The sequence below is a fragment of the Micromonospora sp. NPDC047644 genome, from assembly GCF_040704315.1.
GTDB lineage: Bacteria > Actinomycetota > Actinomycetes > Mycobacteriales > Micromonosporaceae > Micromonospora.
The window spans coordinates 55733-111764 of record NZ_JBEYSY010000019.1 but is presented as its reverse complement, the minus strand read 5'-3'; the positions used below and the strand labels follow the sequence as shown (position 1 = coordinate 111764).

At 71.8% G+C, this 56032-nt stretch carries 53 protein-coding genes and 2 pseudogenes (2 of these 55 cut by a window edge); 31 read left to right on the top strand and 24 right to left on the bottom strand.

Annotated features, from left to right (window positions below; genetic code table 11):
• A protein-coding gene (gene hrpA, locus AB0877_RS27645) for an ATP-dependent RNA helicase HrpA (RefSeq protein WP_366612488.1) crosses the window boundary here: on the bottom strand, positions 1 to 2237 show its 5' portion. The gene continues 1828 nt to the left of window position 1, outside the view; the window shows 2237 of its 4065 coding nt (coding positions 1–2237); its start codon is at positions 2235 to 2237; its stop codon lies off the left edge, out of view.
• A 150-nt stretch (positions 2238 to 2387) separates the two neighbouring features.
• Here hrpA and AB0877_RS27640 point away from each other — a divergent pair, with 150 nt between their 5' ends.
• Positions 2388 to 2774: a cytidine deaminase gene (locus AB0877_RS27640; protein ID WP_366612487.1), complete on the top strand. Its 387-nt coding sequence runs from the start codon at positions 2388 to 2390 to the stop codon at positions 2772 to 2774.
• Between the two features lie 10 nt (positions 2775 to 2784).
• Here the strand turns inward: AB0877_RS27640 and AB0877_RS27635 are convergent, their stop codons facing one another.
• Positions 2785 to 3144, bottom strand: coding sequence for a YciI family protein (locus AB0877_RS27635; protein ID WP_366612486.1), 360 nt, complete (start codon positions 3142 to 3144; stop codon positions 2785 to 2787).
• 118 nt (positions 3145 to 3262) lie between these two features.
• Here AB0877_RS27635 and AB0877_RS27630 point away from each other — a divergent pair, with 118 nt between their 5' ends.
• The 5 genes and pseudogenes from AB0877_RS27630 (at position 3263) to AB0877_RS27610 (ending at position 9357) form a co-directional block, all read left to right on the top strand.
• Positions 3263 to 5239 carry a multicopper oxidase domain-containing protein gene (locus AB0877_RS27630; RefSeq protein ID WP_366612485.1) on the top strand — a complete coding sequence of 659 codons (1977 nt, stop codon included), beginning with the start codon at positions 3263 to 3265 and terminating at the stop codon, positions 5237 to 5239.
• Between the two features lie 60 nt (positions 5240 to 5299).
• Positions 5300 to 6340 carry an iron ABC transporter permease gene (locus tag AB0877_RS27625; RefSeq protein WP_366612484.1) on the top strand — a complete coding sequence of 347 codons (1041 nt, stop codon included), beginning with the start codon at positions 5300 to 5302 and terminating at the stop codon, positions 6338 to 6340.
• Complete coding sequence (locus tag AB0877_RS27620) at positions 6337 to 7377, top strand: iron ABC transporter permease (RefSeq protein ID WP_366612483.1); 1041 nt, start codon at positions 6337 to 6339, stop codon at positions 7375 to 7377. The genes AB0877_RS27625 and AB0877_RS27620 overlap by 4 nt, the downstream gene beginning before the upstream one ends.
• 19 nt (positions 7378 to 7396) lie before the next feature.
• Positions 7397 to 8161: pseudogene (locus AB0877_RS27615) on the top strand (ABC transporter ATP-binding protein); the annotation flags it as partial.
• A 248-nt stretch (positions 8162 to 8409) separates the two neighbouring features.
• Positions 8410 to 9357: an iron-siderophore ABC transporter substrate-binding protein gene (locus AB0877_RS27610; protein WP_366612482.1), complete on the top strand. Its 948-nt coding sequence runs from the start codon at positions 8410 to 8412 to the stop codon at positions 9355 to 9357.
• Positions 9358 to 9532: 175 nt separating this feature from the next.
• On the opposite strand, the gene AB0877_RS27605 is transcribed toward AB0877_RS27610, so the two are convergent.
• Positions 9533 to 9877, bottom strand: a complete 345-nt coding sequence (locus tag AB0877_RS27605) for a hypothetical protein (RefSeq protein ID WP_366612481.1) — start codon at positions 9875 to 9877, stop codon at positions 9533 to 9535.
• A gap of 743 nt (positions 9878 to 10620) precedes the next feature.
• Positions 10621 to 11265: a hypothetical protein gene (locus AB0877_RS27600; protein ID WP_366612480.1), complete on the bottom strand. Its 645-nt coding sequence runs from the start codon at positions 11263 to 11265 to the stop codon at positions 10621 to 10623.
• Between the two features lie 282 nt (positions 11266 to 11547).
• On the opposite strand from AB0877_RS27600, the gene AB0877_RS27595 reads away from it, so the two are divergent.
• The gene (locus AB0877_RS27595; protein ID WP_366612479.1) at positions 11548 to 12279 is read left to right on the top strand and encodes a class I SAM-dependent methyltransferase; all 732 of its coding nucleotides are present in this window, start codon (positions 11548 to 11550) and stop codon (positions 12277 to 12279) included.
• A gap of 120 nt (positions 12280 to 12399) precedes the next feature.
• Positions 12400 to 13539: an acyltransferase gene (locus AB0877_RS27590; protein ID WP_366612478.1), complete on the top strand. Its 1140-nt coding sequence runs from the start codon at positions 12400 to 12402 to the stop codon at positions 13537 to 13539.
• Here AB0877_RS27590 and AB0877_RS27585 read toward each other — a convergent pair.
• Together AB0877_RS27585 and trmB are read right to left on the bottom strand one after the other, a co-directional pair.
• Entirely contained in the window at positions 13517 to 16030 is a 2514-nt protein-coding gene (locus AB0877_RS27585) for a DUF3516 domain-containing protein (protein WP_366612477.1), read from the bottom strand. The genes AB0877_RS27590 and AB0877_RS27585 overlap by 23 nt on opposite strands.
• A gap of 112 nt (positions 16031 to 16142) precedes the next feature.
• Entirely contained in the window at positions 16143 to 16772 is a 630-nt protein-coding gene (gene trmB / locus AB0877_RS27580) for a tRNA (guanosine(46)-N7)-methyltransferase TrmB (RefSeq protein ID WP_366612514.1), read from the bottom strand.
• Between the two features lie 208 nt (positions 16773 to 16980).
• On the opposite strand from trmB, the gene AB0877_RS27575 reads away from it, so the two are divergent.
• A complete protein-coding gene (locus tag AB0877_RS27575; RefSeq protein WP_366612513.1) occupies positions 16981 to 17709 on the top strand; it encodes a hypothetical protein in 729 nt (242 codons plus the stop codon).
• A 235-nt stretch (positions 17710 to 17944) separates the two neighbouring features.
• The gene (locus tag AB0877_RS27570; protein WP_366612476.1) at positions 17945 to 18610 is read left to right on the top strand and encodes a class F sortase; all 666 of its coding nucleotides are present in this window, start codon (positions 17945 to 17947) and stop codon (positions 18608 to 18610) included.
• A gap of 174 nt (positions 18611 to 18784) precedes the next feature.
• On the opposite strand, the gene AB0877_RS27565 is transcribed toward AB0877_RS27570, so the two are convergent.
• Positions 18785 to 19660, bottom strand: a complete 876-nt coding sequence (locus AB0877_RS27565; protein WP_366612475.1) for an alpha/beta hydrolase — start codon at positions 19658 to 19660, stop codon at positions 18785 to 18787.
• A gap of 817 nt (positions 19661 to 20477) precedes the next feature.
• On the opposite strand from AB0877_RS27565, the pseudogene AB0877_RS27560 reads away from it, so the two are divergent.
• Positions 20478 to 20846: pseudogene (locus AB0877_RS27560) on the top strand (zinc-binding dehydrogenase); the annotation flags it as partial.
• 46 nt (positions 20847 to 20892) lie between these two features.
• Here AB0877_RS27560 and AB0877_RS27555 read toward each other — a convergent pair.
• From AB0877_RS27555 to AB0877_RS27545, 3 genes are read right to left on the bottom strand one after another with little or no spacing between them, the layout of a single operon-like run.
• On the bottom strand, positions 20893 to 21210 hold the full coding sequence (locus AB0877_RS27555) for an antibiotic biosynthesis monooxygenase (RefSeq protein WP_366612474.1): 318 nt from the start codon (positions 21208 to 21210) through the stop codon (positions 20893 to 20895).
• A gap of 19 nt (positions 21211 to 21229) precedes the next feature.
• On the bottom strand, positions 21230 to 22027 hold the full coding sequence (locus AB0877_RS27550) for an exodeoxyribonuclease III (protein WP_366612473.1): 798 nt from the start codon (positions 22025 to 22027) through the stop codon (positions 21230 to 21232).
• Between the two features lie 37 nt (positions 22028 to 22064).
• On the bottom strand, positions 22065 to 22985 hold the full coding sequence (locus tag AB0877_RS27545) for a PAC2 family protein (protein ID WP_366612472.1): 921 nt from the start codon (positions 22983 to 22985) through the stop codon (positions 22065 to 22067).
• A gap of 420 nt (positions 22986 to 23405) precedes the next feature.
• On the opposite strand from AB0877_RS27545, the gene AB0877_RS27540 reads away from it, so the two are divergent.
• The 3 genes from AB0877_RS27540 (at position 23406) to AB0877_RS27530 (ending at position 25324) form a co-directional block, all read left to right on the top strand.
• Positions 23406 to 24266 carry a peptidase M23 gene (locus AB0877_RS27540; protein WP_366612471.1) on the top strand — a complete coding sequence of 287 codons (861 nt, stop codon included), beginning with the start codon at positions 23406 to 23408 and terminating at the stop codon, positions 24264 to 24266.
• A 106-nt stretch (positions 24267 to 24372) separates the two neighbouring features.
• Complete coding sequence (locus AB0877_RS27535; RefSeq protein WP_167457721.1) at positions 24373 to 24519, top strand: hypothetical protein; 147 nt, start codon at positions 24373 to 24375, stop codon at positions 24517 to 24519.
• Positions 24520 to 24568: 49 nt separating this feature from the next.
• A complete protein-coding gene (locus tag AB0877_RS27530) occupies positions 24569 to 25324 on the top strand; it encodes an EcsC family protein (protein WP_366612470.1) in 756 nt (251 codons plus the stop codon).
• A 17-nt stretch (positions 25325 to 25341) separates the two neighbouring features.
• On the opposite strand, the gene AB0877_RS27525 is transcribed toward AB0877_RS27530, so the two are convergent.
• Together AB0877_RS27525 and AB0877_RS27520 are read right to left on the bottom strand one after the other, a co-directional pair.
• Entirely contained in the window at positions 25342 to 26193 is an 852-nt protein-coding gene (locus tag AB0877_RS27525) for a GDSL-type esterase/lipase family protein (protein WP_366612469.1), read from the bottom strand.
• Positions 26194 to 26313: 120 nt separating this feature from the next.
• Positions 26314 to 26907, bottom strand: coding sequence for an antibiotic biosynthesis monooxygenase (locus tag AB0877_RS27520; protein ID WP_366612468.1), 594 nt, complete (start codon positions 26905 to 26907; stop codon positions 26314 to 26316).
• Positions 26908 to 27065: 158 nt separating this feature from the next.
• On the opposite strand from AB0877_RS27520, the gene AB0877_RS27515 reads away from it, so the two are divergent.
• From AB0877_RS27515 to AB0877_RS27495, 5 genes are read left to right on the top strand one after another with little or no spacing between them, the layout of a single operon-like run.
• Entirely contained in the window at positions 27066 to 27329 is a 264-nt protein-coding gene (locus AB0877_RS27515; RefSeq protein ID WP_091401582.1) for a DUF6343 family protein, read from the top strand.
• Between the two features lie 12 nt (positions 27330 to 27341).
• Positions 27342 to 28757, top strand: a complete 1416-nt coding sequence (locus tag AB0877_RS27510) for an NADP-dependent succinic semialdehyde dehydrogenase (protein WP_366612467.1) — start codon at positions 27342 to 27344, stop codon at positions 28755 to 28757.
• 42 nt (positions 28758 to 28799) lie between these two features.
• On the top strand, positions 28800 to 29765 hold the full coding sequence (locus AB0877_RS27505) for a TIGR03885 family FMN-dependent LLM class oxidoreductase (RefSeq protein ID WP_366612466.1): 966 nt from the start codon (positions 28800 to 28802) through the stop codon (positions 29763 to 29765).
• Between the two features lie 37 nt (positions 29766 to 29802).
• Positions 29803 to 31374: a Na+/H+ antiporter gene (locus AB0877_RS27500; protein WP_366612465.1), complete on the top strand. Its 1572-nt coding sequence runs from the start codon at positions 29803 to 29805 to the stop codon at positions 31372 to 31374.
• The gene (locus AB0877_RS27495; protein ID WP_091401591.1) at positions 31371 to 31628 is read left to right on the top strand and encodes a UBP-type zinc finger domain-containing protein; all 258 of its coding nucleotides are present in this window, start codon (positions 31371 to 31373) and stop codon (positions 31626 to 31628) included. The genes AB0877_RS27500 and AB0877_RS27495 overlap by 4 nt, the downstream gene beginning before the upstream one ends.
• A gap of 3 nt (positions 31629 to 31631) precedes the next feature.
• On the opposite strand, the gene AB0877_RS27490 is transcribed toward AB0877_RS27495, so the two are convergent.
• On the bottom strand, positions 31632 to 32912 hold the full coding sequence (locus AB0877_RS27490; protein WP_366612464.1) for an MFS transporter: 1281 nt from the start codon (positions 32910 to 32912) through the stop codon (positions 31632 to 31634).
• A gap of 90 nt (positions 32913 to 33002) precedes the next feature.
• Positions 33003 to 33977, bottom strand: a complete 975-nt coding sequence (locus AB0877_RS27485) for a hypothetical protein (protein ID WP_366612463.1) — start codon at positions 33975 to 33977, stop codon at positions 33003 to 33005.
• 245 nt (positions 33978 to 34222) lie between these two features.
• Between AB0877_RS27485 and AB0877_RS27480 the strand changes: the two genes are divergently transcribed.
• Positions 34223 to 34879: an HAD family hydrolase gene (locus tag AB0877_RS27480; RefSeq protein ID WP_366612462.1), complete on the top strand. Its 657-nt coding sequence runs from the start codon at positions 34223 to 34225 to the stop codon at positions 34877 to 34879.
• A gap of 67 nt (positions 34880 to 34946) precedes the next feature.
• Here AB0877_RS27480 and AB0877_RS27475 read toward each other — a convergent pair whose 3' ends face one another.
• Entirely contained in the window at positions 34947 to 37556 is a 2610-nt protein-coding gene (locus tag AB0877_RS27475) for a glycoside hydrolase family 9 protein (protein WP_366612461.1), read from the bottom strand.
• A gap of 270 nt (positions 37557 to 37826) precedes the next feature.
• On the opposite strand from AB0877_RS27475, the gene AB0877_RS27470 reads away from it, so the two are divergent.
• On the top strand, positions 37827 to 38552 hold the full coding sequence (locus tag AB0877_RS27470) for a protein phosphatase 2C domain-containing protein (protein WP_112583436.1): 726 nt from the start codon (positions 37827 to 37829) through the stop codon (positions 38550 to 38552).
• An 8-nt stretch (positions 38553 to 38560) separates the two neighbouring features.
• On the opposite strand, the gene hrpB is transcribed toward AB0877_RS27470, so the two are convergent.
• Genes hrpB through AB0877_RS27455 form a run of 3 tightly spaced genes read right to left on the bottom strand, consistent with a single transcriptional unit; the run spans position 38561 to position 42187 of the window.
• Positions 38561 to 41092: an ATP-dependent helicase HrpB gene (hrpB, locus tag AB0877_RS27465; protein ID WP_366612460.1), complete on the bottom strand. Its 2532-nt coding sequence runs from the start codon at positions 41090 to 41092 to the stop codon at positions 38561 to 38563.
• A gap of 28 nt (positions 41093 to 41120) precedes the next feature.
• The gene (locus AB0877_RS27460; protein WP_366612459.1) at positions 41121 to 41321 is read right to left on the bottom strand and encodes a DUF397 domain-containing protein; all 201 of its coding nucleotides are present in this window, start codon (positions 41319 to 41321) and stop codon (positions 41121 to 41123) included.
• Between the two features lie 41 nt (positions 41322 to 41362).
• Entirely contained in the window at positions 41363 to 42187 is an 825-nt protein-coding gene (locus AB0877_RS27455) for a helix-turn-helix transcriptional regulator (protein ID WP_366612512.1), read from the bottom strand.
• A 182-nt stretch (positions 42188 to 42369) separates the two neighbouring features.
• Between AB0877_RS27455 and AB0877_RS27450 the strand changes: the two genes are divergently transcribed.
• The 3 genes from AB0877_RS27450 to AB0877_RS27440 are packed head-to-tail and all read left to right on the top strand — an operon-like array spanning position 42370 to position 45146.
• A complete protein-coding gene (locus tag AB0877_RS27450) occupies positions 42370 to 42996 on the top strand; it encodes a GPP34 family phosphoprotein (RefSeq protein ID WP_366612511.1) in 627 nt (208 codons plus the stop codon).
• A gap of 51 nt (positions 42997 to 43047) precedes the next feature.
• Positions 43048 to 44559 carry an APC family permease gene (locus tag AB0877_RS27445; protein ID WP_366612458.1) on the top strand — a complete coding sequence of 504 codons (1512 nt, stop codon included), beginning with the start codon at positions 43048 to 43050 and terminating at the stop codon, positions 44557 to 44559.
• Complete coding sequence (locus tag AB0877_RS27440) at positions 44556 to 45146, top strand: GNAT family N-acetyltransferase (protein WP_366612457.1); 591 nt, start codon at positions 44556 to 44558, stop codon at positions 45144 to 45146. Before AB0877_RS27445 ends, AB0877_RS27440 begins: the two co-directional genes overlap by 4 nt.
• Positions 45147 to 45262: 116 nt before the next feature.
• On the opposite strand, the gene AB0877_RS27435 is transcribed toward AB0877_RS27440, so the two are convergent.
• Positions 45263 to 46087 (bottom strand): SigB/SigF/SigG family RNA polymerase sigma factor, encoded by an 825-nt coding sequence (locus AB0877_RS27435; RefSeq protein ID WP_366612456.1) that lies wholly within the window; start codon positions 46085 to 46087, stop codon positions 45263 to 45265.
• 376 nt (positions 46088 to 46463) lie between these two features.
• On the opposite strand from AB0877_RS27435, the gene AB0877_RS27430 reads away from it, so the two are divergent.
• Positions 46464 to 47213: a hypothetical protein gene (locus tag AB0877_RS27430; RefSeq protein ID WP_366612455.1), complete on the top strand. Its 750-nt coding sequence runs from the start codon at positions 46464 to 46466 to the stop codon at positions 47211 to 47213.
• Here AB0877_RS27430 and AB0877_RS27425 read toward each other — a convergent pair.
• Positions 47162 to 48751, bottom strand: a complete 1590-nt coding sequence (locus tag AB0877_RS27425; RefSeq protein WP_366612454.1) for a phospholipase D-like domain-containing protein — start codon at positions 48749 to 48751, stop codon at positions 47162 to 47164. The two genes, AB0877_RS27430 and AB0877_RS27425, sit on opposite strands and share 52 nt — an antisense overlap.
• A gap of 134 nt (positions 48752 to 48885) precedes the next feature.
• Here AB0877_RS27425 and AB0877_RS27420 point away from each other — a divergent pair, with 134 nt between their 5' ends.
• Positions 48886 to 49014: a hypothetical protein gene (locus tag AB0877_RS27420; RefSeq protein WP_256441970.1), complete on the top strand. Its 129-nt coding sequence runs from the start codon at positions 48886 to 48888 to the stop codon at positions 49012 to 49014.
• 64 nt (positions 49015 to 49078) lie between these two features.
• Here the strand turns inward: AB0877_RS27420 and AB0877_RS27415 are convergent, their stop codons facing one another.
• Complete coding sequence (locus tag AB0877_RS27415; protein ID WP_366612453.1) at positions 49079 to 50065, bottom strand: pirin family protein; 987 nt, start codon at positions 50063 to 50065, stop codon at positions 49079 to 49081.
• Between the two features lie 10 nt (positions 50066 to 50075).
• The gene (locus AB0877_RS27410) at positions 50076 to 50558 is read right to left on the bottom strand and encodes a MarR family transcriptional regulator (protein WP_366612452.1); all 483 of its coding nucleotides are present in this window, start codon (positions 50556 to 50558) and stop codon (positions 50076 to 50078) included.
• A 157-nt stretch (positions 50559 to 50715) separates the two neighbouring features.
• On the opposite strand from AB0877_RS27410, the gene AB0877_RS27405 reads away from it, so the two are divergent.
• Positions 50716 to 51249 carry a GNAT family N-acetyltransferase gene (locus AB0877_RS27405; RefSeq protein ID WP_366612451.1) on the top strand — a complete coding sequence of 178 codons (534 nt, stop codon included), beginning with the start codon at positions 50716 to 50718 and terminating at the stop codon, positions 51247 to 51249.
• A gap of 61 nt (positions 51250 to 51310) precedes the next feature.
• On the opposite strand, the gene AB0877_RS27400 is transcribed toward AB0877_RS27405, so the two are convergent.
• Entirely contained in the window at positions 51311 to 51799 is a 489-nt protein-coding gene (locus AB0877_RS27400) for an FBP domain-containing protein (protein ID WP_366612450.1), read from the bottom strand.
• Positions 51800 to 51859: 60 nt separating this feature from the next.
• Here AB0877_RS27400 and AB0877_RS27395 point away from each other — a divergent pair, with 60 nt between their 5' ends.
• Positions 51860 to 52429: a WHG domain-containing protein gene (locus tag AB0877_RS27395; protein ID WP_366612449.1), complete on the top strand. Its 570-nt coding sequence runs from the start codon at positions 51860 to 51862 to the stop codon at positions 52427 to 52429.
• A 32-nt stretch (positions 52430 to 52461) separates the two neighbouring features.
• Positions 52462 to 53049 carry a DUF1684 domain-containing protein gene (locus AB0877_RS27390; RefSeq protein WP_366612448.1) on the top strand — a complete coding sequence of 196 codons (588 nt, stop codon included), beginning with the start codon at positions 52462 to 52464 and terminating at the stop codon, positions 53047 to 53049.
• A 51-nt stretch (positions 53050 to 53100) separates the two neighbouring features.
• Here the strand turns inward: AB0877_RS27390 and AB0877_RS27385 are convergent, their stop codons facing one another.
• Positions 53101 to 53688, bottom strand: coding sequence for a general stress protein (locus tag AB0877_RS27385; RefSeq protein ID WP_366612447.1), 588 nt, complete (start codon positions 53686 to 53688; stop codon positions 53101 to 53103).
• Positions 53689 to 53799: 111 nt separating this feature from the next.
• On the opposite strand from AB0877_RS27385, the gene AB0877_RS27380 reads away from it, so the two are divergent.
• Together AB0877_RS27380 and AB0877_RS27375 are read left to right on the top strand one after the other, a co-directional pair.
• The gene (locus AB0877_RS27380) at positions 53800 to 55629 is read left to right on the top strand and encodes a glycoside hydrolase family 15 protein (RefSeq protein ID WP_366612446.1); all 1830 of its coding nucleotides are present in this window, start codon (positions 53800 to 53802) and stop codon (positions 55627 to 55629) included.
• 152 nt (positions 55630 to 55781) lie between these two features.
• On the top strand, positions 55782 to 56032 hold the 5' end (the start) of the coding sequence (locus tag AB0877_RS27375; protein WP_366612445.1) for a ricin-type beta-trefoil lectin domain protein. 2626 nt of this gene lie beyond the right edge of the window; the window shows 251 of its 2877 coding nt (coding positions 1–251); its start codon is at positions 55782 to 55784; its stop codon lies beyond the right edge, outside the window.

The window sequence follows — 56032 nt, the reverse complement described above, 5'->3', positions numbered from 1 at the left end:
ACCCACTCCGGCTCGACCCGACCGGCGATGCGCCCCCACAGCCGGGAGGTTTCCACCAACTCGGCGGCCATCACCCAACGCGGCGGCTTCTTGAACAACGCCGACCCGGGGAAGATCCCGAACTTCGCGCCTCGCGCCCCCAGGTACTCGTGCTTCTGGGCGTCCTTCAGGCCGATGTGCGACAACAGGCCGGGCAGCAGCGACTGGTGCACCTTCGGGGTGTCGATCTCCTCCGGCAGGTCCGAACCACCCCGGCGGCCCCGGCCGGCGTCCGCGTCGTCCGAGCTGTCGCGCGCCGGCCGCCCACCGCGCCGGTCGCCGTCGGCCGGGGTACGCAGCACCTGGCGCAGTTGGCTGACGATGTCCTGCCACTCGCGGATCCGCAGGTAGTTCAGGTACTCCGCCTTGCACATCCGGCGGAACGCGCTGGAGGACAGCTCCCGCTGCTGCTCGCGCAGGTAGCGCCACAGGTTGAGGTAGGCGACGAAGTCCGACTCCTTGTCGGCGAACCGGGCGTGCGCCTGATCCGCCTGGGCCTGCTTCTCCGCCGGCCGCTCCCGTGGGTCCTGGATGGAGAGCGCGGCGGCGATCACCAGCACCTCGGTGGCGCAGCCGTTGCGTTCGCCCTCGACCACCATCCGGGCCAGGCGTGGGTCGACCGGCAACTGGGCCAGCCGCCGGCCGAGCGCGGTGAGTCGCTTCGCCGGGTCGGCCTCGGTCGGGTTCAACGCGCCCAGCTCGTGCAGCAGGTTGACGCCGTCGGTGATGTTGCGCTTGTCCGGCGGGTCGATGAACGGGAACGCGGCGAGGTCGCCGAGCCCGATCGCGGTCATCTGGAGGATGACCGACGCCAGGTTGGTCCGCAGGATCTCCGGGTCGGTGAACTCGGGCCGGGAGGCGAAGTCCTGCTCGTCGTAGAGGCGGATGCAGATGCCGTCCGAGGTACGGCCGCACCGGCCCTTGCGCTGGTTGGCCGACGCCTGGGAGACCGGTTCGATCGGCAGCCGCTGCACCTTGAGCCGACTGGAGTAGCGGGAGATGCGGGCGGTGCCCGGGTCCACCACGTACTTGATGCCGGGCACTGTCAGCGAGGTCTCCGCGACGTTGGTGGCGAGCACCACCCGGCGCGAGGAGTGCGTGGCGAAGACCCGGTGCTGCTCGGCGGAGGAGAGCCGCGCGTACAACGGCAGGATCTCGGTGCCGAGCAGCGATCGCTTGGTCTGCACCAGCTTGCCCAGCGCGTCGGCGGTGTCCCGGATCTCCCGCTCGCCGCTGAGGAAGACCAGGATGTCGCCGGGGCCCTCGGCGGCCAACTCCTCGACGGCGTCGCCGATCGCCTGGATCTGGTCGCGGACGGTCTCCTCGTCGCCGTCGCCGTCCTCCTCACCCTCGGCGAGTTCGACGAGGGGCCGGTAGCGCACCTCCACCGGGTAGGTGCGCCCCGACACCTCGACCACCGGGGCGGGCACACCGTCGGGCTCGTCGGCGGTGGGTGGCCCGGCGAAGTGCCGGGCGAACCGGTCGGTCTCGATGGTCGCCGAGGTGATGATCACCTTGAGGTCGGGTCGTCGGGGCAACAGCTCCCGCAGGTACCCGAGGATGAAGTCGATGTTGAGGCTGCGCTCGTGTGCCTCGTCGATGATCAGCGTGTCGTACTGGCGCAGCATCCGGTCGGTCTGCAACTCGGCCAGCAGGATGCCGTCGGTCATCAGCTTCACCAGGCTGCGCTCGCTGACCTGGTCGGTGAAGCGCACCTTGTAGCCGACCACGTCGCCCAACTCGGTGCCCAGCTCGTCGGCGATCCGGTCGGCCACCGTCCGGGCGGCCAACCGCCGGGGCTGGGTGTGCCCGATCAGGCCGTGCACCCCGCGCCCCAACTCCAGGCAGATCTTGGGGATCTGGGTGGTCTTGCCGGAGCCGGTCTCGCCCGCCACGATCACCACCTGGTGATCGCGGATGGCAGCGGCGATGTCGTCCTTGCGCTCACTGACCGGCAGACCCACCGGGTACGTGATCACGGGCACCGCCGCCTGCCGGGCGGCGAGCCGCTGCTCGGCCCGGACCAGGTCGGCGGTGATCTCGGTCAGCGCCGCCTCCCGACGCTGCGGGTCGCGCAGCTTGCGGGCGCCGTCCAGTCGCCGCTGGAGCCGGCGCTGGTCGCGGAACATCAGAGGTGTGAGGCGGCGGTGCAGCTCGCGAACGGGGTCGGACGCGACGGAGGCGGTTGGATTCTGCATGTCGTGCCCAAGGATAGGCAGCCCGGCGGCGCAGCGCCCCTGGGTTACCGAGCGGCCGGCTTCCCGGTGGCTGCCTCCGGTCCCCTGACGCTCACGAGCGCGCCCTAGAGTTGGCGGCCGACGTCGAGCGTTGGGGGAGCCGTGCTGGAGATGCGTGACACCGACCGCGCCCTGGTGCAGGCCGCCACGGCGGTCTCCAAGCTGCGCTGCCGCAGCCAGCACCACACTGTCGCGTCGGCGGCCCGGACCGCGGACGGGCGGGTCTTCACCGGCGTGAACGTGCGGCACGCCACCGGAGGGGCCTGCGCCGAACTCGTCGTGATCGGCACGGCCGCCACCCAGGGCGTCACCGCGCTGGAGACGATCGTCACCGTCGCCGACCGTGGCCGCGAGGTGGTCGCGCCCTGTGACCGGTGCCGGCAGGTGCTGCGGGACTACTTCCCGGACCTGCGGGTGGTCGTCGGCCCGGTGGACGCCCCGCGGGTGGTCCCGATCGGGGAGTTGCCGGCGGAGACCGACAGCGGCTCGGCCGGCTGACCGGCCCGGGTCAGTCCCCGGAGGCCGCCTCCAGCATCGACTGCGGCACCGGCACGCTCTCGAACCGCAGGGTGCCCTCCGGAAGCAGCCACGACGTGACCCGCGCGACCAGGCGACCGGCCCGCACGGCGGGGTCGTTGGCGAACAGCGTGCGGGCCTCGTCCGGGGCGATGGACAGCACCACGAAGCCCCGCAGTTGATCGTCGTCGGGATGCAGGAACGGCCCGGCCGCGAGGACGAGGCCCTGCTGCACGAGCCCCGCCTGGTGGGCCAGGTGCGCGTCCCGCAGCCTGTCGATCGCGTCCTGCGGCAGCTCCGGCGGATCCGACGGTCGGGTCAGCAGGACGACCGTGTGCTGGTCGAATCGCATGCCCACACCCTATGACGCGAATGTCCCTCTTCTGGGTGTCATCCGCCATCTGTCCGTCCTGTGGTCGTCCGCGAATCTCATTCTCGTATCGGGGTTCGCAGCGATTGGGAGGTGCGGCATGGTCACCAGACGTCGGCTGCTCGCGGCTGGTGCCACCGGCGGCGCGGCGGCGCTGATCCCGATGGGCTGGGCGGTCTCGGGCCGGGCGCTCGCCGCGGTCGCGCCGCTGGACGCCCGGGACCTCCCGAAGTACGTCACGCCGCTGCGGATCCCCCCGGCCATGCCGACGGTGGTCGCCGATCCGGAGCGCGACACGTACGAGATCGCGGTGCGACAGTTCCGCCAGCAGATCCTGCCGCCGTCGTGGCCGCGTACCACGGTGTGGGGTTACGGCTCCACCGCCCACCCCGGCAGTTTCGGCTACCCGGCGCCCACCATCATGGCGCGGGTCGGCCGCCCGGTGCGCGTGACCTGGGTCAACCAGCTCGTCGACGACCGGGGCGACTACCTGCCGCACCTGCTGCCGGTGGACCCCACCCTGCACTGGGCCAACCCGGCCGGTGGCATCGAGCACCGGGACCACCACGGGCAGTGGGACGGCAGCCCGCGGGGCTATCGCGGCCCGGTGCCCCAGGTGGTGCATCTGCACGGTGCGCACAGCACGCAGGAGAGCGACGGACACTCCGAGGCGTGGTACCTGCCGGTGGCCCGTGACCTGCCGCCCGACTTCGCCGTGTCCGGCAGCGCGTACCGGGAGTTCCGGTCCCGGTTCGCCGATCGGTCCGGCCTGCGCTGGGCGCCCGGCTCGGCCACCTTCGAGTACGCGAACGACCAGCGGTCGTGCACCCTCTGGTACCACGATCACGCGCTCGGGCTCACCCGGGAGAACGTCTACGCCGGGCCGGCCGGGTTCTACCTGCTCGGTGGTGGGGACGAGCTGCCGCGGGGAGTGCTGCCCGGCCCGGCGCCGACCCGCGACGTTCCGCCGAACGCCTCGTACCACGACATTCCCCTGATGATCCAGGACCGCAGCTTCACCGCCGACGGTGAGCTGCGCTATCCGTCGAGGTACTCCGGCGGCGACGGGCCACCGACCTGGGTGCCCGGGTTCTCCGGCTCCACGATCGTCGTCAACGGCCGCACCTGGCCCTCGTTGACGGTCCAGCGTCGGCGCTACCGGTTCCGGCTGCTCAACGGCTGCAACAGCCGGTTCCTGCTGCTCAGCGTGGCCGCCCACGCCACCGCGCGGCCGGCCCGGCCGGTGCTGCCGGTCTGGCAGATCGGCAGCGACGGCGGTCTCCTGCCCGAGCCGGTGCCGCACGAGCGGGTGCCCCTCGGCCCGGCCCAGCGGGTCGACGCGATCGTCGACTTCACCGACGTGCCGGCCGGCACCGAGCTGTACCTGGTCAACGAGGGGCCGGACGGGATGTACGGCGGCGGTCGGCCCGGGGTGGACTTCGACCCCGCCGACCCGCACACCACCGGGCAGGTGCTGCGCTTCGTGGTCACCGACACAGCCGGCGCGGATACCAGCGTGCCACCGGAGCAGTTACGGCTGCCGGCACACCCGCGGCTCGGCCCGGCCCAGCGGGTACGCCGACTGTCGCTCAACGAGCGGATGTCCGGCGGGTCGATGATCATGCTGCTCGGCGTGCTCGACGAGCGCGGCCGGGGTCTGCCGTTGCGCTGGAGCGACCCGGTGACCGAGCAGCCGTTGCTCGGCGACACCGAGGTGTGGGAGGTGCGCAACTTCACCCGGCACGTGCACCCGGTCCACCTGCACCAGGTGCAGTTCGAGCTGCTCGGCCGGGGAGGCTCGGGGCGGTCCCTGCCGGGCCCCGGGGACCGGGGGTGGCTGGACACGGTGCTCGCGTACCCGTGGGAGGTGACCCGCATCAAGGCGCGCTTCGACCTGCCGGGTCGCTACGCGTGGCACTGCCACCTGCTGGAGCACGAGGACAACGAGATGATGCGACCGCTGAACGTCCTGCCGCGCGGTGGCGCGTCGGCCGGGGACGGCGGCTCAGGTGACGTCCCGGAGTCGCCACGGGGGGTGCCGGAGGTGTCGGATACGGCATCGACCGACGCCGGTTAGGCACCTTTTCGCAGGTCGGCTAAGGTTAGGCGAACCTAAGCCCGATCGTGCAGGAGATTCGTGACCGCCCTCGCCAGCCGGCCGACCCGTAGTCGGGCCAGCACCCGCACCGGGCGTCGGGTGACAGTCACCGTCGGGGCCGGGCTGGTGCTGCTGCTCACCGTGCTGGCCAGTTTCGCGCTCGGCAGCCGACAACTCGGCGTCGACCAGGTCTGGCACGCGCTCGTCGCCCCGGACGGCAGCGACGCCAGCACCATCGTCCGGGAGTTGCGGATGCCCCGGACCGCGCTCGGTCTCGCCGTCGGGCTCGCGCTCGCCGTTGCCGGGGTGCTGTTCCAGGCGCTCACCCGCAACCCCCTCGCCGAGCCGCGCATCCTGGGCATCAGCGCGGGCGCGTCGTTCGGGGTGGTGCTCGCGATCTCCGTCTTCGGCGTCGGCACGCTCGCCGGGTACGTCTGGTTCGGCATCGCCGGGGCCCTGATCGCCGGGCTGTTGGTCTTCGCCATCGCCACCCGCGCCCGCGAGGGCGCCAGCCCGGTCACCCTCGCGCTGGTCGGCGCGGCGCTCGACGCCAGCCTGGCCTCCGGGGTGTACGCGCTGCTCAGCATCGACGCCCGCACCTTCGAGGAGTACCGCTTCTGGGTGGTCGGCGGGCTGGCCGGACGGGACCTGTCGGTCGCCGCGCAGGTGCTGCCGTTCGTCCTCGTCGGATTGGTGCTCGCCGCCCTGGTGGCCCGGGGCCTGGACGCGCTGGCCCTCGGCGACGACGTGGCCCGTGGCCTCGGCCACCGGATCGGTCTGGTCCGCCTCGGCGGTGGTCTCGCCGCCGTGCTGCTGACCGGTGCCGCGGTGGCCGCCGCCGGACCTGTCGCGTTCGTCGGGCTGGCCGTGCCGCACCTGGCCCGCGCCCTGGTCGGCGCCGACCACCGCTGGACGCTCGCCGTCTCCGCCCTGCTCGGCCCGGCGCTGCTGCTGGCCGCCGACATCGCCGGTCGGCTGGTCGCTCCGCCCGGCGAAATCCCGGCCGGTATCGTCACCGCGCTGATCGGTGCGCCACTGCTGGCCGTGCTGGTCCGCCGCGCCCGGGTGGTGACAGCGTGACCACCGCCCAACTGCCCGGGCGGTCGCTGCTGCGGCTCGGCCCGGTCAGCCTGCTGATCCGCCGACGCGCGGTGCTGGTGGCCGCCGTGCTGACCGTGCTACTCCTGCTGGCCGTCGTGCTCAGCCTCTCGCTGGGCACCCCGTACGTCGCCCCGGCCGACGTGCTGCGTGCCCTCTCCGGCGCCGGCACCCCGTACGACCTCGTGGTCTTCGACCTGCGGCTGCCCCGGGTCGTGCTGGCGGCCGCGGCCGGCGCCGCCTTCGGCGTGGCCGGCACGCTGATCCAGAGCGTGGCCCGCAACCCACTCGCTAGCCCGGACGTCATCGGCATCACCCAGGGCGCCGGCCTCGCCGCGACCGTGGCCCTGACCAGCGGGATGGCCGCGGTGCTGGTGGCGCCCACCGCGCTGGTGGGCGGGTTGCTCGCGGCGGTGCTGCTGTTCGCCCTCGGCGCCCGGCACGGGCTGGCCGCGCAACGGTTCGTGCTCGCCGGGGTGGCTGTCGCGTTCGGGTTCCGGGCGCTCACCGAGGTGGTCATGCTCACCGCCGACCCGATCGACGGGCTGCGCGCGCAGATCTGGCTGATCGGCACCCTGGCGGGCAAGGGCTGGACCGAGGCCGCCTGGATCGCCGGCACCCTGCTGGTGCTGCTGCCGGTGCTGGCCTGGGCCGGCTGGTCGCTGAACAGCACCGCCCTGGACGACGACACCGCCCGGGGAGTCGGGCTGCGTCCGGTGGCCCGCCGGGTCGGCCTCGCCGGCACCGGCGTGCTCGTCGCCGCGATGGTCACCGCCCAGGTCGGCGCCGTCGACTTCGTGGCGCTGGTCGCCCCGCAGGTGGCCCGTCGGCTGGTACGCGCCGAACGCCCACCGCTGGTCTGCGCGGCGCTGCTCGGTGCCCTCCTGCTGGTGCTGGCCGACCTGGCCGGTCGGCGCCTGTTCGCACCCACCCAGCTACCCGCCGGTGTGCTGACCGCCGCGATCGGCGGCCCGTACCTGATCTTCCTGCTGCTGCGCGGCCGGCGGCGGTCGTCGTGACGCCTCAAGGAGTCGTTTGATGCTCTCCACCCGCGACCTGGTCGCCGGCTACGACGAGCGGACAGTGCTCGACGGGCTCGACCTCGACCTGCCCACCGACGCCTTCACCGTGATCGTCGGACCCAACGCGTGCGGCAAGTCCACCCTGCTGCGCACGATGGCCCGGCTGCTCACTCCCCGCCGAGGCACCGTGCTGCTGGACGGCACCGCCATCCGTGACCTGCCGACCCGGGAGGTCGCCCGCCGCCTCGGGGTCCTGCCGCAGAGCCCGCTGGTGCCCGAGGGCGTCACGGTGGCGGACCTGGTCGGGCGCGGCCGACAGCCCTACCAGCGGTGGTGGCGGCAGTGGTCGGCGCAGGACGGCGCCGCGGTGGACCAGGCGATGGCCCTCGCCGACGTCACCGACCTGGCCGACCGACCGGTTGACAGCCTCTCCGGCGGTCAGCGGCAACGGGTGTGGATCGCCATGACACTGGCCCAGGACACCGACGCCCTGCTGCTGGACGAGCCGACCACCTTCCTCGACCTGGCTCACCAGGTGGAGGTGCTGGACCTTCTGCACCGGCTGCGCACCGAGCGTGGCCGCACCGTGGTCGCCGTGCTGCACGACCTGAACCAGGCCGCCCGCTACGCCGACCACCTGGTCGCCATGCGCGCCGGCGCGGTGGTCGCCGCCGGCCCGCCCCGGGAGATCCTCACCGCCGACCTGGTCCGCGACGTCTTCGGGCTGGCCTGCGTGGTCGTGCCCTGCCCGGTGACCGGCGCACCCCTGGTGGTGCCCGCCTACACCGGCGGCAATGCTCAGACTCGCGCTGTCCCGGTCGACGCGTCCGCCGGCGCGCGGGACCCGGGTTCGTCTGTCCCGGTCGACGCGTCCGCCGGCGCGCGGGACCCCGGTTCGTCTGTCCCGGTCGACGCGTCCGCCGACGCGCGGGACCCCGATTCGTCGACGGCGTCCGTACCGGACGCCCGACCCTCCACCGGCGACGCGGCCAACCCGCTCGCCGGCTCGCACCCCTCGAAAGGACTCTGATGCGTCGTCTCGTCGCAGCTCTCGCCGCGGCCGTCGCCCTCGGCGCCGGCCTCACCGCCTGCGGTAAGAGCGACCCGGTCGCCGGCTCCACCACCGGGGAGACCCGGGAGATCACCCACGCCATGGGCACCACCAAGGTCCCGGCCGAGCCCAAGCGCGTCGTCGTGCTCGACACCGACAAGATCGACACGGCGCTCTCGCTGGGCATCACGCCGGTCGGCGCGGCCACCGCCGGGGAGGCGAAGAGCTGGCCCACGTACTTCGGCGCGGACAAGCTCGCCGGCATCAAGGAGGTCGGGGTGCTCACCGAGCCCGACCTGGAGGCGATCAACGCGCTGAAGCCGGACCTCATCCTCGGCAGCAAGTTCCGCCAGGAGAAGTTCTACGACGAGCTGGCCGCCATCGCGCCGACCGTGTTCACCGACAAGGTGGGCATCACCTGGAAGGACAACCTCCTCCTCGACGGCAAGGCGCTCGGCCGCGAGCAGCAGGCCAAGGATCTGCTCGCCACGTACGAGAAGCGGGCCAAGGACTTCGGCGCGACGCTCGGCGACGCCGCCGCGCGCAAGGTCTCCATCGTGCGCTTCCTGCCCGGCAACATCCGGGTGTACGGGCCGGATTCGTTCTCCGGCATCGTCATCGGCGACACCGGCCTGGGCCGCCCCGAGCGGCAACTGCTCGCCAACAAGGAGGACAAGCGCTTCGACCTGGTCAGCCCCGAGCGGATCAACGAGGTCGACGGTGACGTCATCTTCGTGACCGCGTACGGCGACAAGGCCGCCGCCGAGCAGACCAAGGTCGCCGGCGGGACGCTGTGGAAGGGCCTCGGCGCGGTCAAGGCCGGCAAGGCCTACCCGGTCTCCGACGAGGTCTGGATGACCGGCATCGGCGTCGGGGCCGCCAACAAGATCCTCGACGACCTGACCAAGTACCTCCCCGCCGCCTGACACCCCCGCGCCACCCGCACGAAGGCGCACCCCGCGGGCTGCACGTCGCGCACCCAGGCCGACCCAAGATCCGCGCAAGTTCGGGGATCCTGCTGCCTCACGAGCTGGTGAGGGAGCAGGATCCCTGGAGTTGTGCGGATCTTGGCGCAGGTGGGTCCGGAGGGCCGAGACAGGCTCAGCGGGAGCGGGACCGTAGGGCTTGACGTAGTTCGGCAAGGAAGCCGTCGAAGTCCTCGCGGAACCGCTTCGCGGTGACGTGCAGGACGATCCAATCCTCACCGAGCAGGCGGTTGAGGCGGCGTCTGTCTCGATGGAACTGCTCCGGATCGTCATGCCACAACCCGTCGTACTCGACGGCGACCTTGAGGTGCGGCCACGCCAGATCGAGACGGGCAACGAACCTCCCCTCGCGCTCGACCACGAACTGCGTCACGGGCGTCGGCACCCCGGCGAGCACTATCCGCACGCGGAGCCGGGACTCTGGGATCGACTCCGCGCCCGCGTCCGCCAGCTCAGCCACACGCGCCATCCGTTTCCAACCCCGGTTGCCGATCCATGTTCGGCAGTCCGCGCGCAGTCGAGGGAGGTCCACCAGCCGTTGCCTGGCAAGGCGGTCTATGACTGCGACGGCGTCCTCCGTTGGTAGCCACTGTGCAAGGTCCCAACAGGTACGCGTCGGCGTGGTCAGCGGGATGCCCTGACGTATGGCAACGTCGGTCGCGGTGATTGCGCTGGTGTGCACGCGGAGACCGGACCGAACCGCTTGCCGGCGGGCACGAGCACATCGATGGGCTCGTGGTCGGCGACCGACGCCGCGCCGTAGAGCGCCGCCGCACTGCGACCAGCGATCGCTGCACCCGGTGGCAGAACCCACCGTGCCGCGGCGGCACAACGAGTGCGGTGGGTGACCACCAGCTGGGCATCGGCATAGACATCCCGGAACAGCGGACGCCACGCCCTGCTGCGTAGCTCCGTCTGGGTCAACAGGCCTTGGGCAACGACGCGGGAGCCGCGAAAGACGCGTCCTTGCAGGCTCGTCGGTCGTCGTGGGGGAACAGGCATGTCAGACACCATGACCGGCGTCCGCATTCGCCCGCAGCCCCTGTGGATAACCCTGGACCAGGGCCGGAACGCCAAAGATCCGCGTAACTTCGCTGTTCTTGCTGCCTCCTCGCGACGCGAGACAGCAGCATCCCCGAAGTTGCGCGGATCTTGGGCGGAGTGAGCGCGGTGGGAGGGCTGAGTTAGTGAGGAGGAGTGGGGTTAGGCGGCGGTGGACCAGATTGCGCGGAAGGCGGCGGCTTCGCCGGAGAGCCACCGTTCGATCTGGTCGGGCTTGGCGTCGGTGGGCATGCGGTGGGCCAGGCCGCGGCGGACGTCGACCAGGACCGGCTCGGCGTGCGGGAGCACCGCGTCCATGTGTCGGGCCATCAGGTGCAGCGTGGCGAGGACCGATTCCTCACTCGGTGGGGCCTCGTCGAAGTGCAGGCGGACCGCTTCGGCGCGGCCGTCGGCGTGGCGTACCCCGAAGTGGGGGTTGATCTTCACGGGCAGGTCGCCCAGCATGGCCAGGGCGTCGCGGGTCTGAGCGAGATCGACGGCGGTCGGCTCGCCGAGGGAGCGCAGCCAGGTCGTGGCACCGGGAACGAGCGCCTGGTAGAGCGGGCGCCATCGGGGCTTGACGATGTCGGCCACCCCGGCCAGGTGGGTGCCGCCGGTGTGGAAGGCGATGTCGGCCTTGAGCGCCTTGACGAACTGGCCGTGCGGGTTGAAGCCGGACCGGCTGGCGCGCTGCTTGCGCAGCCCGCCCACGAAGGTCGCCTTGGTGGGGCCGGTGCGGTCGACGTAGCGGGTGAAACCGAGCAGTGTCGCGTAGGGGGTGAGGGGCGTGGAGGCGGGCGCGGTCACGGGCGTCCTCCCAGGTCAGGAACTCGATTAGTACATACATTCTAATCGACAGGTCTGACATTGCCCAGCGAAGTTGAGGGGTCTGTCCGGTCCAGCCGAAGGTGGCCGGTCCACGGGAACTTGGCCGACGCGGTGGCAGCGATCGACTCCTGCGGCCCGTGGATAGTCGTACGTGTTGGCGGGATGACCGCCAGCCGAAGGAGCCATTCCCGCCGACCGTCGAATGTGAATCACAGCATCCATCCTTGCCGCGGCCGGCGCCGAAGCGGTTGGGTCAGTGACATGGCTCGCATCGCCTACAACAGCCACGAGGCGGCAGCGTTCGAGGCCACCCGCCACCTGTCCGACCAGGCGCTCGCCGGCTGGCGTGAAGCGGTGACCCGCCACCTCAACCCTCAACCCGGCACCCGTCTGCTCGACCTCGGCGCGGGCACCGGCGCGTGGGCGCAGACCTTCACCCACTGGTACGACGGCATTGACGTTGTCGCCGTCGAGCCGGCCGAGGCCATGCGAGCCCGCTGCCTGCACCCTCAGGTGCTGGCTGGAGACGCTGCCAACGTCCCGCTGGCCGCCGGCAGTGTCGACGCGGCCTGGCTGTCCACCGTCATCCACCACGTGCCCGACCTGGGCGCTGCCGCAGGTGAGCTGCGCCGCGTGCTGCGTCCCGGCGGCCCGGTGCTGATCCGCTCCGCCTTCGCCGGTCGCCACCACGACATCACACTGTTCCGCTTCTTTCCCGAGGCCATCCGCGTGTTGAACACCTACCCCAGCGTGCGCGACGTCGGAGCGGCTTTCGCTGCCGCTGGCTTCACGACGGTCTCACTCGAACAGGTTCCGCAGACCACCGCGCCGTCGCTTCGTGACGTCGCGGCCACCATGCGCCGGGAAGCGCACACGCCCCTACAACTGATCACCGACAACGAGTACGCCGCCGGTCTGGCTCGACTCCACCTCGCCGCTCGAACCGAATCGGGCCCAGTCGTCGACGCCCTCGACCTTCTCGTCCTTCGATAGATCGTCGTCCTCAGGGGCCGCTGGCTGAGCGGAGGGACAGTCCACCGGCAGCCGGCCACGCGCGTTACTCGCGTTCGCGATGTAGGAAAATTTGTCTTAGTTGTGGCGTTATTGTGCGTTGTGGTCATCGGTGAGGCGTCCAGGGTCGTCATCCCTGGCAGGGGTACGGCGGCGCGCGCCGCCCAGTCCGCCGACCTTGCGCACGGGCGGGACCGCTACCTGGACCTGTTGCGGACGATCGCCCTGGTCCGCGTCGTGATCTTCCACGTCACCGGATGGATCTGGCTGAGCCTGCTGGTGCCGGCGATGGGTCTGATGTTCGGCATCGCCGGTTCGTTGATGGCGGCGTCGCTCGACCGGCACGGTCCGCCGGCCGTGCGTCGGCGGCTGCGCCGGCTGCTGCTGCCGTACTGGGCGTTCGGTGCGATCGCACTGGTGGTGCTCTCCGTCCGGTGGCGTCCGTCGCCCAGTGGCGTGGCCGGCTGGGCTGAACTGCTCTGGTGGGTGCTACCCCTGCGGGTGCCGCCGGTGGGAGGGCAGTCCTGGGCCTGGGTGTTCCACATCGGGCTCTGGTACGTCGTCACCTATCTGTGGTTGGTGCTGCTCTCGCCGGTGCTGCTGTGGTTGTTCCGCCGTTGGCCCTGGCCCAGCATCGGTGTCGCCACCGCGCTGCCGGTCGGAATGCACCTCGGCGGTGTGCACGCCGGTTACTTCGTCGCCGCCTACCTGTCCTGCTGGCTGCTGGGCTTCGCCCACCATGATCGGCTGCTGCACCGCGTCCCGTGGCGCTGGTACGGCTGCCTCGTTGCCGGCCTCGCCGGGGTGGGTGGCACCTGGGTGGTGGCCGCCATGATGACCGGCCGGGCCGTCGACCTCAACCACATCGCGGGTGGCACCACACTGTGGTCGATGGCGCTCGTCGCCGTGCTGCTCAGGGTGCAGCCCCGGTTGGTCGGCCGGGTGCCGCTGGGTGCCGTACTCCGGGTGGTCAACGCCCGAGCGGTCACCATCTACCTGTGGCACATCCCGGCCAGCCTCGGGATGTTCCTGCTGCTCGCGCCGGTGCTCCCGTACAACTCGGTGGCCTCGGTCGCGCTGCGACTTACCGGGGTGTGCCTACTGACCGCCGGGGCGGTGCTGCTGTTCGGCTGGATCGAGGACGTGGCCGCCCGGCGTACCCCCGCGCTGTTCGGTCCTTGGCCGGGCACTGCCGGTCGGCACCGCGCCGACCGGCGGGTCAGAGCTGGCCGACGTCGGTGATCCGTACGACCGCCGCGCCGACCTCGTCCGAGGCCACCAGGTCGATCTCGGCGCTGATGCCCCAGTCGTGGTCGCCGTCCGGGTCGTCGAAGATCTGGCGTACGGTCCACCGCTCCCGGCCCTGCTCGATCATGAGCAGCGCCGGGCCGCGGGCGTCCGGCCCGACCCCGATCGAGTCGTACGCCTCGAAGTACGGCGCCAGGGCGTCGGCCCACGCGTCGTAGTCCCAGCCGTCCTCGGCGTCCAACTCGGCCAGCAGGTCCCAGCGGCGTAGCGCGGCCAACTCGACGCGTCGGAACAGCGCGTTGCGCACCAGCACCCGGAACGCCCGCGCGTTGCGGGTCACCGCCGGTGGCCGGTCGGTCAGGGCGGCGTGCGCCTGCGCGACCTCGGCCACGTCGGACGGGTTGCGTAGCCGTTCCCACTCGTCGATGAGGCTGGAGTCGACCTGGCGGACCAGCTCGCCCAACCACTCGATGAGGTCGATCAGCTCCTCGGTCTTGGCATCTTCCGGCACGGTCTGGCGCAGCGTCTTGTACGCGTCGGCCAGATAGCGCAGGACGAGACCTTCCGAGCGGGTCAGCCCGTAGAACTGCACATACTCGGTGAAGGTCATGGCCCGCTCGTACATGTCGCGGACGACGGCCTTGGGGGAGAGCTGGTGGTCGGCCACCCAGGGGTGCCCCTGCCGGTACATCTCGTACGCGGCCTCCAGCAGCTCGGCCAGGGGCTTCGGGTGGGTCACCTCGTCGAGCAGTTCGAGGCGCGCCTCGTACTCGATGCCCTCGGCCTTCATGGCGGCGACCGCCTCGCCGCGGGCCCTGAACTGCTGCGCGGACAGGATCTGCCGTGGGTCGTCGAGGATCGACTCGATCACGCTCAGCACGTCGAGGGCGTACGACGGGGACTCGGCGTCGAGCAGCTCGATGGTGGCCAGCGCGAGGGGGGAGAGCGGCTGGTTGAGGGCGAAGTCGAGCTGGAGGTCGACGGTGAGCCGGATGCGCCGGCCGGTCTCGTCCGGCTCGGGCAGCTCCTCGACGACACCACCGGCCCGCAGCGCCCGGTAGATGGCGATGGCGCGGCGGATGTGCCGGCGCTGCGCGGCGGGCTCCTCGTGATTGTCGGTGAGCAGGTGCCGCATCGCGGTGAACGCGTCCCCGGGCCGGCCGATGACGTTGAGCAGCATCGAGTGGCTGACCTGGAAGCTGGAGGTCAGCGGCTCGGGCTCGGCGTCGACGAGCCGGTCGAAGGTGGGCTGACCCCAGCCGATCGAACCTTCCGGCGGCTTCTTGCGGACCACCTTGCGCCGCTTCTTCGGATCGTCGCCGGCCTTGGCGAGGGCCTTCTCGTTGTCGATGACGTGCTCGGGTGCCTGCACGACGACCCGGCCGATGGTGTCGTAGCCGGCCCGGCCGGCCCGCCCGGCGATCTGGTGGAACTCCCGGTTCTTCAACAGCCGGGTCCGGACCCCGTCGTACTTGGACAGGCCGGTGAAGAGCACGGTGCGGATCGGCACGTTGATGCCGACGCCGAGGGTGTCGGTGCCGCAGATGACCTTCAGCAGGCCGGCCTGGGCGAGGGTCTCCACCAGGCGGCGGTACTTGGGCAGCATGCCGGCGTGGTGCACGCCGATGCCGTGCCGGACCAGCCGGGACAGCGTCTTGCCGAAGCCGGCGGTGAACCGGAAACCACCGATCGCCTCGGCGATCATGTCCTTCTCGGCGCGGGTGGCGACGTTGACGCTGGTCAGCGCCTGAGCGCGTTCCAGGGCGGCGGCCTGGGTGAAGTGCACCACGTACACCGGGGCCTGCTTGGTCTCCAGCAGCTCCTCGAGCGTCTCGTGCAGCGGCGTCATCGCGTACGAGAAGATGAGCGGGACCGGCCGCTCCGCCGAGCGCACGACGGCGGTGGGCCGCCCGGTGCGCCGGGTCAGGTCGTCGACGAAACGGGTGGTGTCTCCGAGCGTGGCGGACATCAGGATGAACTGGGCCTGCGGCAGCTCGATGATCGGCACCTGCCACGCCCAGCCCCGGTCGGGCTCGGCGTAGAAGTGGAACTCGTCCATGATCACCTGGCCGACGTCGGCCTTGGTGCCCTCGCGCAGCGCCAGGTTCGCCAGGATCTCCGCGGTGCAGCAGATGATCGGGGCGTCGGCGTTGACGCTGGCGTCGCCGGTGAGCATGCCGACGTTCTCGGCGCCGAAGACCTCGCAGAGCGCGAAGAACTTCTCCGACACCAACGCCTTGATCGGGGCGGTGTAGAAGGTCGTCCGGCTGTCGGCGAGGGCCGCGAAGTGCGCGGCGATCGCCACCAGGCTCTTACCCGAGCCGGTGGGCGTGTTCATGATCAGGTTGGCGCCGGAGACGATCTCGATGACCGCCTCTTCCTGATGGGGGTAGAGGTCGAGGCCGCGCTCCTTCGCCCAGCCGGCGAACGCGTCGAAGAGGGTGTCGGGGTCGGCGCTTGTCGGCAGCGCGGCGGTGAGCGTCATAGCCTGTCCATGGTGCCTGGATCATGCCCCGGTACGCCAACCCGGTCCGCACCGGACCCCCGTCCGGGCATCCCGAACGCCCCGCCGCGTTCCGGTTCGGGCGTTTCGTCGGTCACCGTCGGCGGTACAACAGGTCGGCGACCGGCCGACCGGCAGTGATCGCCCGACGTTCGAACTTCGTCACCGGTCGGTGCGCCGGCCGTGGCGCGAAGCCGCCGTACGCGTCGACCAGCTCCGGGTCCGCGTCGAGGGTCTCTCGCATCGCCTCGGCGTACTCGGCCCAGTCGGTCGCGCAGTGCAGCGTCCCGCCGGGGCGCAGCCGGGACCGCAGCAGCGCCACGTGCGTCGGCTGGATGATCCGCCGCTTGTGGTGGCGGGACTTCGGCCACGGGTCCGGGAAGAAGACGTGCACGGCGTCCAACACACCCGCGGGCAAGCCGTTGACCAGGGACAACGCGTCGCCCTCCGCCACCCGTACGTTGCGCAGGCCACCGCGCTCCACCAGGTGCAGCAGGTTGGCGATTCCCGGCGTGTGCACCTCGACCGCCAGATAATCTCGATCCGGGTCGGCGGCAGCCATCGCAGCGGTGGTGTCGCCCATGCCCGAGCCGATCTCCAGCACCACGGGCGCCCGACGACCGAACAGGTCGGCGAGGTCGACGGGCAGCACAGGTCCGTCCGGCACATCCAGGCCGTACGCGGGCCAGAGCCGGCTCAGCGCGTCGGTCTGCCGGTCGCTCATCCGACCCCGGCGGGGGTGGAACGTGCGGATCGTCCGGCTCGCGGGCGGGACGGCGGGGTCATGGTCGGTGGCGGTCACAGCCAGACGAGCGTACGCGACGCCGCCGGCGGATCGGATGTGATGTGCGACCGGAAATGAGAGGATCCAACTGGTACGGCAGGTCGGGTGCTCCGCTGCCCGACACGGCCGCACGGCGTCGGAAGGGGGCATCGTGACAGTGACCCGCGGCGTCGTGACCCTGTCGCTGGTGACCGTGCTGGCCGGCCCCCTGCTCGCCGCCGCGCCCGCCTTCGCCGCCGCTGAGCCTGCCGTCGCCGCCTCCCAGCCTGTCGTCGCCGTCTTTCCTGTGCCTGAGCGGGCTGATGCCGTTCTCACCGTGCCTGAGCGGGCTGTTGCCGTCGCGCCCGCGCCTGAGCAGGGTGTTGCTGTCGCGTCCGTGCCTGAGCGGGCTGTTGCCGTCGCGCCCGCGCCGCAGCCCGGGGGGCCGCCCGGCGGAGCGCCCCAACCGACTCCGGCCGTGGACATCTTCGTCGAGGTGAGCCCCAGCACCGTGCAGCCCGGTTACCTGGTCGGCATCCGGGCCAGTTGTCGGGACAACTCGGTCGGCGCCACCGTGGTCTCCGACGCCTTCGGGGCGGTCGGCGTGCAGCCGCAGCGCGGGGTGCTCACCGCCGCGCCGATGGTCCGCGAGCGCACCCGCCCCGGCAACTACCGGGTCAAGCTGGAGTGCCGCGACGGCGAGACCGCCTCGACAATGCTCCAGGTCGTCAAGAAGGTCCCCGTGCAGCCCAGCCGTGGTCCGGCCACCGGCTTCGGCGGGAGCACCGGTGGGATGACCGGCAAGCTGCTGCTACCCGGCGGCGCGGCACTGACCATCGCCGGGCTGGTCCTCGCCGTGACGGCGCTGCGCCGCCCCCGAGCCGCCACGCGTCGCTGAGGCTGCCATGACGATCTTCCGCCCCACGCCGCCGCCAGCCGGTTCACGTCCACCGTCGCCCGGTCATTCCGCTTCGCCGCCGGCCGCTGCTCGCCAGCCGTTCGCCGGTCGTCCCGCCTCGCCACCCGACGACGTCCGGCTGCCGCTGGACGACGGTTGGCCGGGCTCCGACCGTCCGCCCGGTCCCGAGCGCTCGTCGCGGCCCGAGCCCCCGCCGGATCCCGACGGTCCGTCGGTGGTCGCGCGTCCGCCGACCGCCGTCGCCCCCCGGCGTAGTCGGCCGTCCGGGCGCAGCCCCTGGTCCGTACCGTTGGCCGTGGTGCTGGTGTTGGCCGGGGTCTTCGCCACCGGAGCCGGGCTGGGCCGTTCGGTCGGCCCGTTCGACCTGGCACCGACCGGCGGTGACCGACCGGCCCGCAGCGAGTCGGTCGGGCTGTCGGCCAGTCGCCCGGTGCGCCTCTCGGTGCCGGCGATCAAGGTGACCGCGCCGGTGGCACCAGTCGGGCAGGCGCGGGACGGCTCGATCGCCGTACCGCCGTTGGAACGACACAACGAGACCGGCTGGTACGACCGGGGCCCCACGCCCGGCGAGCCTGGCCCCGCGGTGATCGTCGGGCACGTGGACACGAAGAGCGGCCCGTCGGTCTTCTACGACCTGGGCAAGCTCAAGCCGGGCGACCTGGTCGAGGTCGCCCGTGCGGACAGGTCGACGGTGATCTTCAAGGTCGACACCGTCGAGCACTTCCCGAAGGACCAGTTGCCCGCCGAGCGCATCTACGGCCACGACGGCCCCGCCGGGCTGCGGTTGATCACCTGCGGTGGCCAGTTCATCGGTGGACGCACCGGCTACGCCGACAACGTGATCGCCTTTGCCACCCTCCAGTCCTCCGGCAAGCCCTGAGACGCCCCGCCCCGGCCAGGGCCGCACGCCCTTGGGACCTGCCGGGCCGCACGGCCGCCGCCGCTTGATCGACTCGGGATCATTGAAGTCGGGGTGTCGGACCGGCCCGGACACCCCGGTTTCGCTGACCCCGAGTGGATCAAGCCGCCGACGGTGCCCCCAGTCAGCCTGGCATCAGCTCAGGAAGGCCAGCAGCTGGCGGGTGGTTTCGTCGGGGGCTTCCTCAGGGATGAAGTGCCCGACCGGGACCGGCTCGCCGCGTACGTCGTCGGCCCACTCCCGCCAGATCGCGAGCGGGTCGTCGTAGAGCTTCGCGACCTGGCCGTGTTGACTCCAGAGGAACAGCACCGGGCAGGTGATCTTCCGGTTTCCCCGGTCCGCCTCGTCGTGCTGGTAGTCGAGCGTCGCGGCGGCGCGGAACTCCTCGCAGATCGCGTGCACCGTCGCGGGGTCGCTGAACTGCTCGACGTACGCCGCCCGCACGTCGGGCGGGAAGGCGTCCTTCACCTCGGGCCAGGTGTCGAGCATGAAGTCGACGAGCACCGCGGGCGCCGCGGCGATGAACCGCTCGGGCACCGGCGCCGGCGCGGCCAGGAAGGACCAGACCCAGTAGGAGAGGCTGAACGTCCGGTCGGCGCGGTCGTAGACGTCTCCGATGGGCACCACGTCCATGACGGCCAGTCGGGTGACGACGTCCGGTTCGTCAAGTGCGAGCCGGTACGCGCAGCGGGCTCCCCGATCGTGACCGACGAGCCGGAACCGCTCGTGGCCCAGGCTCCGCATCACCTCGACCTGGTCGCGGGCGATCGAGCGCATGCTGTACGGCTCGTGATCCGCTGTGCTCGGCGGTTTGCCGCTGTCGCCCCAGCCCCGCAGGTCGGTGGCGACGACCGTGTACTTCTCGGCGAGCCGTGGCGCGACCTGGTGCCACATGAGGTGCGTCTCGGGAATGCCGTGCAGCAGCAGAACGGGCGGCCCGCTTCCGCCCCGGCGCCCGTGGATCCTCGCGCCGGGCGTGTCGATGTCGAACTCTTCGAAACCGTCGAACATGACCAGGGTCCCCCGCGCCTTGGGATGCGCCCTGACCGAACGGCGTGGAATAGCTGGCAGGGCGACTGGTGGCCGACTACCGCTCGGCCTCGACGCTATCAACGGCGACAGCCGGTCCGGCGCGATTTGACTTCAACCAGCATTCAGGTCCTAGCGTCGCTGACACGAGGTATGGAAGCGGATCCGAAGCACTGGACCGCGGCTGATCGGAGACATACGTGCGGGCGATCCAGGTTTCTGAGTACGGGGGTCCAGAGGTTCTGATCCTGGTGGACCTGTCCGATCCGCAGGCCAGGGAGGGGGAGGTCATCGTTCGCGCCGAGGCCGTGGACACGATCTACCTTGAGACTCAGATCCGCGGTGGCTGGGGTGAGATGTTCGGTGTCACCCCGCCGTACGTACCGGGCGGCGCAGCGGCGGGAACGGTGGTCTCCACCGGTCCAGGCGTCTCTGCGTCCTGGCTTGGCCGCCAGGTCGTCGCGGGTGCCGGGACGCGGGGTTCATACGCTGAACTGGTTCGGGCCAGCGTCGACCGGCTGGTGCCGGTCGCTGACGGACTGAGTCTGCGGGAAGCGGCTGCTCTCGCACACGACGGGGTGACCGCCATGGGCATCATCGACGGTGTCGACGTCAAGCCGGGCGACCGGGTCCTGATCCTGGGGGCCGCGGGCGGCATGGGAACGCTGCTCGTTCAGCTCGCACACCGTCTCGGTGCGCAGGTCGTGGGAGCGGCCCGTGGCGCGGACAAGCTCACACTGGACGACGGCTCGGCGCTGACGCTGTCGTCGACTACACGGGTGACGGATGGACCGACGCGGTACGCGAAGCCTTTGGCGGTCTGTCTGTCGATGTGCTGTTGGACGGTGTCGGGGGAAAACTCGGCAGCGACGCCGTTCATCTGGTGGCCGGTGGCGGGCGGGTCTCGGCCCATGGGGCGGCGAGTGGCGAGTTCGCCACGGTGGACCTGGAAAGTGCGCAGGCGCGCGGCATCGACGTACACGGCATCGTGGACGTTCAGTTCGAGGCGCCGGAGATGGTGCGGCTCGCGGGCAGGGCCCTGACCGAGGCGGCTCAGGGGCGGATACGCCCGGTGATCGCACGCGAGTACCCGCTGTCCTCCGCGGCTGAGGCTCACCGCGAGATGGAGGCGCGCTCGATCCCCGGCAAGGCCCTCCTCATTCCGTGAGACGGGTTCCGGACCGCTGCGGTGACCCTCGGCGATCGGCGCCCGGCTAGGGCTGGGGGACGTGCAGGGCCACCTCGAACTCCAGCAGGCTGGCACCCGTGGAGACCGGGGGACGAGGCTTGTCGCCGGGGGAGGCGGCGTGGGCGGCGCGCGACGGGCCGGCGGCCCACGCCTGGAACGCTTCTTCGCTCTCCCACTTCGTGTAGACGAAGTAGCGGGTCTCGCCGGCCACCGGGCGGAGCAGCTCGAAGCCGAGGAAGCCGGGGGAGTTCTCCACCGCTCCGGCGCGCGCGGCGAACCGCTTCTCCAACTCCGCGCCGCCACCGGGCGGGACGTCGATTGCGTTGATCTTCACGACTGCCATCTGCCCACCTTAGCCAGGATCAGAAGGTCTCGACCGCTGGCACCAGGTCAGCGTCGACCACGATCGGCGCGTGGTCGGAGGGGCCCTTGCCCTTGCGGGCCTCCCGGTCCACGTACGCGGAGCGGACCGCTCGGGCGAACGGCGCGGAGGCGTACACCAGGTCGATTCTCATGCCCTTGTTCTGGTGGAACATGCCGGCCCGGTAGTCCCAGTAGGTGTAGGGGTGCGGGCCCTTCATCGGGGTGGGCACGACGTCGCTGAGGCCCAGGTGGCGCAGCTCCGCGAGGGCTGCCCGCTCGGCCGGGGTGACGTGCGTGGCGTGGGTGAAGACCGCCGGGTCCCAGACGTCGGCGTCGGTCGGGGCGACGTTGAAGTCGCCGCAGACCGCCAGCGGCAGACCGCCGGCCAGCTCGGCGTCGAGCGCGTCGCGTAGCGCCCCGAACCAGGCCAACTTGTACGCGTAGTGCGGGTCTTCCGGCGTCCGGCCGTTGGGCACGTACACCGACCAGACCCGCACCCCGTCGCAGGTGGCCGAGATGGCACGGGCTTCGGGCTCGGGGAAGCCGGGCTCGTCGGCGAACCCGACCCGGACGTCGTCCAGCCCGACCCGGGACAGGATGGCCACCCCGTTCCACCGGCCGTCGCTGTGGCTGGCCACGGTGTAGCCCAGCGCGCCGACCTCGGCGACCGGGAACGCGCCGTCGGGGCATTTCGTCTCCTGCAGGCAGACGACGTCCGGCCCGGTGTCGGCCAGCCACTCCAGCAGCCGGGGTAGGCGGGCCTTCACCGAGTTGACGTTCCAGGTCGCCAGGCGCATGCCCTCAGCCTGCCGCATTCGCCGCCGCGACGCCGGGTCAGCCGGCCGGGGTGTCGCCGGGACGGGTCTGTTCGGCCAGGAACCGTTCCAGTTCGGCGCCGAGTTCGTCGGCGGTGGGCAGTGGGCCGGCATCCGGGGCGAGCAGGCTCTTCTCGCCCCGACCTCGGGCGAACGCGTCGTACTGCTCCTCCAGGGCCTGGACCAGGGCCGCGGCGTCGTCGGTCTGCGCCACCTGCCTGTCGATCTCCACCCGGACCACCTCGGCGGCCGAGCGCAGCCCGTCGCCGGGCAGCAGCAGCCCGGTGCTGCGCGACACGGAGGTGAGCAGCACCTCGGCGGCTGCCGGGTATTCGGTCTGCGCCACGTAGTGCGGCACGTGGGCGGCGAAGCCCAGCGCGTCGCGGCCCTGTTCGCCGAGGCGGAACTCCAGCAGGTGACCGACGCTGCCGGGCACCTGGACGCGTTGCAACCACGGCTCGTAGCCGGCGATCAGCTCGGGGCGGGTGGCGTGCGCTGTCACCCCGGTCGGCCGGGTGTGCGGGACCGCCATCGGGATCGAGTTGAGCCCGACGGTGAGCCGGACGTCCAGCCGGGCGGCGAGCCCGGCCACGGCGGCCACGAAACGCTCCCACTGCAGGTCGGGTTCGGGGCCGGTGAGCAGCAGGAACGGGGTCTCGTCGTCGTCTCGCAGCAGGTGCAGCTCCAGCTTGGGCGCGTCGACGCTCTCCCAGTGGTCCTCGACGAAGGTCATCACCGGTCGTCGCGACCGGTAGTCGAAGAGCTGGTCGACGTCGAACGTCGCGATCGGCCGACCCTCCAGCGAGGTGAGTAGCTGCTCACGTGCCAGTCGGCTGGCGTTTCCGGCGTCCACGAACCCGGTGAGGGCCTGGATCAGGACCGGCTGCCCGAGGTCGGGCAGATCGTCGGTGAGCTGGTAGAGCTCGTGTGGGTCGAGCACCGGTGCGGACCTCCCTGAAATGTGCCTGCGGGGTGCCGTCGCGACGGAGGGCACCCGTTCGGGCAACGTACCCGCCATCCTGGCGCATTCCTGCGTCGGGCGATCCGTTGGCCGGGTGGTGGGCGTGACCGGACTAATCGTCTGTTTACGCCACCAGGCCGAGCCTCGTGGCCGAACGGCCGAGGGGTGGTTCAGCCCAAAGGCCGAGTTTGTCGATCATGTTGGCTTCAGGGGTGGAATACGACGTCCTGTCCTGGTGCGTTCAGGTCCGCGTGCGACGCCGGGTTCATCCTGTACGCGAGGTCCGTTCCCCGGGCGGGTCACCCCGCCCGGGTCGTCCGCCAGTACGGCCCCGATCTGTGTCGAGCGCCACGTGATCACCGTGCGTGATCGGGGTTTCCACCTGCCTAGCCTCGGTTGATGCGTGACGACGGCACCCTCGACGACCCGTACGCCCCGAGTAGCCCCACTACCGATACGGAGGATGGCACCTCAACCGAACGGACAACCGCCGCGACCCGGCTCCGGGCGTACGCCCGGGACCTGACCGGTCGACGCCGGGCACAGTTGGCGCTGGCCACCGGTGTGGTGTGCTGCCTCGGTCTGACAGCCGTCGTCCAGGTTCGGAACGAGGACGCGGACGCGGCGACCCGGGGTGGATCGCTCTCCAGCTCGGAGCTGGCGCAGCGCGCCGAACAGCAGCGCGCCTCCCGGTCCCTCGACCGCACGGTTGCCCCGAGCGCCTCCGCCTCCGCCCCGTCCGCCGCGGCGAGCCCGGCCGACCCGGACACCAGCGCCCCGGCCCGCAAGGTCGCCCCGGCTCGCCCGACCGACCCGGCGCCCGTCGCCGGGCTGGACGAGGACCAGATGGAGAACGCCGAGGCGATCGTCCGTACCGGCCGCAAGATGGGGGTGCCGCGCCGGGGTCTGGTGATCGCGGTGGCCACCGCCATGCAGGAGAGCAACCTCTACAACGTTGCCAGTGGCGTGCTGCCCGAGTCGCAGGACTATCCGCACCAGGGCGTCGGCTGGGACCACGACTCGGTCGGGTTGTTCCAGCAGCGCTCCAGCAGCGGCTGGGGCCCGGTGGGGGAGCTGATGGACCCGGAGTTCGCCACCCGGCAGTTCCTCAGCGCGCTGCAGCAGGTGCCCGGCTGGCAGCGGATGCGGCTCACCGACGCCGCGCAGGCGGTGCAGGTCTCCGCGTACCCCGAGCACTACCAGCAGCACGAGTGGCGAGCCACCCGGGTCGTTGACGCCATCGTGCCGGCGGGGCGGTAACCTACCGCCCACTATGGACGGTCAGGGTTGAGGCTGTCGCATCCCGGGTACATGTGTTGCAGGTTCGGGGTACACATGACTACGGGACCATCGACAGGAGGACGCCATGTCACTGATGCAGCGGATCACCACGTTCCTGAGATCGCCGAAGGGACAGCAGCTGGTCGAGCGGGGTCGTCGCGAGATGGCCAAGCCGGGCAACCAGCAGAAGCTGAAGGGGTTGGCGGCCCGGCTGTCCAACCGCCGTCGCTGACCGTTCCATCGGCCGCCCTGTCCACCGTTTCCACCCCTGGGGAGACCTGGTGACCGACACCCCGCCCGTCGGCGGTCAGCCCGCCGTCCCTACTCCGCAGCCGTCCGTCGACCTGCCGGCCGGGCCGGTGGACGCCCCCGAGGGCCCGCCGGCCCGGCTCTGGGACCGGATGCGTGACGACCCGCAGTACGCGCCGGAGCACCTTGCCCTGGAGGCGGTGCGCCGCCTGGGGCCGGAGGCCGTGCAGTGGGCCGCCCGGGCCCGGGCCGAGCACCCCGGGGTGTCCGCCGACGCCCTGGCCGACCAGGCGGCCCGCAAGTTCGTCAACCTGGCCCGGCTGTCCGGTGCGGTCTCCGGCGCGGCCGGGCTGCCCGGCGCCGTGATCGACGTGGGCGTGCTGGCCTGGACCCAGGCGCGGATGGCCCTGCACATCGCCGCCGCGTACGGCGTCGACCCTCTGCACAGCGACCGGGCCACCGACCTGCTGGTGCTCCAGCGGGTGCACAAGGTCGCCGAGAGCGCCCGGCTGGCGCTCGGCGTGGCCGCCGGGCGGGAACGCGCCGACGCGCTCTTCGGTCTGGGCGGCCAGCGTCCGCTGGGTCGGGTCATGTTGCAGCTCGGCGTTCGGCTGGCCCAGATGGCCGGCGTCCGGGCCGCGAAACGGATGGTCGCCAAGATCGTCCCGGGTGCGGCGATCGTGCTCGGCACCTGGGCGAATTCGTCGGCCACAAAGGATCTCGCCCAGCGGTCCCGGGCCCTCTACGGCTCCCGCGGCAACGCCGCCCCGGCGCCGCGCCAACCCTGACGGCCCGTCGGAGGTCGTCAGCCGGCCAGGCCGGAGGCGCGCCAGGTCACTTCGGCGATCCGGCCCTGGCCGGTGGCGTTGGGGTGGAACCAGTCCAGCGGGTTGAGCAGGTCCAGGGTGAACCGGACCTTGTGCAACGCGCCGCCGTCGTGCCGGCACCGTGATCCGTACGCCCGGCAGGCCGCCTTCAACTCGGCGTTGTAGGCGTCGATCCGGTCCCGGACGGCGGCCCGGCGCGCCCGGTCGGCGGGTGCGGTCGAGGTCGCCTCGGCCAGCAGCGCCGGGCAGATGCCCCGTCGCCACGCGCGGGTGGCCCGTTCGTCGTCGTGCCCGACCTCCCAGAGCCGGTACAGGTCGGGAATGCTCACCACGAGCACCCGGGCCTTGGGCCGGCCGGTCCGCAGGACCTGCAGCCCCTTGTCGACGTCGGCCCGGAACTGCGCCACCGGTGTCATCGCGTCCACCGCGCCCCGACAGACGTCGTTGGCGCCGATCAGCACGGTGACGTAGTCGGCGCGGTCGCGTACCGCCGCCTGGGCCTGACCGGCGAGGGCGTCCGCGCGGGCGCCGGGACGGGCATGGTTGTACGTCCGGTCGCGGATCGCCGAATCCTGTTCGAGCAGCCGCCGGTAGTGGCTCTGCACCCGCAGCCCGTCCCCGGTCGACCAGGAGTTGCGCTCGCAGGAGGTGAGCACCAGGCAGGAGGCGAAGCCGGTGCTGATCGAGTCGCCGAGGGCGGCGATGCCGCCGGGCCCGGTCGGCGGCCTGGTGCTCGTGGTGGGGCGGGGTTCCGCCGAGTTGCCGCCCTCGCATGCCAGTGCGACCAGCGCCGCGAGACAGGCCAGTGCGGCGACCCAGCGTCGAGGCATGACGTCTCCCGTTCCCGCAGCACAGAGCGACAGCGCGGTAACTCTATGCGCAGGATGTGGTTGGCCGGGAAGTTGCTGTCGGGTATGCGGCAGAGTGCCGACACGGAAGCCGTAGAGGTGCTATGCGTCCCGCCACGGTGCCCGTTGACCGTGCAGCCACCAGTGCAACGCCCGGGTGATCCGAGGCAACACCAGATAGGTCATCAGCGGGGTCAGGCAGAGCGTCATCAGCAGCACCCGGGCCGCCAGCGGCACCGCGTCGAGGAAGCGGCTCGTCAACAGGGTGGCGGTCAGGCTCAAGGGGAAGAACGCCAGCCAGATGGTCACCGCCTGCTTCCAGCGCGGCGGCGACGGGAGCGGAGCCGGCTCCACCGGGTCCACCGAGTGCTCCAGCGGCCGGTCGAACCAGCCCTCGATCCCGGTACGCCGCTCCACCCGGGTGTGCTCGACGATGCCCTGCGCCGAGCTGAGCCACCAGTGCCGCTGCGGCGACTCCTCCCACCGGCGCAGCGTCTCGGCGTCGGCGAAGCGGTAGAGCATGTGCCACTCCGGCGAACCGGGACCGCTCTGCACCCAGCCGGCGCCGAGAAACCCGGGGAACGCCTCGGCCAGCGCCGTGCCGGCCCGCATCCATGCCACCATCTCGCTGGCCCGGCCGGGATCGACGCGGCGGGCGATGGAGACGGTCACCGGCACGGCGAGGGTCATTGACATACGCCCATCCTGCGGTCGACCGGGGCTACGGTGCGAACGGATGTAATCGAGCACACCAGCCGAGCGATGCACCGGCCGGTGCGGCACCGGTGCCTGGCGCGACTGACCGAGGTGTCCGAAACCGGTTAACGCCGGCGATCGGGGGTAGCTCCCTGAGCATGACGAGATCGCAGCCCCGGCGCGCCCGTGGGACGGTCGGCCATGCGAACAGCGCGTTGAACCTTCGGCTCACCCTCGCCAGCTTCGGGTTGGTGATCATGGTGCTCTTCGCGGTGCTGGCGTTCTGGGCCGGCATCGCCTGGCTCGGCGTACTCTGCGCGATCTTCGCCGTGGTCGCCGTGGTCGACCTGGTCGTGATCCAGCGCCGCCGCGCCGCCCGCCGCCGTGAGGAGCCGGGCGTACGACACTCGTTGTTCGAGTGACAGGAGGACGGAATGCCCCACATCGCCACCACCAACCCCGCCACCGGACAGGTGCTCAAGACCTATGAGGCGATGTCCACCGAGCAACTCGACGACGCCATCGAGCGCACCGACCTCGCGTTCCACCAGCTGCGGGCGACGACGGTCGACCAGCGCGCCCAGTGGATGAACGCGGCAGCCGACCTGCTGGACGCCGAGCGCGACGAGATCGCCCGGATCATGACCGCGGAGATGGGCAAGACGTACGTCGCGGCGCAGGCCGAGGTGACCAAGTGCGCCACCGCCGCCCGCTTCTACGCCGACAAGGCCCCGGCGTTCCTCGCCGACGAGCCCGCCGACGCCGACGCCGTGAAGGCCACCCGGGCGTTCATCCGCTACCAGCCGATCGGCGTGGTGCTCGCGGTGATGCCGTGGAACTTCCCGCTCTGGCAGGTGATGCGCTTCGCCGCCCCGGCGCTGATGGCCGGCAACACCGGCCTGCTCAAGCACGCCTCGAATGTGCCGCAGACCGCGCTGCTGCTGGAGGACGTGTTCCGGCGAGCGGGCTTTCCCGAGGGGGCATTCACCACGGTGCTGGTCGACTCGGAGGCCGTCGACCACATCCTCAGCGACCCCCGGGTACGCGCCGCGACGCTCACCGGCAGCGAGCCCGCCGGCCGGTCCATCGCCCAGATCGCCGGGCGGGAGCTGAAGAAGACCGTCCTCGAACTCGGCGGCAGCGACCCCTTCGTGGTGATGCCCTCGGCCGACCTGGACCGGGCCGCCGAGGTCGCCACCACCGCCCGCTGCCAGAACAACGGCCAGTCCTGCATCGCCGCGAAGCGGTTCATCGTGCACACCGACGTGTTCGACGCCTTCGCCGAGAAGTTCGCCGCCAACATGGCCGCCTTGCGCGTCGGCGACCCGATGGACCCGAACACCGACGTCGGGCCGCTGGCCAGCCAGCGTGGCCGCGACGAGGTGCACGCCCAGGTCAGCGACGCGGTCGACAACGGGGCGACGGTGCTCTGCGGCGGCGAGCCCCCGAACGGCGACGGGTGGTTCTACCCGCCGACAGTGGTCACCGACCTCACCCCGCAGATGCGGATGTGGTCCGAGGAGGTCTTCGGCCCGGTAGCCGGCCTGTTCCGGGTCTCGTCGTACGAGGAGGCGATCGAGGTCGCCAACGGCACCAGCTTCGGGCTCGGCTCGAACGCCTGGACCCGGGACCCGGCCGAGCAGGAGCGCTTCGCCACCGACCTGGACGCCGGAAACGTCTTCGTCAACGGGATGACCACCTCGTACCCCGAGTTGCCGTTCGGCGGCGTGAAGAACTCCGGGTACGGGCGGGAGCTGTCGGCGCTGGGCATGCGGGAGTTCTGCAACACCAAGACGGTCTGGGTGGGCGAGGGCGCCGCCTCGGCCGGCGCGGGGGCGCACGCGGAATAGCGCACGCATCAGGCGACGCGGACGTGGGTAGGAAGTGTGCCCATGACGTCGTTCGGGTTTCACGCCTCGCATGAGCAGATCGGTCCACGCGCCCTGTTGGAGGCGGTGATCCACGCCGAGCGCGCCGGCTTCGACGCCGCCATGTGCTCCGACCACTTCTCGCCGTGGAGCGCCCGGCAGGGCGAGTCCGGCTTCGCCTGGTCCTGGCTGGGCTCGGCGTTGCAGGCCACCGGCATGCCGTTCGGCGTGGTCAACGCACCCGGCCAGCGGTACCATCCGGCGATCATCGCGCAGGCCATCGGCACCCTCGGCGCGATGTACCCGGGCCGGTTCTGGGCGGCCCTGGGCACCGGCGAGGCCAGCAACGAGCACATCACCGGCGACGCGTGGCCCCGCAAGGACGTGCGCGCCGCCCGGCTGCGGGAGTGCGTCGACGTGATCCGCGCCCTGCTGGCCGGCGAGGAGGTCAGCCACGACGGTCTGGTCCGGGTCGATCGGGCCCGGCTGTGGACCCGCCCCGAGCAGCCGCCCGCGCTGGTCGGCGCCGCCGTCAGCGTGGCCACCGCCCGGTGGTGCGCCGAATGGGCGGACGGGCTGATCACCGTGAACGCCCCGGTGGAGCACCTGCGCGAGATGATCGACGCGTACCGGGACGCGGGCGGTCGGGGGCCGCTGCACCTCCAGGTGCACGTCTCCTGGGCGGCCGAGCAGGCCCAGGCCGAGGCGCTCGCGTACGACCAGTGGCGCAGCAACGTCTTCGCCCCGCCGGTGTGCTGGGACCTGGAAACCGTCGAACACTTCGACGTGGTCTCCGCCGACGTGCCGGCGCAGCGGGTCGCCGAGGTGGTGAACGTGTCGGCGGACCTGGGCCGGCACGTCGGCTGGCTGGAGGAGTACGTCCAGCTCGGCTTCGACCAGATCGCCCTGCACCACGTCGGGCAGGAGCAGCGCGGCTTCATCGACGCGTTCGGCGCGGAGGTGCTGCCGAAGCTGCGCCCGGGCGGCTGATCGAGGCCGAACCGGCGTACCCCTAGGCTCGTACCCCATGGAAAGCCTGTTTCCGGTCGTCGTCTTCCTGGCGATCGCCACCCTGGGTGCTGCGTTGGCCCGCCGGCTCGGCCTGCTCGCGCCGATCGTGCTGGTCGTCCTCGGCCTGGCGCTCTCGTTCGTGCCGGGCTTCCCGCAGGTGCACCTCGAGCCGGAGTTGGTGCTGGTCGGCATCCTCCCGCCGCTGCTCTACGTGGCCGCGCTGGAGACCTCGGTGCCGGCGTTCAAGAACAACATCCGGCCGATCCTGCTGCTCGCGGTCGGCCTGGTGTTGTTCACCGCGTTCGTGGTCGGGTTGGTGCTGCACCTGCTGTTGCCACAGCTGCCGTTCGCGATCTGCCTCGCCCTCGGCGCGGTGGTCGCCCCACCGGACGCCGTGGCCGCCACGGCCGTCGCCCGTCGGGTCGGGCTGCCCCGCCGGGTCGTCACCATTCTGGAGGGCGAGAGCCTGGTCAACGACGCGACAGCGCTCGTGCTGCTGCGGGTCGCGACGATGGCCACCGTCGGCTCGGCCGTCGGCGCCGACAAGATCGCCATCGAGGTGCTGCGGTCCACCGGCGGCGGCATCCTGATCGGGGCCCTCGGGGCGCTGGTGTTCGGCTTCCTGCACCGGCGGATCACCGACCCGCTGCTGGACAACGCGCTGTCGTTGATCATTCCGTTCGCTGTGGTGTTCACCGCCGAACACCTGCACGCCTCCGGTGTGGTCGCCGTGGTGGTCACCGGCCTGGTGCTCGGGCACAAACTGCCCCAGTTGCTGTCGGCGGCGTCCCGGTTGCAGATCGGCGCGTTCTGGCGGCTGGTCCGTTTCCTGCTGGAGGGCCTGGTCTTCCTCCTGGTCGGGCTGCAACTGCGGGAGGTGCTGCGCGACCTCGACGAGCCGATCGGCTCGCTCATCCTGATCACCTTCGCCGTGCTGGCCACCGTCTTCCTGACCCGGTTCGTCTGGCTCTTCCCGGCCACCTACCTGGCCCGGCTGGTCCCCCGGGTGCGCCGCCGTGACGCCCGACCGTCACCGAAGTTCCCCATCATCATCGGCTGGGCCGGGATGCGGGGCGTGGTCACCCTGGCCGCCGCGCTGGCCCTGCCGCTGACCCTGGCCGGCGGCGAGTCGTACCCCAGGGCGTTGTTGATCTGGCTGGCCTTCGCCGTGATCGTCTTCACCCTGGTCGGCCAGGGCGCCACCCTGCCGATGGTCGCCCGCCGGTTGAAGCTGCCAGCGGACGACCCGGTGCAGGACGCGCTCTCCGCGGCCGCCGTGCAGCAGCAGGCCAGCAAGGCCGCCCAGGACCGCCTCGACGAGTTGGCCGACGGCGCACCGGATGCGGTGGTGGACCGGCTGCGCCGAGCGGTGGAGGACCGCACCAACATGGCGTGGGAACGACTCGGCGGCGACGAGCGGGAGACCCCGTCACAGGCGTACGGTCGGCTGCGGCAGGAGATGATCGACGCCGAGCGGGACGTGTTCCGGGCGGCCCGGGACTCCGGTCGGATTCCTGAGGAAGTGTTGGTGCAGGCCTACCGTGACCTGGACCTGGAAGAGTCATTGCTGCGAGAGGTTGAGAAGTGAGCTGTCAGCACCTGACCGAGGCCGGTGCCGCCGAGCCGCGTACCCCCGACGAGTGCGCGGACTGCGTCGCCATCGGCGACACCTACTGGGTGCACCTGCGCACCTGCCTGAGCTGCGGGCAGGTCGGCTGCTGTGACTCGTCGCCGAACCAGCACGCCAGCAAGCACTTCGCGTCCACCGGCCACCCGGTGATCCGCTCGGCGCAGCCGGGTGAGGCCTGGCGCTGGTGCTTCGTCGACGAGGAGATCGGCTGACGATCAGCCCGGGTGTGGTGACCGGTCGGCGGGCTCGCTGCGGTCAGCGCGTGCGGCGTGGTGGGCCAGGGCCCGTCTGGTGAGCGGCGGCACGGCGAGGCCGGTGAGCGCGAGCAACCCCGCCAGCGCCAGCCAGCCGACCGGGCCGCCGTCGATGATCAACCAGGTCAGCAGGGCCGGGCCGGCCGCGCGGACCAGCCCGGCGAGCAGTCCGTCGACCCCTTGGTAGGCGCCGAGGGCGTCCGGGGCGGCGAGGTCGTAGGCCAGCGCCGCCCCGGCCCCGGCGTGCCACAGGTCGCCCATCGTGTAGATCACCGTCGCCCCCAGCAGCAGGCCGACCGCCACCGCGGTGGGCACGACAGCGGTAGCGGCCCAGAGCAGCATCCCGGCCGCCAGCACCAGCCCGGCCCGGCGCATCGTCGCCGCCGCCGGCACCGCGTGCCGCGCGCTCCCGCTGAGCCGGACGGCGAGCAGCACGGTGAGCAGCGTGTTGACCAGCAGCAGGGCGGAGACCGTCACCAGAGGCGCACCGGTGTGCGCCACCACCCACAGTGGCAGTACCAGCGTCAACACCACCTGATGCACGGAGAGCACCGCCGAGGCTCCCGAGACCGCGAGGAACGGCCCGTCGCGCAACGCCCGGCCGGCTCTCTGGCGCAGGGGTCGCCGGGCCGGCGGGTACGCCGGGAGTCGCATGATCAGCGCCGCCGACACCAGATAGGTGGCGACGTTGCCGACCACCAGCAGCCGGTACGCCCACCCGGTGTCCGCCACCAGCGCGAACGCGGCCAGCCCCGAACCGAGCGCCACGCCCAGGTTGGCCACCGCGCGCAGGGTGGCGAAGGCGTGCACCCGGCCCTCGGGGCCGCCCACCGCCGCGACCAGCGCGGCGCGGACGGCGAGGTTGCCGGAGATCAGCAGAGCATCCAGTGTGGCCACCAGCAGGAAGACCGGGAAAGCGCCGACCAGCAGGTACGCGGCGGCGACAACCGCCTGCGCCAGTTGCAGGACGGCGCGCAGGCCCCGGGGGTCACGCCGGTCCGCCAGCCCGCCGAGCGGCACGCTGGCAGTGAGCCCGACCAGGCCGGCGACAGTGAGCCCGAGCCCCACCTCGGTCGGGGTCAGCCCCACCGTGCGGGTGAGGAAGAGCGCCGCGCCCGTCACCCACAGCCCGGTGCCGACCGTGTTGGCGAGGGTGGCCAGCGACAGAGTGCGCAGCCGACCGGGCGGCGGCAGCGGCGAGAGCCACCGCCAGCGGCCGTCGACCCGCGCCGTGGTGCCCACCTCTCGACCGTAGAGGCGACGGGCGCATGTCGATGCCCCACCGGGTGGGGCATCCGTCACAGCCGGCCTGCAGATCGTGCGCCACCTGGCTCAGCGGCTTGTGGCGTCGACGAGACGTTCGGTGGCGAGGCAGGAGACGAGGCAGCGTTCCTTCGCGTCGCCGCCCAGCCGGGCGGTCCAGTCGGTGAGGCCGCCGTCGCCGATCTCCAGGCTGCCGTTCAGCACGGTGATCCGCAGGGCGCAACCCGTGTAGTAGCCGCGACCGCGAGACCGTTCCGGTTCGTCCACCAGCGGCACCACGCCTGCGTCCAGCGCCGGCCGGACGGTGTCGGCGAGCCGCTCCCGGACGGTCTCGTCGTCGAACGTGGTGACGTGCAACTGCGGCGCGGCGGCCGGTGCCAGATCGGCGAGGACGGTCTGCCAGTAGGTGAGGTGCCGGACCAGCAGCCGGGCCTGTGTGTCGCCCGAGCCGGTGTCCCGGGCGCTGGACACCAGGGCGAAGAGCCGGAAGTGCGCCGACGCGCCGCCGCCGAAGTCCTGTGCCCGCAGCACCCGATGGGCGGCGGCCAGGTGCACCTCGCTCTGTCGGCGGCGACGTACCGCCGCCTCGATGGCGAGGGCGTTCGTGGGATCGCTCAGCACCTCGCTGGCGCGCATCGTGGTGACGATCCTGTTCTGGCTGACCGGGGCGACAGCGGAGCAGGCGCCGACCGGTACGACCGGTGACAGCTCCACCCCGGCGACGTCGGCGGGCAGCAGTTGCCACATCCGGGCCTCCACCCGCGCGAGCACACGCGGGTCGGCGCGGGCCGGGCGGACGAAGCGGTCCTCGCGCCACCGCCGTACCACGTCGCACGGACGCATTGTCGCCGCTCGGTCGCGAGCCACGCTCAACAGCAGACTGCGCAGGTCCGCGCCGGAAAGCCCGGACAGTGCGGTGCGGGACCCGGCCGGCATCGCCGCCCACACCCGACCCTCCGCGCCAGTCAGATCGCCGCCAGTCCGTTCACCACCGGTCGGTCCACCGCCCGCCAGATCATCGTCAACCAGCCCGCTGCCGTCCATGGCGTCACCATGGCTCACTCGGCGCGTCCGTTCCAACGGTTTTGCCGCTCGCCGGTGATTCGTTCACGTCATCAGCTCGACAGCGCCAGCCGTAGACATCCGCTGGCGCGCCCCGAACCGGCCTGTGCGAGGCCACACCGACGCCGCTGTTCCGGGGCCACCCACCAAGTGATCATCGAAGCCGGCCGGCTGCGCGTAGCCCGTCTAAGCTGCACCGACGGTGTGAGCGTCGACGGGGGACGGACGTGATTAAGACTGTCATCTTCGATGTTGGTGGGACGATCCTCGACGAGTCCCACGAGTTCGCTGCCTGGGCCGACTGGCTCGGCGTGCCCCGGCACACCTTCTCGGCGGTCTTCGGTGCGGTGATCGCCCGGGGTCTGGACTATCAGGAGACGTTCCGGGTCTTCCGGCCCGACTTCGACCTTGCCGTCGAGCTGGAGCGCCGGGCGGCGGCCGGCCAGCCGGAGTCGTTCGACGCGGAGGATCTCTACCCGGACGCGCGGGCATGCCTGAAGTCCTTGAAGGACCAGGGCCTGTTCGTGGGGCTGGCCGGTAACCAGCCGGCTCACGCGGCGGCGACCCTGCGCGATCTCGACCTTCCGGTGGACGTGATCGGCACGTCGCACGGGTGGGGTGTGGCGAAGCCGTCGCCGGTGTTCTTCGAGCGGGTCGTCGCCGCGGGCGGTGGTGTCGCGTCGTCGATCCTGTACGTCGGCGACCGGCCCGACAACGACGTGCGCCCGGCCCTGGAGGCGGGCCTGAGGACGTGCCTGATCCGACGCGGCCCGTGGGGACACATCCTCGACGCCTCCACGGTGGCCGAACGGTGCCTGTTCCGGATCGACTCGCTCGACGAACTCCCGGGCCTGGTGGCCGAGCACAACGCGGCCGGCGGTTGACCCGCCGGCCGCGCGGAACGTGCTGTCCTGGTGGCCGCCCTTCCCCGGGCGGCCACCAGGACGTCGGTCAGGTCAGCGAGCAGGCTGCCCCGTTGACGGTGACCAGGCCGGGGCTCGGGTTGGCGCCGCCGGCCGTCGTCGCGTTGAAGCCGAACATCACACTGCCGCCGGGTGCGATCTTGGCGTTGTGCGACTCGTTGCGCGCGGTCACCGTCGCACCGGACTGGGTGACCTTCGCCAGCCACGCCTCGCGCACCCGCTGGTCACCGGTGAACGCGAAGCGCACGCTCCAGCCGTTGACGGCGGTGGTGCCCGTGTTCTGGATGGTCAGCTGCCCGGTGAACCCGGTGCCGCCCTGCCAGGCGCCGTAGTTGGTGTAGCGCGCCGTGCAGGTGGTGGCCGGCACCGCGCCGGCGTCACCCTGGTCGGCCAGGAACGAGGCGATCCAGGTCAGCGCCGAGTTCCAGTTGATCGCCACCTCGTTCGTCGAGTACGAGTTGATGTCGTCGACGTAGCAGAACATCGGCTCGCAGCCGGCCAGCAGCTTCGCCACGAACGGGTCCTGCAGGGCCGCGTTCGGGCCACCGGCGAGGGAGCCGGCGGGCGGTCGGGGAAGGCTCGGGTTGAGCTGGTGTCCGAAGATCCGGCTGTGCTGGTTCTCCGCGGCGTGCTCTCCCCACCCGGTGACGTAGGAGATGTTGAGCGCGTTACGGCCGAGGATGTAGTCCATCGCCTGCACGGCCCCGTCACGGTAGGCGACGTTGCGGGTCAGGTCGAAGGCGGTGGCCAGCACCACCGCGTTGTTGATGACGTTGCTGTTGCCGCCCCAGAAGTAGCTGTTGGCGTCTCCGGGCATCGGCAGCCCGTACGCCTGCCGGCGCAGCTCGGCGAGGTACGTGTCGGCGGCCGTGGTGACCGAGGCGCGAACCCGGGCCAGGTCGGCGGCGGGCAGACCGTTCGGCACGGTGGCCAGGTCGAGGCGGCCCAACGCGGCCACGCTCTGCCAGCCGAAGCCCCGGGCGTCGAACACGTTCCCGGTGTGGTGCGGTGACGCGGTCAGGTCGGCCAGGTAGTTCTGCGCCCCGGTGGTCAGGTACAGCTCGGCCGCCGCCCAGTAGAACTCGTCGGTGACGAAGCTGTCGTCGTACGCGCCGCCGCCGGTGCCGTCGGTCGGGCTGGCGTACACCGCCGGGTGGGCCTTGGCCGCGGCGTAGGCGGTCTTCGCGGCAGTGCCGCAGCGGGTCGCGAACGCCGCGTCGTAGGGGGCGAAGAGTCGGGCGCACTGGGCCGCGGTGGCGGCCATGTTGAGGGTGGCCGCGGTCGACGGTGGGTGCAGCTCGCGAGGCTGCGGGTCGTCCTGCGGGGACAGCGGCAGTCCGGTCCAGTTCTGGTCGTGGATCTTGTGGTGGACCATGCCGGCGAGCGGCTTGCCGGCGGGCACCTGCATGCGCAGCAGGAACTCCAGCTCCCAGCGGGCCTCGTCGAGGATGTCCGGCACGGCGTTGCCGCGCTCAGGCACCCGCAGCGTGCTGTCGCCGAGTTCGGCGCCGCCGTTGGCGGTGGCCGCCGTCTTGGTCCGCTCGAAGGTGTTCAACAACTGGTAGGTGGCGATGCCGCCGTTGACCACGTACTTGCCGTGGTCGCCGGCGTCGTACCAGCCGCCGCGCACGTCGAGGGAGTAGTCGCAGACACCCGGCTGGCAGGGCACGTTGGTGTCGCCCTGGTTGGGTGCCACGCCGAGGTGACCGGCGGGCCGGGCGTACTCGTCGCCGATCAGGTCACCGTCGATGGCGATGCCGCTGCGCTGGGCGTAGAAGAACTGCAACGAGTCGGAGCGCAGCTGGTCGTAGAGGGCGCCGGAGATGTCGAACGGGTGGCTGGTCTCACCGTCGACGGTGAGCGTGAGCCCGGTGCCGGGGGTGCGGTAGCTGGAGAAGTCGACAGTCTGCACGTTCTGCCCGGAGGCGGCGTCGACGCCGCGGGCGGTGGTGGTGCCACTGGCCACGACGGTTCCGGTGCCGTTGCGCAGCTGCCAGGGCAGCGCCGTGGTGGCCTCGGTGACGACAGTCGCGTTCTTCGGGCCACCGGGCAGGTAGCCGACCTGGTTGACGCGCACCCGTGGCCCGGTGTCCGGCACGTACGGCTCGGGCGGTTCGCCGCCGCGCAGCGAGACGTCGTCCAGGCAGATGGTCTGCGCCTGGGCGGCCCCGCCGACCTGGAAGATCAGCTGAGCGTTGGGGTTGTCGTCCGGAACGGTGAAGGTCTGCTCGACCCGCTGGAGGGTGGCGGTGGCGGTGGCGTCCACGGCCGCGTACGTGGTGTACGGGGCGCTGCCGAGCTGCAACACGGCCTTGACCGCGGCGCCGGGAGTGGCGGAGACGTCGAAGCCGAGGGTGTATTCGGCACCGGCGATCAGCGGCACGCCGTCCTGGCCGATGCCGGCGTCCCATGGATTGGCCAGCCCGCCCGCGACAGTCGTGCAGAGCTGGCCGTCGGTGACCGCCAGCGCGCCGGTGCCGAAGGAGAACCAGGGGCTCACCCCCTCGCTGAAGTCGCCGTTGTCGATCTGCTCGGGGGCGTCCGGTGGTGGGTCGGCGTGGGCCGCGCCGGCGCCCGCGCCGGTGAGGGCCAGAGTGGTCGCCGCAGCCAGCAGGAGGCGGCGTCGGGATGGCGTCACGGGAGTCCTTCCGGGACGGGAAGCGGGACAGTGGTGGTGGCACGAGCTGCAAAAATCCTGGGAGCGCTCCCAGGTGTCTGCTCGATGTTTCCAGTGCCGGCACGCCCTGTCAATTGATCTGGTTGGATGGGTTTCGGCGTCCGACGAGGGCGGCCAGCCCGAGCGGCACCCTCCGAGCGCCGCCACCCGGACGTGAGATTGGCCGCGCCACGCGCCGTCGTCCTGATCTCCTAGAGACAACTGCGCCCTTCGCCTGGCAGGCTGCCACCCATGACCCTGAAGCTGCGTTCCGTGGGAACGAGCGACCGTGGGCTGATCCGCAGCGGAAACCAGGACGCTTTGCACGCCGGCACCTGGCTCGTCGCCGTCGCCGACGGCATGGGCGGGATGGCCGCCGGCGACCTGGCCAGCGCCCTCACCATCGACGCGGTCGCCCCGCTGGACGTGGAGACACCCGAGGACGCCCTGGTGGCCGCGCTCGAGGGCGGCATCGCGTTGGCCACCTCGCGGATCCGGCAGGCGGTCGCCGAGGATCCCGAGCGCCAGGGCATGGGCACCACGCTGACCGCCCTGCTCTTCGCCCGTACCGGCAGCTGCCTGGCGCTCGCGCACGTCGGCGACTCCCGGGCCTACCTCTTCCGCGAGGGCGTGCTCAAGCAGGTCACCCGGGACGACACGTTCGTCCAGATGCTTGTGGATCAGGGCGTGATCACCGCGGACCAGGCCAGCAGCCACCCGCGCCGGGCCGTGGTCACCCAGGCGTTGCAGGGTGACGAGGTCTCCCCGTCGTACGCGACGATGGTGCCCCGGGCCGGCGACCGCTGGCTGCTGTGCAGCGACGGCCTCTCCAACGTGGTTCGCCCGGACACCCTCACCGAGGTGCTCAGCGGCTATCCGGACCGGGACGCCTGCGCCGCCAAGCTGATCGACCTGGCCCTGCACGCCGGCGCGCCGGACAACGTCACAGTCGTGGTGGCCGACGTCGTCGAGGAGTAGACCGCCGCTCAGCGCCGACGGGGCGTGGCGTGCCGGGTGGGTTTCGCCGTTCCCGGATCCTCCGGCCACGGGTGCCGGGGATAGCGTCCGCGCAGCTCGGAGCGGACCTGCGGGTAACCGGTCCGCCAGAACGACGCCAGATCGGCGGTGACCGCCACCGGCCGACCGGCGGGGGAGAGCAGGTGCAACAGCACCGGCACCCGACCGTCGGCGATGCGGGGGGCCGCCGGCCAGCCGAACGTCTCCTGGAGCTTCACGGCGAGCACCGGCGCGGCGGGGTCGCCGTAGTCCAGCCGGATTCGAGAACCACTCGGCACCTCGATCCGCTCCGGGGCCAGCTCGTCGAGGCGGGCGGCCTGCGCCCAGGGCAGCAACCGACGCAGCGCCGACGGTACGTCCACCCGCGCCAGGTCGGTCCGGCGTCGCGCGGCGGCCAGCTCCGGGCCCAGCCAGGTCGGTGCGGCGTCGAGCAACGAGTCGTCGCCCACCTCCGGCCACGGCTCGCCCAGGTGGTGCCGGAGGAACGCGAGTCGCTCGCGCAGCGCCCGCGCCGCCGGCGTCCAGGGCAACAGCCCCAGCCCGTCCTGGCGCAGGCCGGTCAGCAGCGCGGCGGCCACCTCCGCCCGGTCCGGCCGGTCCAACCGCCGCTGGACCAGCTCGATCGCGCCCAGCCGGGTCACCTCCCGGGCCACCACGTCCCCGTCCGACCAGCCGACCTCGCGGCCGGTGCGCAGCAACGGACCGGCCGCCTCCCGGGCCGTCGCCTCGTCCACCGGGGAGGCCCGGCGGATGCGGGCCGACGGCGCGCCGGGCGTGCGGTCCGCGACCGCCACCGCCAGCCAGTCGGAACCGGCCAGCCCCGAGCCGGCGGCCAGCTCTGCGGCGGTCCCGCCGGTCATCAGGTACGCCGAGCCGCCCGGCCGCCGCACCCGGGCCAACCGTTCCGGGTACGCCAGACCGACGAGCAGCCCGGCGGCGAGGTCGTCGCTCAGTCCACCTGGGCCGGTGGCGTCGGTGCGGCCCTTCGGCGGGGCGTCGACGGGCAGCGCGGCCCGCAGCCGGCGTACCTCGGTGCGCCAACGGGCGGTCGCGCCGGCGTCCACGCCGGTGCGCAGCCGACGCCAACCGGCGACCAGATCGTCACCGGGGCCGGCCGCGCTCTCCTCGGCCAGCAGGGCGACCACCTCGGCGGCCCGGTCGGCGCCGACCCGGCCGGCGCCGTCGAGCAGCGCCCGGGCCAGCCGCGGGTGCGCTCCGGCGGCGGCGATCGACCGCCCCCGCGTCGTGATCCGACCGTCGACGTCGACAGCGCCCAGGGTTTCCAGGGTGTCCCGGGCCACCGACATCGCGGCGGCCGGCGGCGCGTCGGGCAACGCGAGCCCGACACCGTCCGGTCGACCCCAGGCCGCCAGCTCCAACGCGAAGCCGGTCAGGTCGGCGGTGGCGATCTCCGGCTCGGCGCGGGCGGGCAGCCGCTCGTGGGTCGCCGCCGACCAGCAGCGGTAGACGTGACCCGGGGCCTCCCGACCGGCCCGGCCGGCCCGCTGGGTGGCGGCGGCGCGGGAGACCGGCACGGTGACCAGCGCGCCCAGCCCGCGGGCCAGGTCGATCCGGGGCACCCGGGACAGCCCGGCGTCCACCACGATCCGCACGCCCGGAACGGTCAGACTGGTCTCGGCCAGCGCGGTGGCCAGCACGACTCGCCGTCGCTCCCCGCGACGCAGCGCGGCGTCCTGTTCGGCACCGCGTTGACGGCCGTGCAGGGGCAGCAGCGCGACAGCGTCCCGCAGGTCGGCCAGCCGGCCGGTGACCGCCGCGATCTCACCGGCCCCGGGCAGGAAGACGAGCACGTCGCCGTCGTGCTCGCGCAGCGCCCGCCGGACGGTGGCGGCCACGTGGTCGAGCAGGGCCCGGTCCACCGGCCCGGCCCCGGGTGGGGCGATCGGGCGCGCCGGGGGGACCCAGATCCGTTCGACCGGGTGCAACGCCGAGTCGGCCCGCACCACAGGTGCCGGGGTGGGTCCGCCCAGCAGCGCGGCGAACCGGTCGGTGTCCGGGGTCGCCGACATCGCCAGCAGCCACAGGTCCGGCCGCAGGGTGGCGCGCGCCTCCACTGTGAAGGCCAGCGCGAGGTCGGCGTCGAGTTGGCGTTCGTGGCACTCGTCGAGCAGCACGGCACCCGTGCCGGGCAACTCCGGGTCGTGGTGCAGCCGACGGACCAGCAGACCGGTGGTGACCACCTCGATCCGGGTGGTCGGGCCGACCCGGCGCTCGCCGCGTACCGCGTAGCCGACCCGCTCACCGACCCGCTCGCCGAGCAGCTCGGCCATGCGCCGGGCAGCGGCACGGGCCGCCACCCGGCGGGGTTGGGCGATCACCACCCGGCCGGTCACCCGGTCGGCCACGGCCAGCGGCGCGAGGGTGGTCTTACCGGTGCCCGGTGGCGCCACCAGCACACCGGCGCCGGCCGCGTCGAGTGCCGCGACCAGCGCCGGCAGCACCGGGCGGACCGGCAGGTCAAGGGTCACGTCGGAGAGCACGGCCCAGTCTCGCACCGGGACGGGTGCGTCAGGCGCGACGGACCTCGTCGACGCCGAGCACGAAGGCCCGCCAGGCCGTCGTACCGAAGGCGAGCACCGGGCCGGAGCGGTCCTTGCTGTCCCGAACGGCGATCTGACCGTCGACTGTCGCGACCTCCACGCAGTTGCCGTTGCCACTGCTGCGCGTGCTGGTGCGCCAGTCCGCTCGGGTCAGGTCGTACGCCGTCATCCGCGGTACCTCTCGTCTGCGTCGGCGTGCCGCAGAAGCGGTCACGCAAAGTTACGAGAAGCATGCTCAAGACGGGTCAACGACGCCGCCGGATCGAGCGCCATCCGGCACAGCTCCTCGTGCAGAAGGCTATACCCGAGCACATGATCGGCTTCTTCCAGAGCCAGCCCCATCGTGAGGTTATCCAGGTAAACCACTGACGCGTCGGCGGCCTCGGCGAAGTTGAGGATCACGTACGGGGTACTCATCGCGGGATGCCCGCCAGCGGTGAAGGGCAGTACCTGGATTGTTACGTTGGGTAGCTGCGCGACCTGGCTCATGTGGACCAGTTGTTCGGCCATCACCGCGGTGCCGCCGACCGGGCGCAGGAGCACCGCCTCGTTGAGGATCACCGACAGCACGACCGGGTCCTCGCGGCGCAGCACCTCCTGCCGGCGCAGCCGGGCGGCGATCTTGCGCTCCAGCCCGTCCTCGCCGGCGGTGCGCCGGAAGATCTCCCGGGCGTACGCCTCGGTCTGCAGCAGTCCGGGCACCGACTCGGCCTCGTACGTGCGCAGCGCCGCCGCCTCGGCCTCCAGCCCGACGTAGAACTCGAACCACTCGGGGAGGACGTCGCTGTAGTTCTGCCACCAGCCGCGCTGCTGTGCCCCCCGGGCGATCTCGATCAGCGCCTCGGCATCCGAACCGGTCACCTGGTACAGCGCGAGAGCGGCCCGGACGTCGCGCGGTTTGATGCCGATCTGCGCGGTCTCGATCCGGGACAGGTTGCTCTTCGACATGTCGAGCTGACGGGCGGCCACATCGAGGGTCATGCCCGCGCGTTCCCGTAGCTGGCGGAGCTCCCGGGCGATGCGGCGACGCCGCACGGTCGGGCTGGCGGCGGGTCGGACGGTGGGGGTGGCGGTCACCGTCCGAGTCTGCCACGACAAGATCCGCAGGTCGCAGATGCACGGAGTGCAACTTTCAAATCTGGGAGTTGCGTTGCAGTAGCTGTCGGTGCATCCTTTCCCGGTTGCGAACACTGTGGACACACCTGTCGGGAGGACCGTTGCTCATCGCCGACGAGTTCTTCCTGATCGCCCACAACGACAGTCGCGGTAAGGCGAAACTGCACCCGGCGGCGACCGGGCTCGGGCTGGCCGGCGGGCTCCTCGGCGAACTGATCCTCTACGGACACATAACGGTCATGGCCGGCCAGGTCACCGTCATCGACCGGCGTCCGCCAGCCGACGCCCTGGCGCACACGGTGCTGGACCAGTTGATCGGCGAGTCCCAACACCGGGAGCTGCGCACCTGGCTGAGTTTCCTGGCGCAGAGCGCGACGGCGTCGGTGGGGGAACGGCTGGCCCGCGCCGGGGTGCTGCGCCGCCAGGAGAGCCGCCGACTGCTGCGTACCACGGTCAGCTACCTGCCGATCGACCTCAACGCGGTGGCCTGGCCGGCCACCCGCCTCCGGGCCCTGCTGGACCGGCCGGATCCACCCGGCGTGCCGGACGCCCTGCTGCTCGGCCTGGTCGTGGCCGCCGGGCTGACCCGCGAGGTGCTGTGGAGCGCCGGCCCTCGGGCGCACCACCGGCTGAACGTCCTCATCCCCGCGCTGCCGGCCCCGCTCAAGGAACTCGTCGGGCACACCGAGGCCGCCGTCGGCGCCGCCGTGCTGCGCGGCATCCCCTGATCCCTCTCCGGTAACCCCCAACCCTCCCCCCTCGACGATCGGAGTAGTCGTATGCCCCCGACATCGACAGTCGAACGACCCAGCAACGTCTCCGAAGCCCTGGCCCGAGGTCGCCTCGGCATCCCGTCGGTCATCTTCTTCGTGCTCTCCGCCGCCGCGCCGTTGACCGTGGTGGCAGGCGTCGTCACCACCGGCTACGGCGTCATCGGGGTGACCGGAATCCCGCTGGCCTTCCTGCTGATCGCGGCGGTCCTCGCCCTCTTCTCGGTGGGCTACGTGGCGATGTCGCGCCGGGTGGAGAACGCTGGCGCCTTCTACGCCTACATCTCCCGGGGGCTCGGCCGACCGGCGGGCGTGGGCGCGGCCTGGGTCGCGCTGATCGCGTACAACGCGCTCCAGGTCGGGCTGTACGGCACCATCGGCGCGGCGGCCCAGCCGGTGCTCGACCGGCTGTTCGGCGGGCACCCCCACTGGGCCGTCGTGGCCCTGGTGGCGTGGGCGTTGGTCGGCCTGCTCGGCCTGCTCCGGGTCGACCTCAACGGCATGGTTCTGGCCGCGTTGCTGGTCGCCGAGGTCGTGGTGGTTCTCGTCTTCGACCTGGGGCAGCTGGGCAACCCGGCCGACGGTCAGGTCAGCTTCGCCTCGTTCTCGCCGGACAACCTCTTCGTGTCGGGCGTCGGCGCGGTGCTGGTGCTGGCCGTCCTCGGCTTCGTCGGCTTCGAGTCGGCGGTGGTCTTCAGCGAGGAGAGCAAGGACCCGAAGCGGACGGTGCCACTGGCCACCTACCTCTCGGTGGCGATCATCGCCGGGCTGTACGCGCTGTCGTCCTGGAGCATGACGGTCGCCGTCGGTCAGGACCAGATCGTCGCCGAGGCCGGCACGCAGGGCGTCGAGCTGATCTTCAACCTGGCCGGCGCGCAGCTCGGCGACACGATGGTCACCATCGGGCAGGTGCTCTTCCTGACCTCGGTGCTGGCCGCGATGATCTCGTTCCACAACACCACGGCCCGGTACACGTTCGCGCTCGGTCGGGAGCGGGTGCTGCCGGCGGTGTTCGGAAAGACCTCGGCCCGCACCGGAGCGCCGCGGGCCGCGTCGGTGGCGCAGAGCGTCCTCGGGCTGCTCGTCATCGCGCTGTACGCGGTCAACGGCTGGGAGCCGGTGGTGCAGCTGTTCTTCTGGGTCGGCACCACGGGCGGCTTCGGCGTCCTGCTGCTGATCGCCACCACCTCGGTGGCGGTGATCGCCTACTTCGCCCGCTCCGCCAGCGGCGAGAACCTCTGGCGACGGGCCATCGCGCCCGGCCTGGCCACCATCGCGCTCTTCGTGATCATCTGGTTGGCCGTGTCGAACTTCGCCAACCTGCTCGGCGTCGAGCCGGACTCCCCGCTGCGGTGGGCGCTGCCCGCCGCGTACCCGGTGGCTGCCCTGCTGGGCATCGGTTGGGCCCTGCTGCTGCGCAGCAGCCGCCCGGACACGTACGCCCGGATCGGCCTGGGCGCGGCGAGCGCCGCGGCCGTCACCAGGCCGGAGGCGCCGGTCGCCGTGGAGGTGAACCGATGAGCGTGGTCATCGAGCGGCTCGGGCCGCAGGAGTCCTCACTCGTGGCGGCCCGGATCGCCGAGGCGTTCACCGTCCTGGAGGTGACGTACTGGCTGGTCCCCGACGCGAGCAAGCGGGAGGCCGTGCTGGCCGGGGACTTCGAGATCCTGGTCGAGCACGCGATGCGGCACGGCATGGTCCACGCCACCGAGGACCGGGCCTCGGTGGCGGTCTGGTTTCCGTCGGTCGGTGAGCCGGCGCCGCCGCCCGCGGAGTACGACGCCCGACTGGCCGCCGCCTGCGGCGAGTGGACCGACCGGTTCCAGCACCTCGACGAGCTGTTCGCGGCGAACCATCCGCACCCGGACCACCACCACCTCGCCTTTCTGGCGACCCGGCCCGATCGGCAGGGTCAGGGGTTGGGCAGCGCGCTGATGCGCCACCACCACGCCTGGCTGGACGCCAACGGGATGCCGGCGTACCTGGAGGCGAGCAGCCCGCGCAGCCGGGACCTGTACGCGAAGCACGGCTATCTGGCCGGCGAACCGTTCCGGGTGCCCGACGGCACGCCGTTCTGGCCGATGTGGCGGGAGCCGGTCGGGGACTGAGCGGGTCGGGCGACACGAGCCGCACGTCCGGTGGTCACACCGTCACGCTCGCGTGACAGTGCGGGACACAGTCGAGGGCCGGGTCTCAAGGACCCGGCCCTCGACTCGTCAACCGGTCAGTAGGTGCCGTCGAGCTGGCCGCGCAGCTTGGTCAGCGCCCGGGTCAGCAGCCGCGAGACGTGCATCTGCGAGACACCGATCTGGTCGGCGATCTGCGACTGGGTCAGGTTGCCGTAGAAGCGCAGCGTGAGGATCTTCTGCTCGCGCTCGTCGAGGGTGGCCAACGCCGGGCCGAGGGCGACCCGCAGCTCCGCCAGCTCGAACTCGTTGTCCTCGCCGCCGAGCATGTCGCCCAGCTCGGTGGCGCGCTCGCCGTCGCCGGTCGGGGTGGACAGCGACACCGCGTTGTACGCGCGAGCGCCCTCCAGGCCCTCCAGCACCTCTTCCTCGGTGAGCTTGAGGTGAGCGGCGATGTCGGCGACCGTCGGCGAGCGGCCGAGGGTCTGCAGGAGCGAGCTGTTGGCGTCGGAGATGGCCAGCCGCAGCTCCTGGAGCCGGCGGGGCACCCGGATGTCCCAGGTGCGGTCCCGGAAGTGCCGCTTGAGCTCACCGATGATGGTGGGGATCGCGTAACCGGCGAAGTCGACACCGCGCTCGGGGTCGAACTTGTCGATGGCCTTGATCAGACCGATCGCGGCGGTCTGCGCCAGGTCGTCGTTGGGCTCGCCGCGCCCGCTGTAGCGGTGGGCCAGGTGGTTGGCGAGCGGCAGCCAGGCCTCGATCGCCCGGTCCCGCAGCGCGGCGCGCGACGGGTGGTTGGCGGGCAGCGCCGCCATCGCGTTGAGCAGGTCGGCAGCGCTGTCGGTGAGAGCGCGCGGGTCGAGCTTGGTGGTGGCCTTGACGGGGGCGCTCGGCTGCTCGGTGATCGTTGGCGCGGTCATGGGTGGTCCTCCCTGCACCTCGTCCGCGGACAAAAAGGTGTGACGCTTTGGTTTAGCTTCCAATAGGCCGTTCGGGAGTCACCTTAACCTGATCGTCTCCCGGAAATCTAGCCGAAAGGTTGATGTACTTAAGGTGTGTCTAATGACAAAACGGGCAAATGGTGCGGAAGTCGGGGTGCTTGTGAGCATCCTTACCCGCTGATCCGGCTGTCGACCGCTGACCGGTCGGGCGACCGGTCCGGCCGATCGGCTCATGGGCCTCGACGACTGGTCAACACGAAATCCGACAAGTCACCAGGAGTGTCGACTATCCGTCGTTGTTCCGTCGGCGGGACCGGCCGTAGCGTCGCGGGTACACACCCGGTTCGGAGGCACCGTGCTCGATCCAGCCGCTCCCCAGCTTGTCGTGAACAGTCGCACCCTCTACTTCAGCTGGCTGCCGGCCGATCCTGACGCGGTCGCCGCGCTGGTCCCTCCGGGGCTCTCCCCCCGGCCCGACCGGCAGGTCTTCCTCAACCAGTACGTCGTCGACGACGAGACGCAGACCTCCGGCTTCGGCGCATACTCGCTGACCTATCTCGGCGTCTCGCTGTTGGGCGTCGACGCGCCCGGGGGCCTCAACGCCGGCGGCTGGTGGACCCACTACGTGGCCTCCAGCCGGCGGGTCCGTGAGTACGCCGTCGCGCGCGGTGCCCCGGTGCTCGCCGGGCGCACCCACATCGACGTGAACGGCGAGGACCTGCTCTCCGAGACGGAGATCGACGGAACGCCGCTGATCCGGGCCCGGTGTCGGGTGGGGGAGACCGGGCACGCGATCAGCAGCGGGCACCACCGCTACTTCACCCGGCGCGACGGCCAGCTGGTCAGCTCGGCCTACCCGTTCGTCGCCGAGCCGGTCGCCCCGTTCGAGATCGAGTCGGTGGAGTTCCTCCAGCCCGGCCACCCGATGTACGCGCTGCGCCCGGACAACCCACTGACCATCGGCTTCGGCTACTACTCACCACGCTCGTCGTTCGCCTACCCGGGCGGGCTGAACGTGCACGCGGTGGCCGCGCCGGAGCCGGCCCGACCGCTTCACCAGGTGCCGGCCAGCCTCGCCCGTAGCGGCCTGCCGTCCGGGTCGTAGACCAGCCGGTACACCGGCAGCGCCCAGGCTCGCGTGTACCACGGCAGCCGCTCGGGGCGGTGCGGGCGCAGCCGCCCCGGTGGGCGTTCCCCGACCTGGCCGCCGTCGTACCACCGTTGCAGCGCGTCGGCGGCGGCCGTGACGGCCGCGACGGCGTCCGCCGGATCCAGCAGGTCGGCGTCGTCCGCGCCGTCCGGGTCACGGTCCAGGTGCTCGCGCCACAACCGCAGACGCAGGTCCCGGGCGAAGCCGCGCGCGCCGTCACCCCGCCCGGCCGGGTCGGTGGGCTCGCGCTGGTCCGGTGTCTCGTCGAGCACCGCGCAGGACAACTCGCTGTCGTGCGTCCAGGACCGCCGGTTGAAGTTGTCACTGCCCACGCTGGCCCAGACGTCGTCGACCACACAGACCTTCGCGTGCACGTAGACCGGGTCACCGGCGTGGTTCTCCACGTCGAACACGTGCACCCGGTCCGGTGCGGCCCGCTCACACAGTGACAGCGCCTGCTCGCGCCCCACCATGTTCGGCGGCAACGCCAGCCTGCCGTCCACGTCCGGGTGGCGGGGGACGACGGCGACCAGGTGCAGCTCCGGGTTGTCCCGCAGCGCGTGCGCGAACAGGTCCGCGACCTCGGCCGACCAGAGGTACTGGTCCTCCAGGTAGATCAGCCGGCGGGCCCGGCGCACCGCCTTGGTGTAACCCCGGGCCACGGTCCGCTCGCCGTCGGGCGCGAACGAGTAGCGCGGACGGACGGCGGGATAGGTGCGCAGCACCTGGATCTGGTGCGGACCGCAGGGCGGCGGATCGGCCGGTTGCTCGGGCAGCGGGTCGGGGCGCAGGTCCGAGCCGCGCAGCCGGTCCCGCAGGTAGGCCATCGGGTTCTCCGAGTCCAACGGCATCGGGTCGGTCCAGCGTTCCCGGAACAGGGTGTCCAACGCGCCGACCACCGGACCGCGCACCGCGAGCTGTACGTCGTGCCAGGGCGGGTTGGGGCCGTACCGGGGGGACATCTGCACCGGTTGCGGATCGCCGTGGTGCGCGGCGTCGTCGCGGCGGCTGTGGCACAGGTCGATCCCGCCGGCGAAGGCGACGTCCCGCTCGGGTGCCTCCAGGTGCCGCAGCACCACGAGCTTCTGGTGGTGCGAGCCGCCGCGCCGGACGCGTTGGTCCAGCAGCACCTCGCCGCCGGCGGCCGAGATCGTCTCGCTGAGGTCGCGGTTCTCCGCCTCGCTGTACGCCAGCACGTCGAGGTGTGAGCGCCAGATCAACCCCTTGACCACCACACCGCGCTGCGCGGCCTGCGCGAAGAGCTGGGCGACTGTCGGGCCGTCCGGTCGCAGCCGCTGGTCCGGGTCACCCCGCCAGTCGGTGAAGAACAGGTGGTCGCCCGCGCCCAGGGCCTCGACCTCGTCGACCAGTCGGTCGAAGTACGCCGCACCGTGAATCAACGGCTCGGCGAGGTTTCCCGTGGTCCAGACGGGTATGCCAGAGACCGGGTTGGCGCGTTCCTCAGCAGTGAGAAACCAGTCCTGCAACGGCACCGTCCAGCCCCCCTGGAGGTCGGCAACGTCCTCACCGTAGGACCCCCGACGCGGGTCCGCACGTCAGGCCCCCGGACCGGTGACCTGGCCAACGCCATCGACAGCGACGCGACGACAGCCGAGGAGGCCACACCATGCCCCGCGACACGACGAATCCCGTGACCGAGAACCGCGAGCCGGCGGTGGAGAGCGAACGGGGTGCGCTGGTAGCGGTGTTGGTGATGGTGATTCTGGGTGTTGCCGGGATATTCGCGGTCTCCTGAGGTGGCGCCGACGCCCCCGGGCTGAACCGGAGGCGTCGGCGCCGTCCTCAGCGCTCGACGGTGGTCAGGGTCGGGTGCCCTGGCCGCCGGTGTGCGGGATCCGCTCGGTGGGGATCACGCCGAGGCGGCCGGCCTGGAAGTCCTCGAACGCCTTGAGCAGTTCGTCCCGGGTGTTCATCACGAACGGGCCGTACTGTGCCACCGGCTCCCGGATGGGCTGACCACCCATGATGTAGAGGTCCAGTGCCGGCGTGTTGCTGTCCTGCGAGGTGTCGGCGCTGAACCGCAGCGCGTCACCCGCACCGTGCACCGCGAGCTGGCCGGTCCGCACCGGCCGCCGGTCGGCGCCGACGGTGCCGCGACCGCCCAGCACGTACACCAGGGCGTTGAAGTCGGGCCGCCAGGGCAGGTCGACCTGCGCGCCCGGCTGCACGGTGACGTGGGTGATGGTGATCGGGGTGAAGGTCGAACCCGGGCCGCGGTGCCCGGCGACCTCGCCGGCGATGACCCGGATCAGCGCGCCACCGTCGGGCGTGGTGAGCAGCGCCGACTCCCGACCCCGGATGTCCTGGTAGCGGGGCGGGTTCATCTTCGCCGAGCGGGGCAGGTTGACCCACAGCTGGGTGCCGTGGAAGAGCCCGCCGCTCACCACCAGGTGCTCCGGCGGCGCCTCGATGTGCAGCAGACCGCTGCCCGCCGTCATCCACTGGGTGTCGCCGTCGGTGATGGTGCCGCCACCGCCGTTGGAGTCCTGGTGGTCGAAGACGCCGTCGATGATGTACGTGACGGTCTCGAAGCCGCGGTGCGGGTGCCACGGGGTGCCCTTGGGCTCACCCGGCGCGTAGTCGACCTCGCCCATCTGGTCGAGGTGGATGAACGGGTCCAGGTCGGTGGTCGACACCCCGGCGAAGGCGCGACGGACCGGGAAGCCCTCACCCTCGAAGCCGCTGGGCGCCGTGGTCACCGTGCGGACCGGGCGGATCGTGGTGGCCTCGTCGAGCTGGGGCAGGCGGGGAAGGACGAGGACGTTGTCGACGGTGATCGCGGGCATGTCGAGACTCCTAGCGTGAGGCGGGGGTGGTCGAGCTGGCCCGCGATGCCCGAAGGCGCTCGCCGAGCCGGTCGAAGACCCGGGTGAGGCAGGCGACCTCGGCATCGTCGAGGTCGTCCATGAGATGGGTACGCACCGACGCCAGATGGTGTGGTGCGGCTTCCCGCAGGGCGAGCAGCCCGGCGGCGGTGAGGACCGCCTCGCTGCCGCGCCGGTCGTCCGGGCAGGGTTCCTTGCTGACCAGGCCACGACGCTGCATGGAGGAGACCTGGTAGGTGAGGCGGCTGGGCGAGAAGATCAACCGACTGGCCAGCTCGCCCATCCGTAGCCGCTGCCCGGGTGCCTCGGAGAGCAGGACCAGCACGTGGTAGTCGGCGAAGCTGAGGTCGCTGGCGACCCGCAGTTCTTCTTCCAACTGGGTGTAGAGACGCTGGCTGGCCTCGATGTAGGCGCGCCAGGCGGCCTCTCGGGTGCTGTCCAGGCTCTCGGTCATGTCCACGACGGTAGCACTCTTTCAAAATTTAAATAACGTCGTTTGAGCGTTATATAGGTCACTTCCCCGTGCCTGATCGTCGGTTCGTGCAGCTTTGAAATAAACCTGCGCGAAACGAGCGGCGCGCAGGCCCCAGGATGTGCCAGACTCCGGCCTCGTGGAACACGTGGAGCTCTGCGCCGCCGACCTGTTGCTGCGCCCCTGGCGGGACGAGGACGCCCCGGCGGTGCGCGACGCCCTCCGGGACCCGGCGATCGCCCAGTGGAACCCGCAGGGCGGCGGCCCGATCGACGACGAGGTCGCGCTGCTGTGGGTGCGTCGCCGGGCCGACTGGTCCACCGGCGGTCACGCCTCGTTCGCGGTCACCACGGCGGCCGACGGCGACCTGCTCGGCTCGGTGTCACTGCACCGCATCCACGACGGCGACGCGTCCATCGGCTACTGGACGGTGCCCGCGGCACGAGGGCGTCAGGTGGCGGTCCGCGCCGTCGTCCGGCTCACCGACTGGGCGTTCGCGGACCTCGGGCTGCATCGGGTGGAGTTGTGTCACGCGGTGGCCAACCCGGCGTCCTGCCGGGTCGCCGAGCGGGCCGGCTACCCGGCCGAGGGCACGCTGCGCGAGTCGTACCGCTACGGCGACGGCCGCCGCTACGACGAGCACCTGCACGCCCGCCTGGCCACCGACCGCTGACCGCGGGAGGGCCGGGGTCCGAACACGCTTCGGCCCCGGCCGCGCCGTTCGCCTCGACCCGTCAGTCGGTGACCTTGCGGAGGAACGTCGCGAGGGCGCTCCGGACGCGGTCGATCCTCTCCGGCAGGGGCAGCGGCTCGGGCGCGGGAGGCCCGGCGTGCTTCTTGCCCCGCAGGTAGAGCGAGCAGGCCAGGTCGGAGCACAGGTAGGTGCCCACGGAATCGCCCTGCCGCCCGCTCGGGCCGGCCTTGGGGGCGGTCATCAACGAGACGCCGCCGCCCAGGTGCGTGGTCAGGCAGAACGAGCACATGCTGTGCCGCACGCGCCCCGTCTGGTGCGTCGCGGCCCGCAGCACCACCCCGGCCAGCTTGCCGTCGGTCTCGGCGACCAGGTAGGCCCGCTGCGGTGCGGACGGGTCCCGCCAGCCGAGGAAGTCGAGGTCGTCCCACGGACGCAATTCAAGATCGTTGGGTACGGTCAGCCGCTTCGCCTCGCCTCGACTGCAATTGACGAAGGACGCGCGGATGGCGGATTCGGTCAGGGCCAACATAGGTAGTAGCCTAGCTCTCCTAGGCAAGCGATTATTAGGGATAGGTTGGGGGTGTGCTGCATGGCACGTGCCGGGGTGACCGCCGAGCGTCTGACGCTGGCCGCGGCCGAGCTGGCCGACCAGGTGGGCCTGGAGAACGTCACAGTCGCCGCCCTCGCCCGCCATTTCGGGGTCAAGGACGCGAGCCTGTACTTCCACCTCAAGAACGCGCACGAGCTACGGATCAGAATGGCCCTGCTGGCGCTGGCGGAGCTGGCCGACCGGGTCGCCGCCGCGCTCGCCGGCCGGGCCGGCAAGGACGCGCTCGTCGCGTTCGGCAACGCGTACCGCGACTACGCGCGAGAGCACCCGGGCCGGTACGCGGCCATGCAGATCGACCTCGACCCGGAGACGGCCGCCGCGAGCGCGGGCGTCCGGCACGCCGAGATGACCCGGGCGATCCTGCGCGGCTACCAGCTCGCCGAGCCGGACCAGACCGACGCGGTGCGGATGATGCACAGCACGTTCCACGGGTTCGTCAGCCTGGAGAAGACCGGCGGCTTCCGGCACACCCCGCGCCCCACCGACGACTCCTGGTCGCGCACCCTGGACGCCCTCGACGCCGTCCTCACCAACTGGCCGTCGCGCTGAGGTGCCTCAGCCCACGGCATAGGCTCGGTGGCGTGGATGATCTGGAGTTGGCCGACTGGCGGGAGCGGGTGGCCCGGCTGTACCTGTCCGACGTCGACCTGGCCGGCTTCCGCGCCGGCCGCGACGAGCTCTTCGCCAACCACCCGCAGAGCCCGATCCCGGTGGCGGAACGACCCGACTTCGCCGGGGTGCGCTACTTCCCGCCCAACCCCGAGGCGGTCGTCGAGGCACCCCTGCGCCCGGCCAGCGGTGAGTTGCGCATCGACACCGGTGGCCCGGACGGGGTGGTCGCGTACCGGCGGGTCGCGGTGGCCGATACGCCGTGGGGACCGCTGACCCTGTGGTGGATCGAGGCGTACGGGGGCGGGCTGTTCGTTCCGCTGCGTGACAGCACCTGCGGGCGGGACAGCTACGGGGGAGGGCGGTACCTCACCGACACGGTGAAGGGCACCTTCGGCCGGGGCGTCGAGGTGCTGCCCGGTAACCGGGTCCGGCTGGACGCCAACTACCTCTACAACCCGAGCTGTGCCTACGACGACCGCTGGGCCTGCCCGCTGGCGCCGCCGGAGAACCGGGTCGACGTGCCGCTGCGCGCCGGCGAGCTGGCGTACCACGACTGAACGACGAGACGGCCGTCCCGGTGTGTGCCGGGACGGCCGATCGACCGTCGCTCAACGGGCGTTCGTCGCGGAGTTGGGCATCTGCATCCGACCGAGGAGCTGTCGCGCCTGGTCGGCGAGCTGCGCGTCGACGGTCACGGCGTACTGCCCGGCGCGCAGTGAGCTGGCCGAGGTGAAGTCGCGCTGCCCGCCCGTCATGGCGTGCGCCACCGCGCCGAAGACGGCACCCCAGATCGCGCCGATGACCAGCCCGACCAGGATCACCGCCAGCCAGTTGCCGACCGTGAAGATGCCGAACAACAGGCCGATGAAGAGCCCGAACCAGGCGCCGGTACCGGCGCCGAGCAGGCCGGCTCGACCGGTGGTCATCCGCCCGAGCACCGTCTCCACCAGGGTGAGGTTGGTGCCGACGATGGCGCTGTGCTCCACCGGGAAGCGGTTGTCGGCCAGGTAGTCGACGACCCGCTGGGCGGTCGGATAGTCCGGGTACGCGCCGATCGTCACGGTCGGCGGCCCGCCCTCCGGCCCGTGGCCGTTGCCGCTCGGTGTCGACAGCCGGCCGGCCGGTCCGGATGGAAGCAGGTCGCCACCCTGTGTGCCGGGCCGCCAGTTGCCGGTCGGCCCCGAAGCTGACGTCATGAGCATCCTCCCTCGTCAGCTCCCCGGGTTCCCGGCCAGGCCGAACGGTAACGCGGCGTCCGTCGCCGACCAGGAGGGGAATGGGCGGCGACTGCCCGGGTAGCCAGTCAGGTGGAGAGCGGACAGATCAGCGACTACGGTTTCCTCGCCGACGGCCGCAGCGCGGCGCTGGTGGACGCCTCGGGCTCGGTCAACTGGTGGTGCCCGGGCCGCTTCGACGCCCCGTCGGTGTTCGGGCGGCTGCTCGACGACAACGCCGGGCACTGGTCCATCCAGCCCGAGGGCGACTACCAGGTCGAGCGCTCCTACCTGGAGGACACCCTGGTGCTGCGGACGGTCTTCCACACCGCGCAGGGAGAGGTCGCGCTGACCGACGCGCTCGCCTTCGAGCCCGGCTCACGCGGCCACGACATCGGTCTGCACTCGCCGCAGGTGCTGGTCCGTTCGGTGCAGGGGCTGTCCGGTTCGGTGCCGATGCGGGTGCACTACCGGCCGCGCTTCGAGTACGGCCGCACCATCGCGTACCTGATCGAGCGGGAGGACATGCTGGAGGCCATCGCCGGGGCCGCCCGACTCACCCTGCGGGGCAGCGAGCGGTTGACCGCCGGGGACGGTGAGGCCACCGGGACGTTCACCGTCCGTCCCGGCACGAGACACACCTTCACCCTCGGGTACGCCCCGACCTACGACGCCCCGCTGCCCGAGGTGCCGGACGCCGATCAGACCATCGCCGACACCATCGCCGGCTGGCGTTCCTGGTCGACCGAACACCCCTACGACGGGCTCTACCCCGAGCACGTGCGACGCAGCCGGCTGGTGGTGCAGGGCATGACCTACCGGCCCAGCGGGGCGGTGGTGGCCTCGGTGACCACCTCGCTGCCGGAGAAGCTCGGCGGCGACCGCAACTACGACTACCGCTACGTGTGGGTGCGCGACTTCAGCCTGACCCTGCGGGCGCTGTGGCGGACGACGTGCATGGACGAGGTGCAGCGCCAGTTCGCCTGGTTGGGCCGGGCGATGGGCCGCGTCGACGACCGGCCGGTGCCCATCATGTACGGGGTGCTGGGGGAGCGGGACCTCACCGAGCACCGGCTGGACCAGCTCGGCGGCTACCGCGACAGCCCCCCGGTGGTGATCGGTAACGACGCGTGGCAGCAGCGGCAGACCGACATCTTCGGCGAGGCGATGGACGCCGCCTGGTTGATGCGCGACAAGCTGGAACCGATGGACCCCGAGGTACGCCACGTACTCCGGGTGCTCGCCGACCAGGCCGAGCGGGACTGGTCGCTTCCCGACGCGGGCATGTGGGAGGAACGGGGCGTCCAGCACCATCACGTGTCCTCGAAGGTGCAGTGCTGGGTCGCCCTGGATCGGGCGGTCCGCTTCGCTGACCGGCTCGGCGAACCGCCGGACGTGGCCCGCTGGGCGGCCGCCCGCGACGCGGTGCGCGCGGAGGTGTTCGAGCGGGGCTGGAACGAGCGGCTCCAGTCGTACACCGGAAGTTTCGATTCCGACGACCTGGACGCCTCGGTGCTGGTGATGCCGCTGGTCGGGTTCCTGCGGGCCGACGACCCGCGGATGCGCTCGACGATCCGCGCGGTGGAGCAGCGGCTCTCCCACGACGGCCTGCTGCGGCGCTGGGACGGTGACCCGGCGGGTTTCCTCATCTGCTCGTTCTGGCTGGTGTGCTGCCTGGCGTTGGCCGGTGAGCGGGACCGGGCGCACGAGTTGTTCCGGGGGTTGGCGGAGCGGGTCAACGACCTCGGCCTGTTCGCCGAGCAGATCGATCCGCTGACCGGGGAGCAGCTGGGCAACTTCCCGCAGGCGTTCTCCCACATCGGCCTGATCAACGCGGCCGGTGTGCTGACCGACGTCGAGCGGGACCCGACGCTGCGTCAGCGCGGGATGCCCCCGGCGTACTTCTCTCCGGTGGACCACTGAGCCGGACTTTCGCGGAGATCGTGACAACTTTCTATCTGGAGACGCGAAGTTCTATCGCTTCCCAGTGAAAGACGTTAATGTCCGGGACACCCTGCGGTGCTCCTCCAGTCGGCGGGAGCGGCACCGAGATCCCCCGGACAGCTGGAGGTCTCGTGTCCCGCACACCGCGCCGACGTTTCGTCAGCGCCACCACCCTGCTCACCGTCCTGGTCACCCTCTGCGTCGTCCCGCAGGCAAGCGTTCTGCCGGCCGCCGCGTCCCCCGCCCAGGCCGCCGCCCTCGCTCCGCCCGCCACCACCGGTTTCGAGAAGGTCGCCCTGGACGGCGGCCTCTCGATGGGCGAGCCGATTGAACTGGCCGTGGCCCCCGACGGCAAGGTCTTCTACATCAACCGGGGCACCAG

Bases quoted from the DNA above. Each gene is read 5' to 3' on its own strand.
- AB0877_RS27640 (WP_366612487.1), top strand. From the start codon at position 2,388: ATGCGTGACACCGACCGCGCCCTGGTGCAGGCCGCCACGGCGGTCTCC.
- AB0877_RS27635 (WP_366612486.1), bottom strand. From the start codon at position 3,144: ATGCGATTCGACCAGCACACGGTCGTCCTGCTGACCCGACCGTCGGAT.
- AB0877_RS27630 (WP_366612485.1), top strand. From the start codon at position 3,263: ATGGTCACCAGACGTCGGCTGCTCGCGGCTGGTGCCACCGGCGGCGCG.
- AB0877_RS27610 (WP_366612482.1), top strand. From the start codon at position 8,410: ATGCGTCGTCTCGTCGCAGCTCTCGCCGCGGCCGTCGCCCTCGGCGCC.
- AB0877_RS27595 (WP_366612479.1), top strand. From the start codon at position 11,548: ATGGCTCGCATCGCCTACAACAGCCACGAGGCGGCAGCGTTCGAGGCC.
- AB0877_RS27585 (WP_366612477.1), bottom strand. From the start codon at position 16,030: ATGACGCTCACCGCCGCGCTGCCGACAAGCGCCGACCCCGACACCCTC.
- trmB (WP_366612514.1), bottom strand. From the start codon at position 16,772: ATGAGCGACCGGCAGACCGACGCGCTGAGCCGGCTCTGGCCCGCGTAC.
- AB0877_RS27565 (WP_366612475.1), bottom strand. From the start codon at position 19,660: ATGTTCGACGGTTTCGAAGAGTTCGACATCGACACGCCCGGCGCGAGG.
- AB0877_RS27555 (WP_366612474.1), bottom strand. From the start codon at position 21,210: ATGGCAGTCGTGAAGATCAACGCAATCGACGTCCCGCCCGGTGGCGGC.
- AB0877_RS27550 (WP_366612473.1), bottom strand. From the start codon at position 22,027: ATGCGCCTGGCGACCTGGAACGTCAACTCGGTGAAGGCCCGCCTACCC.
- AB0877_RS27540 (WP_366612471.1), top strand. From the start codon at position 23,406: ATGCGTGACGACGGCACCCTCGACGACCCGTACGCCCCGAGTAGCCCC.
- AB0877_RS27535 (WP_167457721.1), top strand. From the start codon at position 24,373: ATGTCACTGATGCAGCGGATCACCACGTTCCTGAGATCGCCGAAGGGA.
- AB0877_RS27525 (WP_366612469.1), bottom strand. From the start codon at position 26,193: ATGCCTCGACGCTGGGTCGCCGCACTGGCCTGTCTCGCGGCGCTGGTC.
- AB0877_RS27520 (WP_366612468.1), bottom strand. From the start codon at position 26,907: ATGTCAATGACCCTCGCCGTGCCGGTGACCGTCTCCATCGCCCGCCGC.
- AB0877_RS27515 (WP_091401582.1), top strand. From the start codon at position 27,066: ATGACGAGATCGCAGCCCCGGCGCGCCCGTGGGACGGTCGGCCATGCG.
- AB0877_RS27510 (WP_366612467.1), top strand. From the start codon at position 27,342: ATGCCCCACATCGCCACCACCAACCCCGCCACCGGACAGGTGCTCAAG.
- AB0877_RS27505 (WP_366612466.1), top strand. From the start codon at position 28,800: ATGACGTCGTTCGGGTTTCACGCCTCGCATGAGCAGATCGGTCCACGC.
- AB0877_RS27500 (WP_366612465.1), top strand. From the start codon at position 29,803: ATGGAAAGCCTGTTTCCGGTCGTCGTCTTCCTGGCGATCGCCACCCTG.
- AB0877_RS27485 (WP_366612463.1), bottom strand. From the start codon at position 33,977: ATGGACGGCAGCGGGCTGGTTGACGATGATCTGGCGGGCGGTGGACCG.
- AB0877_RS27470 (WP_112583436.1), top strand. From the start codon at position 37,827: ATGACCCTGAAGCTGCGTTCCGTGGGAACGAGCGACCGTGGGCTGATC.
- AB0877_RS27460 (WP_366612459.1), bottom strand. From the start codon at position 41,321: ATGACGGCGTACGACCTGACCCGAGCGGACTGGCGCACCAGCACGCGC.
- AB0877_RS27445 (WP_366612458.1), top strand. From the start codon at position 43,048: ATGCCCCCGACATCGACAGTCGAACGACCCAGCAACGTCTCCGAAGCC.
- AB0877_RS27440 (WP_366612457.1), top strand. From the start codon at position 44,556: ATGAGCGTGGTCATCGAGCGGCTCGGGCCGCAGGAGTCCTCACTCGTG.
- AB0877_RS27435 (WP_366612456.1), bottom strand. From the start codon at position 46,087: ATGACCGCGCCAACGATCACCGAGCAGCCGAGCGCCCCCGTCAAGGCC.
- AB0877_RS27420 (WP_256441970.1), top strand. From the start codon at position 48,886: ATGCCCCGCGACACGACGAATCCCGTGACCGAGAACCGCGAGCCGGCG.
- AB0877_RS27415 (WP_366612453.1), bottom strand. From the start codon at position 50,065: ATGCCCGCGATCACCGTCGACAACGTCCTCGTCCTTCCCCGCCTGCCC.
- AB0877_RS27410 (WP_366612452.1), bottom strand. From the start codon at position 50,558: ATGACCGAGAGCCTGGACAGCACCCGAGAGGCCGCCTGGCGCGCCTAC.
- AB0877_RS27400 (WP_366612450.1), bottom strand. From the start codon at position 51,799: ATGTTGGCCCTGACCGAATCCGCCATCCGCGCGTCCTTCGTCAATTGC.
- AB0877_RS27395 (WP_366612449.1), top strand. From the start codon at position 51,860: ATGGCACGTGCCGGGGTGACCGCCGAGCGTCTGACGCTGGCCGCGGCC.
- AB0877_RS27385 (WP_366612447.1), bottom strand. From the start codon at position 53,688: ATGACGTCAGCTTCGGGGCCGACCGGCAACTGGCGGCCCGGCACACAG.